Here is a 54,327-nt window from a genome sequence, read left to right as displayed (position 1 = left end):
TTTTTGCCTCAGTTTCAAACAAACGCCGGGCCGTTGTTAGGGTTTCTGTGTCGGTGGTTTGGGGCTTGAGGAGCTTCACCACACAGATGGGCCGCTTTGGGCGATCTCGGTCTTCTGCTAAAAAAGTCGCCCCAAATCCTCCCTGGGCCAGAGACCGGAGAATATGGTAACGTCCGCGCAGGGTGTGTCCAGGGGCCAATAGGGAAGCAGTCATCGGCAGCGGGGAAATAAAAGCAACAGATTAAAATCGCAGGGGCAAGGGTTACCGGAGGACAAAATTTTCAAAAAGATCACCTTGTTCCATAGTAATCGGGACTTTCACAAATCGGGGGCCGTCTCAATTTTGTAAACGATTGGGGGAGAGGTTGAAAAATAGGGTTGATCGCCGAATATCTTGGGTACTGCCGGCACTGGTGAGGGTAAAGGCGCGGAGATGGTTAAAGAAGGGTTTGGCCACATAATCGACCACCCGCAGGATCGGCACTTGGGTTTTGAACAGTTGGGAACCTTGACGCCAATCGGCAAAAAGATAGCCGCTGTTTTCGGGAGGCAGTTGGGCAATGCTGGTCTGGAAATCTTTGTTTTTCAGGAGCGATCGCCCGGTATTAGCTTGGATCGCCCGGCTGAGGGTTTTCACAGAAGTGGCAAAGAGTTCGTACTCGTCAACGCTGAGGTGCGCCCCCCGGACATCGGCATTGAGTTGTACCAGCTCATCTTGGTCTTGGGTATCGATGGCTGTCCAGGCGGTGACGCGGCGATCTCCCAAGGGTAAACGCCCCACACTTAAGCCTTTTTCCTGGGCCAAGCTATCAAAATGTTCAATGACGGGATCGAGGTTGACCTCCGGTTGTCGTTCCGCCACAAAGAGCCATTCCACATCATTGCGTTCGGCATCGGGGACGAGGGCCAGGGCATATTCCCCAGAAATCCACGCAAAAATATCTTCGGGGAGGTCAATGCCCAGGGGATCTTGGATTGCGGCGACTGCCTGTTGCAAGATCTGGGATAAGGGACTTTTCGGATTTAACCCCGTGGTCGCTTCACCCCAGAGGGCCTTTAAATCTCGCCCAGCTACGGCAAACATCGCCTCCTGGGGAATGTAGTTGAGGACATGGGTCGGTGCCGTGGTCGCCCCTGGCATCAGGCTAGGTTCAGTGTCCCCAATCAAAGCCGTTTCCGCCACTAACCCCTCTGGATGAAGACCGATGGCGATCGCCAAACGTTGTTCGAGGGTCGGTTCTTCTGGGGTCGGATCGTTGGCAATCCAAGCGCTGAGGGCGGGTAAATTCGCTACCATCACGCCGATATGTTTCCGGTCAATGGTTTCTAGGGCTTCTGTATATTGCGGGTCATGGCTCAAATTCAAATCTGGCACCTGCACCGTATTAATCGCACTGCGTAGCACCTTTGCTTCGTTGGCAAACAGTACATAATTACCCACAATCGCACTAGCAAACCGATGGCTACCCGCCTGGGGAATGACTAAATTTACTCCCTTATATTGATCAAACGTCAAACCCGCTTCTGGGGCGATCGCCTGTTCCGTATAAGAAAGCTGTAGAAATTCCTTAGCTAAGGCCTGATCCCGTGCTTCTACCACCAATAAATAGCCCGGTTGCACCCCATTACTCGGATCGCGATCCACATCTAAGGTAGTCACCGCCAAGCTCAACTCGTCCCCCAGCCACGGTTCAATCTGCTTGCTGTAATCCAGTCCCGTCGCACTGAGTAAACTTGTTTTCACCTGTTGTAATTCCGTGAGCGTCGCCCGCCGTTTACCCCAAGGGGTTTGCACGAGGCCCAGAGCGGCTAATTTCTCTGGATTCACCACTAGCGAAAGCATCAATGGCGCTTGCCGGGGAACAAACAAGGCTGCTGCCGGATTGCGCGCCACCCCACCTTGCAACCAAGGTAAGGGACTCTGTTTAAAAATAGCGAACCAACTGCCTAGCCCCACCGAGAGCAGAAGCACCACCAGAAGACCGAGATACACAAAAAAGGAACGAGATTTCATGGGCTGCCTAGAAACGCACGGCATTCATTATCCCATTGTGCTGGGAGGATCGAAAATTCCCGACCGCGAAAAGGTTTATTTACGTTTCTTCGCCTTCCAGGTGCCGCCGTAGCGATAGTTAGGATTATTGGTTGCTAACTCGCGCCGACAATCAGGGCAAACTAACACCCACTGCTCACTCGCATCATATTGAATCCGGTAACGAACTGCCGCAATGGTTTGGCAATAATCACAGTTTTTCTCTCGAATACGCATGACTCAGAACTGAGGCTAAAAAATTTATTTCTTGTTGCATGGCGTTAAGGCTGGGGGAAAATCAGCGTCCAATGGCGTTCTGAAGATTGATAAACTTGGGCCTTGCTTAAGCCCGCTTCGGTGGCGATCGCCTCAATTTCAGGCACCGTAAACGCCGCATGGAGCGAATCCCAGAATAATTGCCGTTGACGCGCATCAAAACCCGGCCCCTCAGCAGCAGCAACGATCTGGTCAATGGCGGCGGTGCTATCGGGACGAAACAAATCCCGCACGATAATTTTTCCCTGGGGTTTGAGGAGACGGCCCATTTCCTGAAAACAGGGCAACGGATCAGGTAAATGGTGAATCAGGCTATTGGAAATAATCACATCAAAGCTTTGGCCGGGCCAGGGCAAATGTTTCGCATCGGCATAAACCAACTCGATTTGTGCTGTTAAACCTGCGGCCACAACGTTTTTTTGTCCCAGGGCGAGCATCGACTGCGCTAAATCAGTGACTTTAATCTGCCATTGGGGGCGCTGTTGCCCTAACAAAATCGGAATTTGTGCTGTCCCTGTGCCCAAATCTAAAACGAAAGCGGTTTCTTGGGGGTAAGTTGTAACCACGAGATCCGCAAAATCTTGATTCACCGCTCGAAAATCCATCGCATCGTAGGCGATCGCCTCGGCGGGATCGTCCATCACTTCCGGTTCTAAAATTCTTGTTAACGCCATCTTTCGTTTATTCCTGAAAAAATATCTCCGGATTGATTCTGATTGTCTAATGTTCTAAAAAATTCGCTACACTGCCGATATTAAGTGTTCGTCTGTAATGTCATTGTTCTCGCCCTTTCGTCTGATTTCTCTCATCGGTTGCACCAGTCTTTTGAGCCTTGGCGCTTGCCAAAGGATTGACCCGGCCCTCTACGACTGTCAAAAACTTTTGGCGCAAATCCAAAGCACCGTCACGGAAGCCCAGACCCTTGTCCAGAACGAACCAACGACAGAAGCTCCGCAAACTTTTAATTTTGAGCGTTGGCTCCAGGCGGCCGATGCCCTGAAAATGGGGGCCGAGGCGATCGCCCAACTGCGTCTCCGGGATAGCCAGGTTAAAACCTACCAAACGCAAATTAGCGATATTTACCAACGTCAGGCCGAAGCCACCTATGCCATGGTAAAAGCGCGCCAGGACAAAGACCTAGAAGCGGCCCAAACTGCCCAGTCCCTGAGCCAGACCGCAGGCACCGAAGAACAAACCATTGGCCAGGCCCTTGATGATTATTGCCAAGCCAAATATCAAGCTGTCACCGCTACAGAAGACCCATAAGCCAAGCAAAATTTAAAATGCTTAGGGTTTCCGGGAGGGTTTAGGTTTGCGGGCGATCGCCTGACCCGCCCCATCCTGGGGAAAACCGAGGGGCCGAATCACCTGGTTTTTCCTGGCTGCTTCTTTGGCCTTTAGTTCCGTGTAATCTAGCCAATGGATGCAGTCTACCGGACAAGTATCAATCGCCTCTTGGACAATTTCCTCCGCATCTCCATCCTGGCGATAGGCCCGGGCACGACCATGTTCTTCTTCGATATAAAAGGTGTTGGGGGCCGTGTGGGCGCAATGTTTGCAGCCGATGCAGGTGGTTTCATCCACATACACCCCTTTTTGGCGCAGCAGGCCGCCTAGTTCCGGTTCAAACCCAGACCGTTCCGTGTCATTTCTTAAAAAGCCCCCCAACTCCGGCTCAAAACCAGACCGCTGGGGGGAATTTTCAAAAGTCATACATTAGCTCCAGCGCTGGACGACGAGGCGAATCGAGCCATCTTCGTTTTTCTGCTGTTCACTGACTTGGAAGCCTTGTTTGTTGGTTTCGTTGAGGATGGTGTGGTAAGCATAGCCCTGGGTGAGACGTTGGAGGAAGCCATCAACGGTTAGAGGTTGCTGCCAATATTGCAAATCCGCGACGAGTTCATATTCATGGCCATTCCAGCTAAAGCCGATGTCGTAGTCATTGTTCTGTTGGATGACAACTTCAGCGGTGCGGCGATCGCCTTTATAACCCCGCACAGCACTGGGGCCTTCTTTCCACTCAATGTCCATGTCCTTGAGGGCAGACTTGAGGGAAGTCAAATTACGGATTTTGGTTTTGATATTGCTGAAATGAGACATAGGATTTAACGGGGCTATTTATAGAGGTTTGCAAAAAAAATCACCAATTGCTTTGGACGGGGTTCGTCGTCATTGCAGTTTGGCTTACCGGTTGGGCAAAATATTCCGAGGTTTGTTCTTGGGAGAGAACAACGCCCAGTTGCTCTTCGATCGCAGCGGTCACTTCTTGGCATGAAGACCCGACAATGCCTGTGACCTTTTCTTGGACACGGCCATCAGGATAAATGATGAATTCTAATGTCTCCATGTTCATGGGTGCGCTTCCTCATTGGCATGGTGGGAAAGTTGACCAATTTGGCGGGGGACAATATACGGAATTTTGCCCTTAACTTTCCAGCACATTTGTGTTTACAGCAGTTTAACAAATCTCGACAATGGGGGGGTAGCTTGCCGCCGCAAATCGTAAGATTCCTTTCATTTTTAGGTGGCTAAATAGATGATTTTCAATGGTGATTAGGCGATCGCCCCAATGGTTGACTCCCTCGCCTAGCGCAATGGCCACCAAGCCACTTTATCCCGGGTCGCACTATAGACTTCCTTGAGGCCTTCTGGATTCAACACATGGATCAGATCCCCTTGTCCCTCAGCGGATTTTTCTGTCTTAATCAGTTCCACCTTCGTCATCCCCTTCAACACCTGTTCCACAGTGCGGTGATTTAACTGGCAGGCATGGGCAATGATATCTACGGGGAGATCAAAGCTAAAAACGCCATCACTCTGGGGTTGATTGGCCAGCGATCGCTCTTGGTAAATCAAAGCCCGCAGCAGGGAAGCGACGGCCTGGGGCGGGTAGGTACTACAGTTCAGCAGATGGTACTGGAATTTTTCCCGTAACTCGAAACTCAGATTATAGCGATCGCGAAAATCAGCACTCTGGTCATAGATCCGTTGTACCGTTGCTACTGGAATTTTCAGCACATCGGTAGTTTTGTAGGCTTCCACCAAACTGGGAAAACTCCGACTCACCTGTCCAAACCCAACGGGAAGATTGCGCATCCCAAAACAACTGCCCATGTAGGTGATCGCTAAGATGCGGTCGAGGGGCGTACTCCGCACAATCACTGGCCCCCCCGCCAGTAACACGTAGAGAAATTCCAAATTGTGGTTCGGGCGAAAAGCTGTATAGATCGGCCGACTGGAATAGAGTTTCTCGGTGATCAGTTCCGCTGGATCAAGCCAATTTTGCAGTGCATCTGGATCCATTCCCCGAAAGAAAAAATTGTTTTCGGTTAACTCAGTGATGATTTCTGGCACTTTGGGAGCTTGGACAGATTTTGCCATGGAAATTACAAACGTATTAGATTCAGAAGCTACAGGCGTTTCCTTCTGATTCTAGTCGAAAAGCTCGATGTAACCGAGTCATCAATCGCCCCTGGGTGAGGTTTTGCCATGGCCCAAGTTTCCTCAAACCGGGACATTAAGATTGCCTCAGCACGGGTTGGGACTCTGCATTGACCGCAAAGACCTTTGCCTGTTTTGGCCTGAGATAAACGGTTTGGCCAACTTCAACTTGTAATTGGGCAAGTTTTTCTCGACTAAGGTGGGCCATGATAATTTCTTGATCTGCCGTTAGTACCTCTACTTGAACATCGGAACCTCGATAAATGATTCGCTTGACTGTACCGGGCAAAGCAGTCGGATCACCATCGATTTGTAAATCTAGATCATGGGGGCGAACAAATACAGCATGGGTCGCGTGATGGGGGGTTGTGTCCGGGTGATTACGAATCAAGGAGTGATGACTGGGTAAAACATTCACTTCCCCGATGAAGTTCATCACAAACGGAGTCGCAGGGTGGTCATAAATTTCCGCAGGACTGCCGACCTGTTCAATGCGCCCGTGGTTCATCACAACAATTTCATCGGCAACTTCCATCGCTTCTTCTTGATCATGGGTGACAAAAATACTTGTGACATGAACTTCTTCATGGAGACGACGCAGCCAAGCTCGGAGTTCTTTTCTGACTTTTGCGTCTAGGGCACCGAAGGGTTCATCAAGCAGTAAAACCTGGGGCTGTACCGCTAGGGCACGGGCTAAGGCGACCCGTTGACGTTGACCGCCGGATAATTGGGAAGGGTAGCGATCGCCTAAACCTTGCAGTTGAACCAGATCTAACAGTTCTTCGACCCGCTGGCGGATCAGATGCTTGGGTTTTTTGCGGATCTCAAGCCCAAAGGCAACATTTTGGCGGATGGTTAGGTGTTTAAACAGGGCATAGTGCTGAAATACAAAGCCAATATTCCGCCGCCGAATATCTACATGGGTGGCATCTTGACCGTTGATAATCACTTGCCCGTGATCAGGGGTTTCTAGTCCGGCGATCGCCCGGAGGAGGGTTGATTTTCCAGAACCAGATGGCCCTAATAAGGCGACTAATGTCCCTTCTTTGACTTCTAAATTGATATTTTCTAAAGCCTGAAACGTACCAAAGTTTTTATAAACCGAATCAACAAAAATACTCATTTTTTTCTACAGTAATAAGGGGAATTTTTATCAAGTTAAGCGAAATAAATCATGGCCTAAATTGCCATTAAGCGGAGTGGGTATTCCGTTCTAAGATCTCTTTCAGCACCAGCGTCACACAGGCAAGTAAAGCTAAAACAACCGCCGCCGCAAAAGCTGATTCTGTCGCATAATTATTATGTTCCTGTTCTACAAAAATTGGTAATGTTGATGTTTTGCCGAGGATACTCCCGGAAACGACAGAAACAGCCCCAAATTCTCCCATCGCCCGGGCATTTGTCAGCAAAACGCCGTAGAGTAATCCCCAACGAATATTTGGTAGTATCACCCGCCAAAAAATTTGCCAATCACTAGCACCAAGAGTACGAGCTGATTCTTCTTGATCTGATCCCATTTCTTCTAAAACAGGAATAACTTCTCTGGCGACAAATGGCAACGTTACAAAAAGTGTGGCAATCACCATGCCTGGTAAAGCAAAAAGGATCTTGATATTTGCCTGTTCAAAAAGAGAACCTAGCCAACCATTTTGCCCATAAAGTAAAACAATCATCAAGCCAGCAACAACGGGGGAAATTGAAAAAGGAAGATCGATCACACTGAGACATAGAGTTCGCCCCCAAAATTGTTTTCTTGCCAATACCCAAGCGGCACAAAGACCAAATATTGTATTCAATGGCACGCTAATTAAAGCAATGATCACCGTTAATTTAACTGCTTGAATAAAAGCGCGGGCCTGGAGTGATTCAAAGAAAACTGAAACTCCTTGGTGAAAGGCTTCATAAAAAATGGCAAGAATGGGAATTAAAAGAATTAAAGCGAGATAAGTAAGTGTAATCCCAATTAGCCATTGGGGAGAAAGTTTAAATTCAAAGGATTTAAGTTTAGTTTGCATAGCGCCTTCCCCATTGCTGTAGAAAATTGATAATGAATAGAAGCAGCAAAGAAACAATTAACAGCACTGAACCAATCACCGTCGCCCCTTCGTAATCAAAAGCTTCTAGGCGTTGGAAAATTAACACTGGGGCAATTAAATCTTTGAAAGGAATCCCCGATGAAACAAGCACAACGGAGCCATATTCACCGACAGCCCGTGAAAATCCGAGGGCAACGCCCGTTAAGATTGGTGGGATTAGGGGTGGAAAAATAACGCGCCAAAAAGTCTGGCTTTCTGTCGCTCCTAAAGACCAAGCGGCGTGTTCTGTTTCTTCTTCGAGTTCGCGTAATACTGGCTGGAGAGTGCGCACCACAAAGGGAAGAGAAATAAATAACATCGCGATAAAAACGCCGATTCGGGTGTAGGCAATCTTGATCCCTAAGGGAGCAAAAAGTTGTCCAATCCAACCTTGATCGTTATAGAGTGTCGCTAAAACGAGACCTGCAACGGCTGTCGGTACAGCAAAAGGAATATCAATGGCTGCGTCAACAATTCGTTTGAGGGGGAATTCATAGCGGACTAAGACCCAAGCGATGATCGTGCCTAATATGCCATTAATTGCCCCAGCGGCGATCGCCGTAATAAAAGTCACACCATAGGCAGACAAAGCCACCGGAGATAAAGCAATTTCTAGGTATTCTGAGGCGCTTAAGCTCAGGGATTTTTGGATCAAAGCGAAGGTTGGCAAAATCAAAATCAACGCTAGGTAAGTAATTGTTACTGACCAAGGGATTGTATTTTTTGGAAATTGGATTGACCTTGCCGAAAATAATTTACGCGGCAGTGCTAAAGATAGAATTTTCATCGTTTACATAACAGAAATGACTGGTAGATTACTGAAAAATTAAAGATATTTATTTCACCACCCGTCAGTTTTCGGAGACTCTTTATGGTAAACCCCAACATTATGATCCTCTAGGTAGAGGAGTGCGTCTTTTACTGCCTGATTAAGACCAGAAATCTGTAAATCAAACCAACCACTAACAGTATTATCTCGGCCTAAAGTTGCTGCCAAAATATTGACTTGAACATTATATTTAACAGCTAACTGGGTGATGATTGGATCCTGTTGATACTGCTTCGGGATTTGTACCAGAATATTAACTTGGGTGTGGCGATCGCCTGGATTTTTTTCTGCTGATTTATGAGACATAATTGCTGTACCTCTCCTATTCAAGAATTCAGCTTGATGTTCAATTAATTACTGTTGAAAAATTTGATCAAAGATGCCACCATCACCAAAGAATTTAGGTTGTGCTTCGCGCCAGCCACCAAAGTCTTCAATGGTTGCTAGGTTTTCAATCGCTGGATATTGATCCGCGACTTGAGCCGCAACATCAGGATCTGTCGGTCGGAAACCAACTTCTGCAAAAATAGCTTGAGCTTCAGGGGTGAAGAGGAACTCAACAAAAGCCTCTGACACGTCCCGCGTATTGCGTTCATCGACGGTTTTATCCACAACGGTCACGGGATTATCGATCGCGATATTGAAATCTGTCAGGACGGTGTAAGGTTGCTTTTCCCCTTGTAAGTTGGCGAGATAAACTTCATTTTCGTAGTTCAACAGAATATCTCCCTGTCCCTGTTGGTAGAAGACATCGGTAGATTCCCGTGCATTTTTTGGCAGAATTGGCGCATTTTTATAGATTTTGGTGACAAATTCCCGTGCTTCGGCTTCAGTACCACCCGTTTGAGTGATGGCACCCCAAAGACCAAGGAAATTCCAGCGGGCACCACCGGATGTTTTGGGATTGGCCGTAATAATTTCTAAGTCGTTTTCCGCAAGATCAGTCCACTGTGTAATTTTCAAATTAGGGTCACGGGGCACGATCGCAATCACAGAGGAAGTAACCACACTGTCACGGGGGGCTTCTGTTTCCCAGCCGGGGTCAATTAGACCAGCCTCTTCAATTTGGTTGATATCAGACCCCAGGGCGAGGGCGACAATATCTGCTTCCAAGCCATCGATGACGGCACGGGTTTGGGAACCAGATCCGCCATAGCTTTGCTCGATGGTTACGGTTTGTCCGGTTTCTGTTTTCCACTGCTCAACGAAGAGCGGAATGATTTTTTCGTAGGCGCTGCGGGTGACGGCATAGGTAACTAGGGTGATGGTAACTGGCTCTTGGGATTGAGTCTGGGCTGCTGTGGTTTCGGGCTGGGAGGTGGTGCTTTGGTTTGGGCTACCGCAAGCGAAAAGACTACTGCTTAATAGGGTGGCGATCGCCAAAGTTTTTAGGGACAAATTGGGCTTTCTCATTTTTGATTCAATTTCTTTTGAATTGATAGCCAATCATAATCTAGTCCTGTTTGAATTGCAATTCATTTCAAATTCAATCTTGAATCATTCTCTGCTGTGCCATGATGAGAGTTGAAAAAAATTGACCCTGCCAAGGGTGCATGGCAATCCGTTCTAAGCTGTCAACCCTTCTCTATGCCTTTGTTTCAGATTTCTAAATCTTTTTTTCAGTCCTGGCGATCGCCCCGAACTTGGAACGCGATTCTGCCCTTTAATGTCATAAAAGCGACTAAATTCTTTTCAACGGCGCCCATGCTAGGCGTTCTATGTGCTGGAGGATTTTCGATGGCAATGTTTGCGCAGTTGCCTTCTTTGGGGGAGGCGGCTTTCTTCGGTTTGGGTTGGCAAGGTTGGTTGACCCTCGGTCTGACCCTGGTGGCCTTTCTTTTAAATGCCCTGACGCCTCTCCCTGCCGAGGTGATTTTCCTTGGTGCCTTGGGAGCCTTGCTGCTGACGGGGGTGCTTGATACGAGTACTACCCTCGCCGGGTTTAGTAACGAAGGTTTGGCGACCATTGCGGTGCTTTATCTCGTGGTGACTGGCTTGCAACAAACCGGCTCCCTCAGTTGGATTTCCCAGCGGGTTTTAGGACTGCCGAAAGGAGAGTCTGCGGCCTTGATGCGGTTGATGGTGCCGGTGATGGGCCTGAGTGCTTTTCTAAACAACACTCCCGTAGTGGCGATGTTTATCCCGGTAGTGAACGAGTGGTGCCGCAAACTGCGCATTAGCCCCTCAAAATTGATGTTGCCCCTGAGTTATTCCGCTTCCTTTGGGGGCGTCTGTACTTTAATTGGTACCAGTACAAACCTGGTGGTCAATGGCCTCTTGATTGCCGAAACAGACCATGCCGGTCTCGGCCTCTTTGATATTGCCTTGGTGGGATTACCCTGTGCGATCGCCGGTGTGACCTTTCTAATGCTGAGTCACAGTTGGCTACTACCAGAGCGCAAACCGGCCATTAGTGACCAAGACGATCTGCGGCAATACACCGTGGAAATGGTTGTCCACGAAAACAGTCCCCTCATTGGCAAAAGTATTGAAGAAGCTGGGCTACGAAATTTGCCAAACCTGTACCTGATTGAAGTGGTGCGGGATTCCTTGGTGTTGCCAGCGGTCAGCCCGCGCGAAGTTTTGCAGGAAAAGGATCAGTTAGTTTTTGTCGGGGCAGTGGATTCGATCCTCGACCTCAATCGACTCCGGGGGTTACAGCCAGCCACGGATCAAGTTTTTAAATTAGATACTCCCCGCTCTGAACGTTGCCTAATTGAGGCGGTTGTTTCCAATACCTGTCCTCTAATCCGACAAACGATCCGGGAAGGAAAGTTTCGCAGTCGCTATAATGCCGTCGTTTTAGCCGTGGCCCGCAACGGGGAGCGCCTCAAGGGAAAAATCGGGGAAATGCGCCTGTTGGCAGGGGATACCTTATTACTCGAAACCCACCCCACTTTTTTGGAGCAGCAACGGGGTTCCCGGGACTTTTATTTAGTCAGTGAAATTCCTGACTCGGAACCGATGCGCCATGACCGTGCTCCCCTCGCCCTGGGAATCCTGCTCGTGATGGTGGTTTGTGTGGTGTTCGGTTGGCTCTCGATGTTAAAGGCGGCAACCCTAGCGGCGATCGCCATGATTGTTTTCGGTTGCTGTTCCCCCAGTCGTTCCCTCAAAAGTATTGAATGGTCTGTGTTGCTCGTGATCGGGGCCGCCTTTGGTTTGGGGAAAGCCTTAGAAACGACCGGGGCTGCCGGGGCGATCGCCGCCAATCTCCTGCAACTGGCCGGAGACAACCCTTGGCCCACCCTGGTTGTCGTCTACGGCATTACGACCCTCCTCACAGAATTAATTACCAACAATGCCGCAGCAGCGTTAATGTTCCCCATTTCAGTATCTTTAGCCAATACCCTCGGTGTGGATGTGATGCCTTTTGTGATTGCGATCATGATCGGCGCTTCGGCGAGTTTTTCGACTCCCATCGGCTACCAAACTAATTTGATGGTCTACGGGCCAGGGGGCTATAAATTCACCGATTATTTCCGGGTCGGGATTCCCTTGAACCTCCTGTTTTGGGCCGTGTCCTGTGTTCTGATTCCCTTCGCCTTTCCCTTTTACCCCTAAAAGAATCTTGACTTATTCCTAAATAAGAATTATTCTGGCTTATTAAGAAAGGTTGAGACCTTTCCTAAAATTTTCTGTTATCACACTATCCAAGAGGTCCACATGGCTAGAGTACCTGACGTTGTCTTCAAAACCCGCGTCCGCGATGAATCCGTAGAAGGCCCCAACCCCTACCGTTGGGAAGACAAAACCACCGCTGACATTTTCGGTGGCAAGAAAGTTGTTCTTTTCTCCCTGCCTGGTGCTTTCACGCCCACTTGTTCCTCCAACCACTTACCCCGTTACGAAGAGCTTTATAGCGAATTCCAAGCCCAGGGCGTTGATGAAATCATCTGTCTGTCTGTAAACGATGCTTTCGTAATGTTCAAGTGGGGTAAGGAGATCGGTGCTGACAAAGTCTTCCTCCTTCCCGATGGTAACGGTGAATTTACCCGCAAAATGGGGATGCTCGTTGAGAAGTCTAACCTCGGTTTTGGGATGCGTTCTTGGCGCTACTCCATGCTCGTCGAAGATGGCGAAATCAAGAAAATGTTTGTAGAGCCTGACTTCTCTGATAACTGCCCCACCGATCCTTTTGAAGTATCTGATGCAGATACCATGCTGGCTTACATCAAGGGCGAATCTGCTCCTGGTGTTTCTGAACCCCGCAAAGAATTTGTTGGCTAAGTTTCTATCACTGACGCTCACCAAATAATTTTTTTAGACTAAGGCAAGGGGGGCGGCAATCGCCTTCTTTGCCTTTTTGATTTCTCGTACCACCGCCAAACCATTGGGGGACCCTGCCATGAAGCTTTCTAGTAAAAACCTCGAAACCCGTTTAGATACCGTCTATGATGCCATTATTGTGGGGGGCGGCATGGGTGGTTTATCCGCTGCAATTTACCTCGCCCGCTATGGCCTGAAGTGCCTCATCGTCGAAAAAGGCAGGGGCCGCTCCTTCTGGATGCAAGATCTCCGCAACTATGTCGGCTTAGACCCAGAAACTCCTGGGCGAGATATTATCCTCCAGAGCACCAAGCAGGCCATTGATTGGGGGGCGGATCACCTGCGGGGTTATGTCGAAGAAGTTACTGATGAAGGTGAAACCTTCGCCGTCAAAGTCAAAGTTGGCAGAAAAAATAGTAGCTATCCTGTTTTCCACAGTAAATATGTAGTCGCCGCCTCTGGCATCATCGACAATCTCCCCGAAACCGATGATATGCAAAATGTCTATGATTATGCTGGCTATACGCTCCATGTCTGCATGATCTGCGATGGCTTCGATATGTGGGATCAAAAGGCGGTCGTCATTGCGGGCACCGAAGGACAGATCAACGCGGCTTTCGTCTTAAATTGGTTTACCCCCTACATCTCCGTGTTGACCCATGGCCTCGTGGAAGTGAGCGATGAAATGAAAGAAAAGCTTGCTGAACACGGCTATCCCCTCTACGAACAAAAAATTGTGAAATTCCACGGCGAAAATCACAAGATGAGCGGTGTTGAACTCGAAGATGGCACTATCGTCGAAGCCACGACAGGTTTGGTGAATATGGGCTCGACCTACTACAACGACTATTTAAAAGGGATCGATGGTTTGGAGTGGGACGGTGAAAACCTCGTGACCAACAATATGTGTCAAACGACCCATGAGCGAATTTTTGCCCTTGGGGATCTCAAGAAAGGCCTCAATCAAGTCTCTGTGGCGGTGGCGGATGGCACCTTGGCCGCAACGCAGATTTGGCGCAATATTCGTCGGGCGGCTCCACCCCGCAAGTGGGTTGAAAATGTCAGCGAACCCCATCCTTTTCTAAATGTCTAATTTTAGATAGGGCCTTGGTATTTTGGCTCGGCCAGGTAAATTGGTTATTTTATTCCTCAACTGTTGGGGAATTTTTTTGTGCCAATATTCAGCTATCTAGGCGATCGCCCAGGCATTTTTTCGGTTTGATGGAGGAGATCCTCTACGTGTGAAGTCCCCCATGTTTTCTTTCCACATTCAGCCCGATAGCGAAATCCCTGCGTCCCAACAGCTCCTGGATCAATTGCAATTTGCGATCGCCTCCCATCAATTTAGGCGCGATCAACGGCTGCCGAGTTTGCGACAATTGGAAATGATGACCGGACTCCACCGCAATACCATCAGCAAGATTTACCGGGAGCTTGAAGTCCTTGGCCTCGTCAAGTTAATTCCCGGCTCAGGGGTTTATGTTCAGGATCAACGCCAGTCCTCCACGACGCCATCCGAAACCACTCAAGAGCCGTCGCCGCAACCCCAGGCCATTTTTGATGACGCAATTCAGCGACTGTTGGAGGCGGGCTATAGTTTGCCCCAAATTCAACAACTGTTTACTAAGGCCATTGATTGGCGTCTCGCCTGTGCCGCCCAGGTGATGATCACTGTTCCCCAGCGGGAATTGGGGGCTGGCCAATGGATTTTGCAAGAAATAAGTCAGGCGATCGCCATCCCGATCCAACTGGTTCCCCTAGAAGCATTGGCCGAACGTTTAGAACAGGTCACGGCGGCAACCCTGGTTACTACCCCCTATTTCGTTCAAGCTGTGGCGGCGATCGCCCCCCCGAATATCCAGATTATCCCGGTCACACTCCATGATTACGGCCCCGAACTGGCCCACATCAAAGCGCTTCCCCCCAACCACTGCCTCGGTCTAGTGAGCCTGAGTCCTGGCATTCTCCATGCTGCCCGCACCATTATCCACAGTCTCCGGGGGACTGAGCTGACCCTGATTACTAGCACACCGACGGATCTGCCTCGTCTCCAGGCGCTAATCCGGCGCAGTCACATGATTTTATGCGATCGCCTTAGCTTGGAAACCGTGCAACAACAAATTAGCCGACTCCAACCCAGTCTTAGTCAGCGACCTAAAGTATTTCCTTGTAACAATTACATCAGTGAAACATCACTACAGTCACTGCATCAAGCCTTACAAAAATCCTAATATTCTAGAAATTCTTAGTTTTGGCTGAATAAAACTGCTTATAAATATTGTTGGTATTTTTCATAAATATCTACGGCCGGAATTGGCTCCTTAAATGCCTGCGGTAAACTATAATCCTGAGTGGAATACTCTTTTCGTAAATCAACAATATTTAGATAAGGAAGTTGCCAATCCCGTAGCCGCTGCAATAACTCTTGAAATTCGATGTCATTTTTTTGATAACGATATTTAAACGCAATAAATTGCAGCATCCGTGCATAGGAACGGGGGTTATCATGTTCTGCTGGAATTTGGAGAATTTCAGTCAAATGATTGAAAACATCTTGATTATCACGAATGTGTAAACTGAGCTGCGTCACATCATAAGTATCAGATTTTGTTAGGGTTTTTGAGATACTAGAAATCGCCCGCAGCACCGTATAACTGTAGGTTGCCTGCTTAAAAAGCCTCAGCAATTCCAGTCCATCTGGATATTGGGCGACATTATCAATCGCCTTTAAATATTCCTGGAGCACAATCCGGCCTTTGTCTGTTTTAATGCGGTCGAGCAGAGGCCATACTTTTTTGTGAAGAATAGCGATCACTGTTTGGTGATCTTGGGTTGCAAGCACCTGGGAAATAAATTTATAAATACTTTTTTGAAGCGGACTGCGAAATTGTAATTCTGTTTCAGAAATCAGTAAATAACTTTCCGCCGCTGTTAAAGCTAATTCTAAAAACTGAATAATTCGTTTTAAACCCTTAAACTCGCCGAGTTCTTTCTCAATTAAGACCCGCATTTTGGCATAGGTCAAAAAGTCTTCATTGTCGAACTTATTTAGTTCGATTCGCTGCACATGCCAGGCCTTTGCTCTAATTTCGCGATTATACTTTCGGTGCGCCAAAATAATTTTTTCCGGCACTGACTTCTTGTGAATTAATCTCACAATTTTTTCTGAAAAACTGGTCTCACCGATTAAAGGCTTATTCCACCATTGTGTTTCGTCCATGGTTATTTAAGGCAAGTAATGGAGTTGATTGCTGGTGAACGTGATAGTGTTTTCTGTTCCTAAACTATCTTTTAGTTTGCTGATAGGGAAAAATAGACTTTCTTAACCATATCATCGCATATTCTTTGTCTAGGTTGAGGCGTTTATTATTACATAAATCCTGTTGAAGTTGTGGCTTAGAGCGAGCAGTCAAGCCACTTTAACAACCCTCACAGTGCCCTAAGGTAACGAAATTACTGAAGACTAGTCGGAAGAATCAATGCTTTGGTGGAGATGTTGTTTTGCCCGTTGCCAAAGGGTTTCTAGTTCTGCGAGGGAATAATCTGTCAGGGACTTATCTGCAAACTTTTCCATCAAAGAAATGCGTTGCACCATGCGGTCGTTGGTGCCGTGGAGTGCCCCATTGGGATCAAGATCATACCACCGGGCTAAATTGACAATGGTGAATAGTAGATCGCCGAGTTCAGCCTGTTGATGGGCCTTGTTCTCAGTTTGGAGTGCCTCGCGAAATTCCTGGAGTTCTTCCTCAAATTTTGCCCACACTTCCCCAATGTTTTCCCATTCAAATCCGGCGGCGGCAGCTTTTTCGGACATTTTTAGGCTCGCCATCAATGGTGGGAGGGTGCTGTTATAGCGGTCTAATTTACGGCTGAGCTGGGGCACAGTTTGCGGGGATTCGCCTTTTTCTTCGGCCTTGATGGTCTCCCAGTTTTGACGGACTTCGGCGACGGTGCTGGCACTGGTTTCACCGAACACATGGGGGTGACGGCGAATCAATTTTTCGCTAATGCCCTCGGCGACTTCCTGGAGGCTGAAGTGGCCGTATTCCTGGGCAATTTGGGCTTGTAAAACGACTTGCAGTAAGAGATCCCCTAATTCTTCGGCGATCGCCTGTTGGTCATCTTGACGGAGGGCATGGACAACTTCATAGGCTTCTTCGATCACGTAGGGAATCAAAGTTTGGGGCGTCTGTTCTAAGTCCCAGGGACAACCACCAGCGGGCGATCGCAATTGAGCGACAACCTCAATTAAATGTTGTAGAGCCGTTAGGATTGCGTCGGTCGTTTGTTTCGGTGCCATAGCTTTTTAAGGGGGAATTTTTGGGTCAGAGTGAGGGCGCGACAACACCCCCAAAAGAAAAAAGCAGTGTTGCCACTGCCTTAGGTTAACGGTAATTGGGTTTTAACTACTGGCGGAAGAACGGCGACGGCGACGGCGACGGCCATTGGTCTTTTCTTCAGCGTCTTTTTCTGTTGCTTCCGGTTCCGCCTGGGGTGAAACTTTTGTTTCTACGGGTTGAGCAGTTTGGGGAGCTGTGTCGTCTGCTTCGGGGGCGACCTCTCCAGTTTCAGGGGTCTCAATCTGGAGTTGTTGCGGCTCTAAATTTTCGACTGGTGTTACTTTTTCCGAAGTGGCATCGGTTTCTTTGGCGCTTCCCGGTCGCACAATTTCGATAATCGTTGAGCGGGGGTCTTTTTTCCCAGCAGCGTCTAAACGCACCAGGGGTGATACCCCAATCAGGGCATAGACATTTTTTTCCTGCTCCGTCATTTCCACCTGGATGGTTTCTTTGGGCTCGTCACGGCGGTAACGGCTCCGTTCGCGGCGGTCATAGCGGGAAGACGTATTGCTGTTGTCTTGGGACGAAGACGTTTTTGTTTCTTTTTTTTCTTTTGTTGGCGTCTCAGCAGAGGGGCGATCGCCACCATTATCTTGGGTCTCTTTTTCGTCCCGGAGCACCGGCTTACTCGAAACCTCCGGCGATCGCCGGCGACGACGACGATTATTATTATTACTGCTTTGTTCCTGATAATCAGGATGATGCACCAGATTTAACGGCTCTGCCGCAGGCGTATTCCCTGCATTAATCAGCTTGCTCCGAGCAACCCGTGATGTAATCCGTCGTCCGTGGCTGGTGGTGCCGCGCCGTCCCCCAGACAGTACAGGCCGACTTTCTCCCGGTGTCCGCGCCCCGCCCTGGAGCGAGAGAGAAGACAGAATATTGAGCTGGAGTGGCACAGGTTCCTCTTCACCGGGTAAATGTACCAAGTGACCGAGGCCATTACAGTGGGCGCAGGGCTTACCGAACAGTTCATAAATATTTTGACCCTGCCGTTTGCGAGTCAGTTCTACCAAACCCAGTTCAGACAACTGGGCGATCTGGGGCCGGGCCTTATCCGCCTTGAGAATACTTGTAAAATGCTCCAGCAACTTCAACTGATCATGGCGAGAATCCATGTCGATGAAATCCACCACGATTACCCCACCAATGTTGCGTAACCGCAGTTGCCGCGCAATTTCTGTGGCCGCCTCATAGTTCGTCCAGAGCACCGTTTCCCGTGCGGTGGCGGATTTAGTAAAAGAACCAGAGTTTACATCAATAACAGTTAAAGCTTCGGTGGGTTCAATGATGATGTAACCCCCAGAAGGCAACTCAACCCTGGGCTTGAGGGCTTCACGAATGGCCGCATTCACCCGGAAATAGTCCAGAATCGATTGCTTTTCGCGGTGATGATCAATTAACAAACCGTCGGGCGCTTTCCCCCCTTCCCAGTTCATGAGCTGGCTTTTCACCCGTTTCATGCCGCTGGCAGAATCCACCACGATGCGGTTCACTTCATCGCTGTACATATCCCGCAGCACCCGCTGAATAAAGTCGTCATCGCGGTTGATCAGGGTCGGAGGACGGCCGTAGTTTGCTTGCTGCTGGATCGCTTCCCATTGTTTTTGGAGTAGTTCTAAATCTTCGATGATCGCTTCTTCGTCGGTACCTTCAGCCTCAGTCCGCACTAAAAGTCCCATGCCGGGGGGTTTCATCAGCACGGCGAGGGCCCGCAGACGGTTACGTTCGCTATCACTACTAATGCGGCGGGAAAGGTTAACTCCTTTGCTGTAGGGCATCAGGACGACGTAGCGACCGGGAAGGGTAATATTGCCTGTGAGCCGTGGCCCTTTGTTCCCCGTGGGTTCTTTCATCACCTGAACCAAGGCTTTTTGTTGGGGTTCGAGGAGTTCGGTGATTGAGCTGGAATTTTTTCTGAGTCGAATGGGGCCGAGATCGCTGACGTGGATGAAACCGTTTTTTTCGGTGTCACCGATGTTAACAAAGGCCGCGTCAATGCCGGGAATGACGTTTTCGACGATACCGAGATAGATGTCACCGACCTGTTGGGCACCGGTGGATACGACAATTTCTTGGATTTGGTCTTCCCAAAAAACGGCAGCAATCTGATGCTGCTCTGCAATAATAATTTGCTTAGGCATTCAAATTCCTCGATTTTTTTCGCTTAATGCTGAAAAAACTGTTCTATGCAAGTTCTGTTGTCTGAAATAAATGCTTTGAAACTAGGCTGGATATTTCTTGTTTCGTGCAGACTTCACCGCAGACATGAGTCTATGTATGGCTGGGTGAGATGAAATGGTAGGCGATCGCCGGATCTTGTGTCGTTGAGGAAAAGGTTAGGATTACCGCAACAACAAACAAAGACCGGAGCAAATTCTTTCTTCACACGCTGTGTAAAGGGAGAAGACGGTTACGGCTAAATACAGGAAGGTTTAGCGGCATATTTGCAATCGCCTCAAATCCCATTCTAAAGCCAAGTGTTCACTTTGGATCACTTTCATGGGGTCCTGGTGGGCATTTTTCGGAGGCTGTGGAGGGTTTGTTGTAGGGTCTGGGCGACGTAATCGATGTCGGTAGCGGTGGTGAAACGGCCTAAACCAAAGCGCAGGGAGGCGCGACAAAGGGCTGGCGATCGCCCTAGGGCCGTGAGGACATGGGAGGGTTTACCGGAACTACAGGCAGAACCAGCGGAAAGGGCGACGGTATTGCGCAGGGCCAAAAGGAGGGCGGTGCCGTCAATATTTTCGATACTGATGTTGAGGTTATAGGGGAGCCGTTGGTCAAGGTCACCGTTTAGATAAATGCCTTCTAGGGGGTGTAGTTGCTGCCAGAGGCGATCGCGCAGTGATTTAAGCCTGGTATTTTCGCGCTCCATCTGGGCCAGACCGATTGCAATGGCCTTACCAAAGCCAACAATTTGCGGCGTGTAGAGGGTGCCCGATCGCCGTCCCCGTTCTTGACCACCGCCATGGAGTTGGGGCGCGAGGTTGACACGGGGATTTTTTCGGCGCACATACAACGCACCGATTCCCTTGGGGCCATAGACTTTGTGGGCTGTCAGGGACAGCAGGTCAATGTTTTGGGTTTGGACATTCAGGGGAATTTTGGCGATCGCCTGGGCCGCGTCACAGTGAAATAAAATGCCTTGGTCATGACAGAGGGTGCCAATCTCGGCGACAGGTTGGAGTACGCCAATCTCGTTATTGGCCGCCATTACCGAGACCAGCACCGTATCTTGACGGAGTGCTTTTTCCAACAAGGATAAATCCAATAAGCCATTGGCTTGCACGGGCAGATGAGTTACCTCAAACCCCAAAGTTTCCAAATAGGCACAGGGGTCAAGCACCGCTCGATGTTCCGTTTGCACCGTAACAATATGCTTGCCCTTGTCAAAATAAGCCTCAGCTACCCCTTTAATCGCTAGATTATTTGCCTCCGTTGCCCCGCTAGTAAACACAATTTCCTCTGGCTCTGCCCCAATGCTGCTGGCGATTATTTCCCTGGATCGTTCCACTGCTGCCGCAGCTTCCCAGCCGTAGACATGACCAGCACTCGCAGGATTACCAAATTGCTCCGTAAAGTAAGGCAACATTGCTTCCAATACCAGTGGATCAACAGGGGTCGTCGCATGGTAATCCAAATAAATTGGAGGATCTTGCATAGTGATTGGCTAATTCATCAACAATTTCAACTCTTTAGAATAATCAGAGTTATAGGTTGAAAAGTATAAATTTTGGGGTGTGTTTGGGGCGTCAAAGGTAGAGCAATAAGTAAAGTTCTCCTGAGGTTGAATAATTGCATCTATATCTACATCCTTACATTCAAAACCAAGAAAGGGATCCTCATTGTATTCATTGCCAGATAAGTCTTGCAGAAAAAATGATTGATATAAATCACTGGCTCTGACAGGTTGTGATTTTAAATTTTTTACCTCAATAAAGATTCCTACCCACTCGTTAATCGCTTCTTTCTCCTCACCAAAATCCATCATCTTTTTCCCCAGACTTTTAAAGTCTCGAATTGTGATCATCACATCATTTGATTGATAAGATTGACCCCTAGGAATTTCGACAATAGGGGTACTGTCTGTATTGAGTAAATCACTAGTAGTGTCGGTGGGCGAGTCTACGTAAACAGTCTTCGTTGAGCGATTACAAGAACTTAACGAAATTCCAATTAAAGAACTGATTAGTAGAATCTGACTAATTGAGCGAACCATAGCAGCAAAGAAAGTGTTCTTTTAGGACTATATCTTTTTCCTCAGACTTCTGTTCTTAATTAACAAAAATTTATTTAGACACTACATAGAGATTTTTATCTCTGGGGTGGGTTTCCATTAAGCGCCGCACCTGTTCGGCATGGTAGGAACTGCGGGTGAGGGGGCTAGATACTACTTGCAAAAAGCCGAGGGATTCACCATATTCCCGCCAAGCGTCAAATTGTGCTGGGGTAATAAAATCTTGCACCCCTAAATGTTTTTGGGTGGGCTGGAGGTATTGACCAATGGTGAGAATGTCACAGTCTACGGCTCGCAGATCACGCATGACTTCACGCACTTCGGCATCGGTTTCCCCAAGGCCAACCATAATCCCCGATTTGGTGTAAACCCAGGGGGTTAGCTCGCGGGTGCGCTGGAGTAACTCCAGGGAACGTTGGTAATCACCCTGGGGACGCGTTTTTTTATAAAGACGGGGGACGGTCTCGGTGTTGTGGTTCAACACTTCGGGGGCCGCATCAAGGATCGTTTTGAGGGCGTCCCAATTACCGCAGAGGTCAGGAATCAAGACTTCAATGGTGGTTTTGGGTGACAGTTCGCGGGTGCGTTCGATACATTTCACGAATTGGCTTGCGCCACCATCGGGGAGATCATCACGGTTGACGGAAGTGATTACGACATGATTGAGATTCAGACGGCGGACGGCTTCGGCGAGATTGTCGGGTTCTGTGGGATCTAAACCCCGGGGCACTTTGTCAAAGTCAATGTCGCAGTAGGGGCAAGCACGGGTACAGGCTGGCCCCATAATCAAAAAGGTGGCGGTGCCTGCATTGAAACATTCGCCAATGTTGGGACAGGAGGCTTCTTCGCAGACGGTGTTGAGGCTGAGGTCCCGTAAAATTTCTTTGACGCTGCCAACCCGTTGCCATTGGGGGGCCTTTACTCTGAGCCAATCTGGTTTTACCGCCACGGCGATCGCTCCTTATCTTTTGAGAATTTTGGACTTAACGGACAAGTTTTTATCGTAGCAAGGTTTACCTGTGTTAGTATAGGTTCTGTTTTTCGGGATGTAGCGCAGCTTGGTAGCGCACCTCGTTCGGGACGAGGGGGTCGTAGGTTCAAATCCTATCATCCCGATTTTTTGAAAAATCACGACCAAAGATCTCCTGGATATTTTGCTAATTCCCAGGGGGACTAATTTTTACAGTTGAGACTGTAGCGGGTGTCGGTGCCGGTAATGGTATTGGTGCCGCTGGCTCGTTTGCAGAGCTCGGACAGTTGATAGCGGTCGAGGAGCGCACCAGAAAAATCAGCCCCGTCGATAATCGCTTCGGCAAAGTTTGTCCCCGGCGCAACGGCATCGACAAAAAGGGCGTTGGTGAGGTTCGCACCTTCCATGTTGACTTGATCCATAAAGGCTTCGGAAAGGTTGGCTTCGGTGAGATTGGCCTCCATAAATTTGCCTTCGGTAAGGATGGCTCGGCTTAGGTCACTGCCCGTAAAGTCACTCCCCCGCACATCGGCCCGGGCAAAGCTCGCTGCCTGGAAATTTTCGTGGGCAAAGTCATGGTTCGGCAGTTCGGAATAGGTGTAGTTCAGTTTACTGGCGGCGATCGCCTCTGGGGTCACCAAAATTATCATGGCGATCACCAACAGAAAAAGCATTCCCACACGTCGAACAAATTGCGCGGCTACAGAAACCATAATTTCACTAACCTCAAAAAATATTTTTCTTTTTCTAGGATACAAGCCTTCCCCAAGGGGGTTACATCCAGAACTTCCATGTAGTACCCGCTAAATTTGCATCACCGCCACAATTTCGTAGGAAATACTACAAAACTTCCACCATAAGTCATGGCAAAACTAAGCCATTCATTTTTTAACCCCGACTTCAACTTTGATTAACCTTGCCAAAATCAAAGCTTCGGGTGTGAGGACAAACACCAAACTATGACTTCTTTGAAAACTGTATCCTTAGCTGCAACCGCTTTTGTGACGATGACCGGCCAGGCGATCGCCACAGATAATCAAGCATTGCTCGAACAAATTAATCAGTACAGTGCGAACAGTTCTACCGCTCAAGTCAATAGCATTTTCCAGCTCAGCGATGTTTCTCCCTCTGACTGGGCCTTTGATGCGCTGCGAAATTTAGTCGAAAACTACAACTGTATTGTTGGCTATCCCGATGGTACCTATCGTGGCAACCGTCCCCTCAGTCGTTATGAATTTGCCGCTGGTTTAAATGCCTGTTTACAGCAAATTGAGCGGCTGATCACCAGTGGCAGTTCTGAAGTTACGGCAGAAGATCTCGCTGCCCTACGTCGCCTCGTGAATGCATTTGAAGCAGAACTCGCAACTCTCGGTGCCCGCGTTGATGACCTCGAAGGCCGCGTCGAATTCCTCGAAGATCATCAGTTTTCAACGACGACCAAGCTAGTGGGGGAAGTCTCCTTTAATATTTCTGATGCTTTTGGCGATGGCGTCGATGATGCCCAAACCGTTTTTCAAGACAAAGTTCGCTTAATGCTAGTCACCAGCTTTACTGGCAAAGATCGGCTCTATACACGTTTAAGTGCCGGAAATTCTGGCCCTTCATTTACAGGGCAATACGATACCTTGGGATCTGGATTTGTCCCTAGAACTCAAGAAGGACGTTTTTCCTATGATGGTGAACGTGACAATGATGTCACGATTGATCGCCTGCACTATGCTTTTCCAGTTGGTGATAGCACAACTGTCACGGCGATGGCGATTCTCGGTGCTCACCACTTCTATGCAGATACCTTCAATACAGGTCTAGAAGCTGGTGGTGGTTCAAATGGTGCCCTCTCTCGTTTCGGTGAGCGCAACCCAATTTATCGTCTGGGGATTGGTACTTCCACTACCGGGATAGGGATTAAACATGACTTTAATGATGTCTTCCAGCTTTCGGCAGGATATCTTGCAACAAATGGCAGTGATCCGAGCGAAGGAGAAGGACTATTTAACGGCACCTACTCCGCAATGGCGCAATTGGCAATCAAGCCCAGTGACAAGTTTAAATTTGGGGTGAACTATGTCCGCGGCTATGCCACTGACAGTAGTGATTTTGCCTATGGTGGTACGGGAACTGGCTGGGCTAATAATCTGAATAACTCCGGCATGGGCATGGCTGTAAACAATGTGGAAACGAATTCGTTTGGTGGCCAGGTTCAATGGGATGTTACCGATAAAATCAGTCTTCGCGGTTGGGTCGGCTATACCGATGCCAAGTTCGATGAAGGTGAAGCGGATATCTGGACTTGGGCCGGTATTTTGGCATTGCCTGACCTTGGTAAGCCTGGCAATATGGGGGCAATCATCGTTGGTTCTGAGCCCTACGCCACAAACCTAGAAATTGGTGGCAGTACACCCCGAGGCTTTACGGATGATATGCCTTTGCACATTGAAGGGCTTTATAAGTATCAGTTGAGCAAGAATATTTCCATTACCCCTGGTGTAATTTGGTTGATTAACCCAAATCAAAATGAGGATAACGAAGACATTATTATTGGCACGATTCGGACAACCTTCTCTTTTTAGGGAAGCTGGCGGCGAGTGAAGCTGCTTAACTGAAAATGCTGAAAAATAATGACCTGACCCTGGAAGCAATTCTAGGGTTTTTCTTATGAATCACCAGGAGAAGTTGTTTGCTTACCGCTCAAGAGAGATTGGAGACCCAAAATAAATAGACCTACAGCAATGAGGCCAAATACCCCGGTCGCCATGGTAAATAAACCCATAATGAGGGTGCGTACTGTAATCCCGATTTGGATAGCCAGACCATTTCCCGTGGGCGGTTTACTAGCAAAGCCCGCAATGACTTTATTTGTTAAAAGGTAGGCTGCAAAGGACATGGAACCAGCAACGGCAGTACCGTACCAACACCGCAAAGGACTGGGTAAGGTTTCGTCTGGTTTTAGGTCGGGGGTTTCTTCGCTCATCGTCTCGATTTGTTAAATAGTAAAAACTACAAATTACAGGCCAGGGGACATGGTTGATATTTTACGCCTTTGGGGTTTGGGCAAGGAAATTTTCCAGGAGTGCCAAGCCCAAGACTTAAGCCAATATTTAGTACCGATGCCACTGGGCCAGGTGTTGCCATAGTATAAAAATTGAGAGAAATATTTCCGTGGCCGTTTACGAGGAAGGATAGATCCATGAAAGTTAAGTTCATGAGTGCAGGCAATTCGGTGAAGTTAGTTATTTTTCTGTTGTTGGCATTTGTGGCGGTGGGAGATATCTTTTTACCAGAACCTCTTAAGGGGGCGAGTAAACAAATAAAGGCAACCGTAAACAATCTTGTCCTGGGTATTTTGCCACGGGAGGGATTTCAAGATCCCCATGAGCGGACGGAAAAGGCCGTAGAAGAAATGGAACAGGAAGCAGGGAGTCAACCCTAGGGATTGGCTTGAATAGCATTACTTTGGTGCAGAATCAAGCGGCTTTGGGCAGGATCGTAGGCGTAACATTCGCGTCCATGGGAGGCTGTGCTGATTTCACCATTTATCGCTCCCCCTAAGGCTTGTACGGTGGCGATCGCCTCTTCGAGATCATCAACTTCTAGGCAAAAACTCAAAGCGCCGGCGTTTCTAGCAAATTCTGCTTGGTGTTGGGGACTGGGTTTAAAAATGCCCAATTTCAGACCCTTGATCTGAAACTCCGCATAGCGATCTTGACTGTAGCTTAAGGGTTCGTCATTCAGGAGACCACGGTAAAAGTCAACCACCTCCTGCCAAGGGTCAGCGGCGATCGCCACAAAGATTTCTGAAAAATTTGCCATCACTTACTGCACAGGGACAATTTGTACCGCTAGACCCGTTTCTCGCAAGCGCATTTGCAGATCTTGGGCTTCAAATTCGGCGGCGAAGGCCCCGGCTTGCATCATCCGGCGATCGCCAACCCAAGTATGAAACGCATCCGGAATCACGGCCTTTAACCGTTCTTTTTGTTCTGGAGTTTGGGCATCAACCACCACCCGGTACCGCAAACCTAAGCTCTGGGCCAAGGAAACGCTATTGGGCGGCGGCGGCGGTTGTTGACCGGGTTCTTCAAGGCGAATGACCCCGGTGTTACTGGAACTGTAGGTGGGGATAGAGCGTTGGGGGACAGGGAGAACGTTGGGATTGCTGGGATTGCTCGGTAGACTCACGATGGGTTCAGGAGCTGCGGGAACTGTAATCGCCGCCACGAGGGTTTCGTTCGGGCGACTGGTGGTTTCTTGGTAGGGAGGCACAAAAATCTGAATTGTTTCGCTGCCAGAGACCGATTTTTCGGTGATTTTGCTACTGGTATAGGTGGTGGGCGCCGTTGCAACCCATTCCTGTCGGGGAGCGGCAGCAACCAATTGGTCGCGGGGTCGTTCATTGGCGAGGTAAATGTGACCCAGGGTTTTTCCTTCGTAGGTGCGTTTCGCCATGCGCCAACCTGGATTGAGATTGATCTTCAGCATCCCCTGGGCCAGGCCCCCCGTATCTCCCACTTCGATGGGCGATCGCCCCGGATTTTCCACATCAAAAGCCTTGAGGACAACCGCTCCCCTTTCCTGAACCAGCTGGAGGCGATAGCGCCAAGCCATATCTTGCTCCCCTAGGCGCAGGGAATAGCCATTGGAATCGGTGCTGCGGCCACAAATCCCCGTAAAGTCAAATTGCAACAGTAGTGGATCAATGACCGTGGGGAAACCTCCCTGTTCTCGCCAACAGGCCCGGTTTTGGTCGAGTTGTTCGAGGATCACAAGATTATAGGCTTCACCCCCAGCAAGGGGGACGGCGATCGCCACCACATCTCCAGGGGGCAAATCCTGGGTGCCAAACAAACCGCTATTAGCTTGGGCTGTGGGTGCAAAGCTAACTGGCCCTAGGGTAGCCATACTCACCCCCAACGCCGTGAGACCTGCGCGAATATTCATCTGATCCTCATCACCAAAACGAACAATGGGCCTGGGTTTTCCCCTGGGGGAAAGCTCAGAATTGCCAGCATTTTAGCACCGGACTTTTGCCTCTCCCATCCCCTATCCGGCCATCAGTCAACAAAAATTTATAGTTCCGTGTGCCGACACAGTTTAAAAAGGAGAAATCGTTTGCAGCAGTTTCCGCAACCGGAGAAGAAAAATGGTGTGCTGGATGTCTGCATTGACGGTGGGGGGAAGATTTCGTTCCGCCTGTTCCTGTTGGATTTCGGCGTATTCTTGGGCGGTGACGGGTTCTCCATCAATGGGCGATCGCCCTTCGGTAATCATTTCTGTGCGCAACACCTCCTCCGGGAGATCCTCTGGGGGCGGCAAGGCGATCGAGAGGGGCGTTGTCAGGAGCAAAACAACGGCGGTTATGGGAAAAGCAGGTCGTCTTAGCATGGTGACATTTAGGGGACAGTTGCGGGGGACTCAATGGCCTTTCTTTTCAATGTAGCGAATCTAAAACCCATACCCATGAAAAAGTGGGGTTGCCCTAGGACAGCTCCCCACCATTTTTGATGCTGTAAATCAAGTTTGCTGCGATAAACAGCCCAGAATACTTTATTCGAAATCCTTTCTACCGGGGTTGCGGGTTGGGTCGCTAGATAGAAAACCGAAGATAAACAGAGATACAAAGAAAATGACTGTGATGTAAACAGCAATCTTAAGGGTAAGCATATTTATAGGTCTCCTGTGAACACAAAACCAACGGATGCAATTGGTTTTATGAGGATATCTTAATTAACGTAACATATCATACGTTGATATCCTCGCTTCCGTAAACGAAAGGAATCCTTAAACCGTATTCGCTAGCGCAAAAGCTGCCATTCTCTGCCATGGAACGTCCCCTTTATTTCCTTAAAAATCCTTTCCTGTTGCGGCTGTTAGTCGGGATCGGTTTGGGCCTCTGGATTTGGGGGGTTGGGATGCTGGGGGCGATCGCCACAGATTTTAAAGGCAGTATCGATTTTCATGTCCATTCTGCTCCGGATGTTACGGCTAGGTTATACGACGACCTCGAATTGGTTGAAAACGCAGCCCAGGCAGGAATGCAAGCCCTCGTGCTCAAAAACCACGTCACCCCAACGGCGGATCGGGCGGTGTTGGCCCACAAAGTTGTGCCGGACATGGAAGTATATGGGGGCGTTGTCCTCAATGAAACGGTGGGCGGCTTAAATCTCCGGGCCGTGGAAACCATGGATCGCCTGGGAGAAGGGCGGGGAAAAGTCGTTTGGCTACCCACCATTGATGCGGCCCACCATCGTCAGACCCTAAACCACCGCTTTGGGGGATTGCGGGTTGCCCACTATGGCCATCTGGTGCCAGAAATGCCGGACATTTTGCAGTACATTGCCGCCCATAATCTGGTTTTAGGCACGGGCCACATTTCCCCAGCAGAAATTCTCACCGTTGTCCCTGCGGCGAAACAATTGGGCGTTGAAAAAATCCTCGTAACCCATGCCATGGCCACCGTACCCGGGTTGACTCTCGAACAAATGCAGGCGATCGCCGACCAAGGGGCTTTTTTAGAATTAACCTACGTGAATACATTGATGGGGGAAAATGCCACCGAAGCAGACCACCAAGCCTGGGAGAATGTGAGTATTGAAACAATGGCGAAGGCGATCCAAACCATCGGCGCAACCCACTTTGTCCTGAGCACCGACCTCGGACGAGCCCTTGATCCATCGCCCATTGACGGCTACCAGCGATTTTTAGAACAGTTGGCGGCGGCGGGCATTTCTGAGGCTGACCTGTACCTGATGAGCCACACCAACCCCGAAAAACTTTTACAATAAAAGCCACTTTTAGTAAGTAACAAACGGCAAATAATGATTTGGCAAGAGTCTGGTGGCAGTTGGATTTTAATCCCAGTACAACCGGTGGGGGTGATTCATTTTTTGGGGGGGGCTTTTGTGGGCACTGCGCCGCAACTCACCTACAAATGGCTCCTAGAACAGCTTGCCGCCGAAGGGTATGCGATTATCACCACTCCTTTTGTGAATGGTTTTGATCATTTGGCGATCGCCCGGCAAGTACTCAACCGCTTTGAAAATATCCTCGAACGACTGCAAAACTCAAACCAACTGGGCTACCGTTACCTCCCTGTCTATGGCGTGGGCCACAGCATGGGCTGCAAAATTCACCTGTTGATTGGCAGCTTATTTAATGTGCAACGGGCGGGCAATGTTTTGATGTCCTACAATAACTTTCCCGTGAAAAAATCTATTCCTTTCTTCGAGCAGTTTGACCCAGATAACACGATTAATTTTGAATTCACCCCTTCTCCTCTTGAGACCAACGAAATCATCCAAACCAGCTACCAGATCCGGCGCAATCTCCTGATTCAGTTCAACAACGACACCATTGACCAAACCCCAGATCTAACCCCCATCCTCATCGAGCGCTTTCCGAATATGGTGGCCACCCTCAACCTCACGGGGAATCACCTCACCCCCTTAGGCCAAGATCTAGACTGGCAATTTACCGAAGGCTTTTCTCCCCTCGATACCTTTGGCCAATGGTTAAAACAAGGCCTATCAAAGGATCTAAAGGGACTGAAAACAGAGATTTGCCGTTGGCTGAATCCTGCTGATTTTGCCGTCTCTAGGGCGTAGATCGAAAGAATTCTCCCCTAGGCCGAACTGCCTGAAAAATAAGTGCGTGTCCCCTTCGCATCTAGGGCCTCACCGAGGCGCATCAGGGCCTGGACATAGGCCGCAGTCCGCATCGAAATCTGTCGCGTTTGGGCAATGTGCCACACCTGGTTTGTGGCTGTAACCATACGTGTCTTCAGCTGATCGCGAATGTCCGTCGCTGGCCAATAAAAGCCACTGCGATTTTGCACCCACTCAAAATAACTCACCGTGACTCCCCCAGCATTGGTGAGAATATCCGGCACCACCATAATTCCCTTCTCTTCTAGGATGACATCCGCAGCCGAGCTAATGGGGCCGTTGGCCACTTCAAAAATTAATTTGGCTTGCACTTGATGGGCATTGTCCGCCGTAATTTGATTTTCAAGGGCTGCCGGAATCAGAATGTCCACATCTAAGGTCAAGAGTTGTTCATTGGTGATCGTTTGGTGTTCAACAATATTGCAAACGGATTTTTCACAATAAACAGCGGCCATATTCCGACTTTCTGACTTGTACTGGCGGATGCTCGGAATATCTAAGCCCTGTTCTGCATAGATCCCCCCACGGGAATCACTAACGGCGACAACACGGTAGCCAGCGCAGGCTAGTTGTTGGGCCAGTTCTGCTCCGGCATTGCCAAACCCTTGCACCGCAACGGTGGTTTTTTCGGGGACATATTCTAGTTTCTTGCAGATGGTTTTAATTACATCAAAGGCACCACTGGCCGTCGCGGTATTGCGTCCTTGGCTTCCCCCCATGCCCAAGGGTTTGCCTGTTACGACCCCCGGCAAAATTTTCCGTTGAATAATGCTGTAATGATCCATCATCCAACCCATCACCATGGCATTGGTATAGGCATCTGGTGCCAAAATGTCCGTGTCGGGGCCAATGGCATCGGCGATCGCCTCGATGTAACCCCGGCTCAAACGTTCTAGTTCGGCTTTAGAAAGGCTTTTGGCATCAACGGTAATACCCCCCTTGGCTCCCCCAAAGGGCAGATCTAGCAAGGCACATTTGAAGGTCATCCAAAAGGCCAGGGATTGTACTTCGTCTAAGGAAACGTTGGGATGATACCGCACGCCTCCTTTCCCTGGCCCCCTAGTGTCGTCATACCGCACCCGATACCCCCGGAAGATTTTCAAAGAACCATCATCGAGGCGCACGGGAATAGAAACGCTCAGGCTCATTTTGGGATATTTCAAGCGTTCGCTGGCATCTTCAGAGATGTTGACGTGGTGGAGCGCTTTTTCGAGGCGTAGGCTAGCATCGCTCAGGAGAGAATTTACCGTCATGGTTCATGGTTTAAGCCGAATAAGGGGTATTAAATCACGGTGACTTTGGCTTGTGAGGTCGGGAACATGAATCACGGGGAAATCGTTACATCTGCTGATGTGAAATCATTCGGGATTGGAAAAAAGGCCATCCCTAAAAATGGAACGATACACTGAAGGGTAAGGTCTTCTGTCCACGGGATTGTGGCACAGAATTTTTTTATGCAGACATGATCATCGGATTTTTGGCGGTATTGTCAGCGGCGGCGGCGGCGGGAATGCGCATCGGTTTACCGTTGCTGATTATTTTGCTGCTCCACAGTGATGAATTGGTGGCAAATTTGCCTGGGATCGGTTGGTTGCCGCCCCGGGTTTTGATCGCTATTTTTACGATGTGGGCCGTGTTTGAGCTGTTTGGCTCGAAACAACTCCTGGGTCAACGCATTCTCCAGGCGATCGCCCTCTTATTTAGTCCGATTGTAGGGGCCATTTTAAGCCTGACCGTGGCCCAGGTGATCCGCCTAGAATTTGAACCGCTCTGGCTGGTGGGGGTAATGGGGGGGCTGGTCGCTTTTGTGCTGAAGCTGACTTTGACGGGGTGGTTTTTCCGGTTGCGGGGTCTGCCCCTGTGGTGGTCTTTTACGGAAGATTTTTTATGTGTGGTGCTGGTGTTGTTTGCCTTTCAATCGCCGGAGCAGGGCGGGATTATTGCGATGATTTTGCTGTGGTTAGCGGTGCGCAGTTCCACAGAATGGAAACGCTATTACGAAGAGAATCGCCAGCCCCAAGGTGGCAGCCCAGGGCCAGACTAACTTGTTTGGCAAACTGACCTACTATATTGAGTGTCAAAACGTATGACGAAGTATGATTTCCGTTGATCAAGCCCAAGCTTTAATTCTCCAGGCGATCGCCCCCCTGGGCGAGACTGAACCCAGCACCCTAGAAACGGCCCTGGGACGAATTTTGGCGACGACGGCGACCGGAAAATTAGATATTCCCCATTGGGATAACTCCGCCATGGATGGCTATGCGATCCGGTTTGCAGACCTGACAGAGCAACCTGTTGAACTGGAGATTATTGAAACGATTCCGGCTGGTCAAGCGCCCCAAAAATCCTTAGCGCCTGGCCAAGCTGCCCGCATTTTCACTGGGGCAATGTTACCAACCGGAGCGGATACGGTGGTGATGCAAGAGCACACAGAACAACGGGGCGATCGGGTCAAAATTTTACAAAATCCCTCTTTGCGGCAGTTTGTACGCCAGCGGGGTGATTATTACCGCGCCGGGGAACCCCTCCTACAACCAGGACAACGGTTGGGGGCGGCAGATTTGGCTGTGCTTGCAGCCTGCCAATGTGTGGAATTTCCGGTCTATCGGCGGCCGGTGGTGACGATTTTTTCCACGGGGGATGAGCTGCGATCGCCCCAGGAAAATTTAGAAATCGGCCAGATTGTTGATTCTAATCGGTATGGTTTGACGGCCTTTGTCCAGGGACAACGGGCGATTCCGAAAAATTTTGGCATTGTCCCCGATGATCCGGCCCAACTGAAAGCAACCATGAAAGAGGCGATCGCCGCCGGGGATCTGATCCTCTCAACGGGGGGCGTTTCCGTGGGCGAGTTTGACTATGTCGAAAAGCTCCTCGAAGAATTAGGGGGCGAAATTTTCATCCGTAGTGTGGCGATTCGTCCCGGTAAACCCCTGACAGTAGCGAAATTTCCTGGAAATAAACTCTACTTTGGGTTGCCCGGCAATCCGGTATCGGCCCTGGTGGGTTGTTGGCGGTTCGTGCAACCTGCGTTGAAAAAGTTGTCCGGCAATGCTGGGCCTTGGGCACCAGAATTTGTCTGGGCCACCTGTGATCAGCCCCTCAAGGGCGCCGGAAAGCGGGATGCTTACCTGTGGGGAACCTTGGTAGCCACGGCGACAGGTTATCTTTTCCATTTAGCTGGGGGCGGCCACAGTTCTGCGAATTTAGTGAATCTTGCCCAAACCAATGCCCTCGCCATTGTGCCCCAGGGGACTGGTGAAATCCCAGCAGGCGATCGCCTCCGGGTGATGCGTCTCCAAACCTAGGAGAATTTTTGTTGAAAAGGGAAATCCCAGGCTTACTATAGGAAGATAATTCCGCAACTCAATCGGCCATCGTTGCGTCTTTAGGGTAAATAGCCGCACCCAGCGCGCATAGTCTTTTTAGCAGGTACAACAATTATGACGGTCAAGGGCTTTGGTAATCGAATGATTTATGGATTTGGGGGACTCTCCTTGGCGATCGCCGCCACGGTCAGTCAGCTTCCCCCCCAGCAGGCCGCCCAAGCCCAAAATGCCAATGCCCTCACGGTGCGTTCTGATATCCAAGAGGCGAATACCGAAACGGGGATTATCACGGCCCGGGGCAATGTGCGGATCAATTATCCCGCCCGCAATCTCCAGGCTACTGCGGCCCAGGCCCAATATTTTTCAGAAGAACGTACACTAGTGCTCAGCGGCAACGTCTATGTCTTCCAGGATGGCAATAGTCTCCGGGCAGAACAAATGACCTATTCCATCGACGAAGGACGTTTTGTCGCCACCCCAGGCCGCAGCGAACAAGTAGAAGCCAGCTATCTCATTCCCGAACAGCCCCCGACAAGTCAGTCCCGTACTCCTGCTCCCATTACCCTCCCCGAAGACGAATAAACCGTGACCATCGTTCTCGAAAACATCCGTAAAACCTATGGCAAACGCGTCATTGTTAACCGTGTCAATTTAAAAGTAAATCAAGGGGAAATTGTCGGCCTCCTGGGGCCAAATGGTGCTGGGAAAACCACTACCTTTTACATTACAACGGGTCTGATTAAACCCAATGAAGGGCGCGTCTGGCTCCAACGGCAGAACATTACGCCCCTAAGTCTAGATGAGCGGGCAAAACTAGGCATTGGTTATCTCACCCAGCAACCCAGCATTTTTCGGAATTTAACGGTCAAGGAAAATATTCAACTGGTTCTCGAACAGTCCCCTTTGTCCCACCGCCAACAGCAACACCGTCTCAAGGAACTGGTGAGCGAATTTCGGCTGCACCGCATTGTGAATACCCGTGGTCGTCTGGTGTCAGGGGGCGAACGACGGCGTACTGAACTGGCCCGCGCCTTAGCTGTCGGCGGTCAAGGGCCGAAATTTCTCCTGCTTGATGAACCCTTTGCTGGGGTTGATCCCATTGCCGTCGCTGAAATTCAACAAATTGTGGCCCAACTGCGGGAACGGGGCATGGGGATTTTGATCACTGACCACAACGTCCGCGAAACCCTTGCGATTACTGACCGTGCTTACATCATGCGGGACGGGGAAATTCTTGCGGCGGGAACGACAGAAGAGCTTTATAGCAATCCCCTTGTGCGGCAGTATTACCTTGGGGAAAATTTTGAGCGCAATGTGAAATATTTCTAGGGCAAGGGTTGCGGGGCGATCGCCAATGGGTAAGGTTTTTAAGGGCGAAGACTTCATAAAACGTTAGGTAAAAGTTCCTAAGAATTCGTTAGGCTCAGATCAATAACATCATCTTTTTTTTAAGAGCCTTTGAATATTGCCGTGTTCGAATTGAGTAGCGTTTTTGAGCAGTTGTGTGAATTTTCCCGGTGCCATTGTCTTGCCATTTGTGGCGGTTTGGTTCCCTTTAACCTGATTTTGAGTTTTTTGACCTTGGTGTACGTGGTGCGCCAAGCTTCCCCCAGTTTGATCCAAAGAAATGCGATCGCCGTTTATGGGGGCGTAACCCTAATGGTGCTCCATGTCAGCACATGGTTCCTGGTCGGCGTTGTGATGGTGCCCACCTTCCTCCTGCCTGCTTTTGGGGCAGTTTGTATCGCGATTAATCTCTGGGGAACCCAAGCGCCCGCATCCCTGCGCCGTTTCCTGTTTTGGCTGTGGGGAACTGTACTGAAACGAAGCGAACGTGCCACAATATAGAGCCGTCGTATCAAATTTCACGGAGACCCATGGGCGATCAGGGCAAACACCTCAGCACAAATCAACAACCGAAACCATGGGCCGCCCTCTGGGAAAATATTCGCATTCTAGTCATTGCCCTGGCGATCGCCTTGGTGGTGCGCTGGTTTATCGCGGAACCCCGGTATATCCCCTCCGGTTCGATGCTGCCGACCCTCGATTTAGGCGATCGCATTGTTGTCGAAAAACTCTCCTATCGATTCCAGCCCGTGCATCGGGGTGATGTGGTGGTTTTCCGGACGCCCCCTCAATTAGAACTCCTCGGTTACGATCCCCAACAAGCGTTTATCAAAAGAATTATTGCCACCCCCGGTGAAACTGTATCCGTTCACAATGGCACCGTGTATGTTGACCAAACGCCCTTAACGGAACCCTTCATTGCTGCGTCGCCTGACTATGAATTGCCGACCCTAACGGTGCCACCCCACAGTTTTTTTGTCCTTGGTGATAATCGCAACAACAGCAATGATTCCCATATCTGGGGCTTTGTCCCTGCCGATAATGTTATTGGCCATGCCATTTTTAAATTTTGGCCCCTGAACCACCTCGGCAAAATTCTCTAGAACTATTTTCTCAACCCATCTCCCCTGCCTTCGATGATTACTTACTCCATCATCATCCCGGTGTACAACGAAGAAGCGAATCTTCCGGAAATGTATCGGCGCGTTGTCCAGGTCATTGAAGGGTTAGATGGCCCCGCAGAGTTGGTTTTAATCGACGATGGCAGCCAGGATCGTTCCCTCGCCATTTTGGACGAATTACACCAAAGGGATCCCAGGGTCCACTACTTGAGTTTGGCGAGAAATTTTGGCCATCAAATCGCGGTCACCGCCGGTTTGCAATATGCCCAAGGGGAGGCGGTCATTATCATGGACGCCGATCTCCAGGATCCCCCCGAACTGCTTCCCAAACTGATTGAAAAATGGCGGGCGGGCGACCATGTGGTCTATGCCCAGCGGGTGAATCGAGCCAGAGAAAGCTGGTTTAAGAAGCTCATGGCCTATGGCTTTTACCGGATTTTAAATCAATTTACCGATGTTTCCATTCCCACGGATACGGGGGATTTCTGTTTGATGTCCCGTCAAGTAGTGGATATTCTCAACAGCATGCCCGAAAAACACCGCTACATTCGCGGCCTCCGGGCCTGGGTGGGGTTTCCGCAAACGGCGGTGCAGTTCAACCGGGAGCCACGTTTTGCCGGGGAAGTAAAGTACACCTTTCGTAAATCCCTGAAGCTTGCCATTGATGGGATTATTTCCCTGTCCCGTAAACCCTTAAAGATTGCCACCTATTTGGGTTTGGTGACGGCCCTAGTGGCGATCGCCATGATGATTTTGGTGCTGTTTTGGCGGATCTACAATGCCCCGGCCCAGTTAATTGGCTATACCCTGATCACCATTGCCATTTTCTTTTTGGGAGCTGTGCAACTTATTTGTCTTGGCATTCTCGGTGAATACATTGGCCGCATTTACGACGAGGTGAAACAACGCCCCCTCTACACCGTTAAAAAAGCGGCGGGCTTTGACGAAGTACTTTAGGCCAGATTTTTCTAAAGTTTGCGGGCGAGGGTCAGACCATCGGCCACAGGCAATACCGTCAAACTAATGCGTGGGTCGTTGTACAAAGCTTCATTGAAAGCGCGAATTTTTTCCGTACGTTTGTCTTGATCCGCTGGATCGGCCACGCGTCCCGACCACAACACATTATCAACGGCAATGACACCGCCGACCCGCAGTAATTTGAGAGACCGCTCAAAATAATTCAGATAATTTCCTTTATCTGCGTCAATGAAGGCAAAATCAAAGGTACCCGCTTGGCCATCTGCCAGCAGAGAATCTAAGGTTTCAAGGGCTGGGGCAAGGTGGAGTTCAATTTTTTCGGCGACCCCTGCTTTTTCCCAATAGGTTTGGGCGATCGCCGTTGGCCTTGGGTCGCGATCGCAAGCAATGACTTTCCCCCCTTCCGGTAGTGCTAAGGCGACAATGAGAGCACTGTACCCTGTAAAAACGCCGATATCTAACGTTTTCTGCGCCCCCAGCAGTTGCACAAGCCAGGCCATCAACTGACCCTGTTCCGGAGCGATCTGCATCCGGGCCGCTGGGTGTTGGGCCGTGATTTCCCGTAATTCTTTGAGGACGGGATGCTCTTTGAGGGAAATGCGGAGGAGGTAATCATATAAAGGGGCGTCCAGGGAGAGGCTACTACGAGTCATGGCAAAGGAGTGAACGAAAAAAGTTTACAATTTGTTATAGACTGATGCTGATCCCAACCAGGAGTTTTTCCCGATGTTAAGACTTGAGCACATCCGCAAAATTTATCCCACCGGCGAAGTTCTCAAGGATATTAACTGGGAAGTGAAAACGGGTGAACGGGTTGGCCTCGTGGGAGTCAATGGTGCGGGAAAATCTACCCAGATGAAGATCATTATGGGGGAAGTGGAGCCGACGGATGGTGAAATTATTCGTCCGGCAGATCTGCGCATTGCCCATTTAACCCAAGAATTTGATGTGGTGCCGACGCGCACTGTGCGCGAAGAACTATGGACAGTCTTCACAGAAGCCAATGCTGTGCAGGATGAAATCCACCGCATTCAGCATGAAATGGCCGAGCCGGATGCCGATTTAGATGATCTGATCCACCAGCTTGACCGGGCCCAACGAAAATTTGAAGCCCTTGATGGTTATCGTTTAGAGTCCCAAATTGAAAAAATTCTCCCGGAAGTGGGCTTTGAGATCGAAGATGGCGATCGCCTGGTGAGTTCCTTTAGTGGCGGCTGGCAGATGCGGATCAGTTTGGGCAAAATTCTCCTCCAGGAACCAGATATTCTCCTCCTAGACGAGCCGACCAACCATTTAGATCTAGAAACCATTGAATGGTTGGAAAATTATCTCCGGGGTTTAAAGACGCCGATGGTAATTATTTCCCATGACCGAGAATTTCTTGATCGCCTTTGTACGAAAATCGTTGAAACAGAGCGGGGAATTTCGACCACCTACCTCGGTAACTATTCCCAGTATTTGCAGCAAAAAGCAGAAAATAAAGACGCCCAGCAATCCGCCTTTGAGCGCCAACAAAAAGACTTGGCCAAGCAACAGGAATTCATTGAAAAATTCCGGGCGAGTGCCACCCGTAGCACCCAGGCAAAAAGTCGCGAAAAACTATTGGATAAGGTCGAACGCATCGAAGCGCCCATTAGTGATGTGCGGACCCTCAAGTTCCAGTTTCCCCCAGCGCCCCGGGGCGGCCAGGAGGTGGTGACAATTCAGGATTTGACCCACACCTACGACGACAAAATTCTGTTTCTCGGTGCGAATCTGGCCATCGAACGCGGCGATCGCATTGCTTTTCTAGGGCCAAATGGCTGCGGCAAGTCCACAACCCTACGCATGATCATGGGCATGGAAAGCTACGACGAAGGCAACGTTAAAATTGGCACCCACAACATCATTCCCGGTTATTTTGAGCAGAACCAAGCTGAAGCTCTCGACCTTGAAAAAACGGTAATGGATACGATTCACGATGAAGTACCCGATTGGAAAAATGGCGAAGTCCGGACGCTCCTAGGGCAATTCCTTTTCAGTGGCGACACTGTTTTCAAAAAAGTAGGTGCCCTTAGTGGTGGTGAAAAAGCCCGGTTAGCCCTGGCAAAAATGTTGCTGCGGCCCGCAAATTTTCTAATCCTCGATGAGCCGACCAATCACCTTGATATTCCAGCGAAGGAAATGTTAGAAAACGCCCTCAAGGAATATGACGGCACCGTGGCGATTGTCTCCCACGACCGTTTCTTTATTTCCCAAGTCGCCAATAAAATTGTCGAAATTCGCGACGGAGAATTTATTGTTTACAACGGCGATTATCATTACTATCTTGAAAAAATCGAACAAGAAAAAGAAGCAGCACGACAACGTCTAGAAGCAGAGCAAGAAGCAGCGAAAAAAGCAGCAAAAAAAGCCAAGCAATTGGCCAAGAAAGCGACTAAAAAATAATAGCAAGATGTAGTTTTATGTTTTATCAACCGCCCCTCTGGTTACGGTCTGGCATTGCCATGACAATCTATGCGGCCTTTGGTGCTGCGAAACAGTGGCACAGTCAACCAAAAACATCTCCTTTAAAGTATCGGGAGGTGATCCTGACGGGGGCGAATCAAACGCCTATTTTTTGCCAATATGCGCAACCCAGTGATTCAAAAGGAACGATCGTTGCTACCTATGGCATTACCGGCAGTTTAGAAGACCAATGGTTTCTAGAAATTCTCGCTCATAAGGCTTTCCAGGCAGGCTATGGTGTTTTATTGTTCGATTGGCGTGCCCATGGCAAAACAGCAGCCCTCTCCCCTGATTTGACTAGCGATGGTCTCCTCGAAGGCGAAGATTTTGTGCGTCTAGCGGCCCAGGGCAAACAACAACTGGGGTTAAAGCCGCCTTTTTTCTTTGCTGGTTATTCTCTGGGGGGACAATTAGCTTTGTGGGGATTAAAAAAAGCCCAGGAATTGGATTTAAAGGCTTTAGGGTTGCAACCAGAAGATATTCTTGCGGGTGCTGTCATTTGCCCCAGTTTAGAATCCCACCGTTCCCTCAGTTATCTCGAACAACATCCGTTCAAATGCTATTTTGAGCAGGCGATCGCCAAAAATTTACAGAAATTGGCTTGGCAACTTCAAAGCTACCATCCCCACGCTTTCCAGACTGAAACCATTGAAAAGGCGACGACGATTCGAGAATTTGATCAATATCTCGTGATTCCAAAGTTGGGTTTCACCACAACCCAAGCCTATTATGAAGCCAGTAGTCCCCTTTATTTTCTCCAGGATTTGCACAGGCCGACCTTTATGCTGTATGCGGCGGATGATCCTCTGTTTGCGCCGGATCTTGTTGAAGACCTCCGCTATGTCGATCAACGGAATACTCACCTCAATACCCAAATTACAAAGTTTGGGGGCCATGTGGGTTACATTAGCGATCGCCACTGTCAAAACCATTGGGGAGACAGTGATCCCTGGTGGGCATGGCAAAGAATTCTTTCTTGGTTTGACCAACAGTTAAGTCAGCACCACCGGACTCGTTCTGTCACGACAGCGCAACAATAGAACAATAGTCAGAAAGTCGAACAGAAATTCAAAGATCAGAAGAACGGGCTTTGAGGCGCTCGATGATGATCGGCGTTGCAATAACGAGTACCTTAACGACCCAGGGGGCGTAACACAAAGCGAGAAACCCGGCGAGAATAGCCACGCATCCCGTGGCAACTTTGACAATTTCTTCCTTTGTGGTGACACTCAAACAAGTTGCACAGGCAGCAACTCCGAGACTCAAAATTGATGGGTTAATCATATTCAATACTATTTCTGCAGCAAAAGGCGATCGCCCGAATGGCGTTGGTGCGGATTTTTACTTCCCTAGCTGTCATGGTGGGGCGGTTAGGGAGCGCACAGTCAATAAAAGTTAAGATATATGACATAATACTCCGATCTACTCATCTGTCAAGGTGGAGCAAAACGACTTTTTCTCACATTGTTAACAATTGCTCACAGCAATGGGGCTCAACATTTTCCGCTGAAGCAATCGCCAACTTACCTACAGCGGCGCAATTAACCCGACGGATTGACAATCACTTCCTGGGGTAAATCAAATTCAATATTCGGGCCACGGTCTAAGACCTCAATATCCCACTGGCCCCGCCGAGCTGATTCAAACACTACATAGCGGCCATCGGGGCTAATTTGGGGGTTGCGCACCCAATGACGGTAGCCCTGGGTCAAAATATCAGACTGCTTGGTTGCTCGGTCATAGAGAATGATATCCGGCTTCCCCAGGGGACTCGACAGGTAAACGAGGTAACGCCCGGTACGGCTCAGGCTTGGACTTTCATAGATCGCATTTTTTTGATTGAGATTCGGCAATTCCACAAACTGCTTTTGGTTTAAGTCATAAAAAAGCAGTTCACTGGTGCCATGGCGATTGGAAATGAAGGCTAACCAGCGACCGTCCCCACTCAACGCAGGCTGTTCGTCGTGGAAGCGGCTATTGAGGGAAACGGGGGTTAAGGGTGTGTTGCCAAAGGAGCAGCCTCCTAGTCCCAGGAATATTGTCAACAACCAGAGAAAGCAAGGGGTTTGCCTAAACACGTTCGTTAATGGGCAGAAAATTCGGGCAATTAGTAGTCGAAATTGACGGGATTGTTGGGGCGATCGCCTTCTGGCATTTCTGGATTGTCGGGGGCCGGATCATCCCAATCTTGATCCTCCCCAAAGGAAGCGCCATCAATGGGTTGATAGTCAACGGTGGCCACTTCTTCGTCGGGGGCACCATAATCATCGGGGCGAGGGCGACGGGGACGACGGGGGGCTGGCGGCTCATCATCGGGCCGGGGGCGGCGAGGACGACGGGGCGCTTCATCAACGGGGCGATCGCCTTGCTCCCAGGCATCTTCTGACCAGACATCAGTGACATTACCGCTGGGGCCATAGGCATCGTAGCCGCCATTGTCATAGCGATCCGGACGGGGGCGGCGGCTAGGGGGTGTGGGGCGACTGGGACGACGACTGGTGGGGCGGCCACTGGGGCGATCGCCATAATCCGTGGGGGGACGATTGGTCGGGCGGCTACTGGGTCGGGTACTCGTTCCCCGGGGGGCTTCATCTTCGTAACCCCGGCTCCGACTCGAACGGGGTTCAGGGTAGCCCCGCAACCGACGTTCATAGCGTTCTTCCCCCTGGTAAGGCTCAATCTGATCCAGCTCCGCCCGATAAACCCGACTGACGGGCCGTTCATCGTCCACAATGGGCGTATTGCGGCGGGCCTGCTCTGTGGCCAAACCCCGGAGACGAATTGACTCAATGGCGAAAAATACCGCTGAGCCAGACAGGAGAAATTGACCAAATTGCAAAATCGGGTCTAAACGCCACCCTTGGAACAGGAGGATGAAGCCGCACAATAGCCCAACCGCCGCAAAGAAAATATCGTGGTCGCGGGAAAGTTCTGGGCGTACCGACCGTAAAAAATAGAGGGATGCACCCGCTGCGGCCAGCGCAATCCCCAAGATACTGGCGGAATTTAGCCCAAAATTAACCATTGTTGATCTCCCTTGACTCTACCTTCTATACTAACGGCTTCCGTTTCCAGACTATAAGATATCTCAGATGAAAACAGAGGTGGACAATGTTACAAAATGCCCACCTCGCAGTTTCGTGTTTTGGAAGGGAATATCTAGCGCTTAATTTTGTCCTGCTGACTGATGAAAATCAAAAATGCGGTGGCAGGAATGACCACAACTAAGGTGCCAGCCAAGAGGCTATAGAAAAAGTTTGCCAAAGAGGGAGTCATAATGAGGGTTTCCTTAATGTGTTTAATAATTATTTGTTGATAATTTTGCCATACTCTCCGCCGAATCTTGCCATTGATGTTTAGAATCTCCCTGCCGCTGCCCCGAAATGTTCAGCCCAAGGCTTGGGGGTTTAGTCTTTTTGGCCTGGCGATCGCCTGCAGTTTGATCGACGTTACCGTTCAGGGTGGAGCCTTATTTAATGGCCAGGGTTTAGGTACCCTTGGGCGATTTGTGGGGGCCGCTTTTCAGCCAAATTTAACAACGGACTTTCTTCTACTGACCTGCCAGGCAACCTTGACCACCTTTGCCTATGCGATCTGCGGCACCTTTTTGAGTTTGGTGGTGGGTACTATCGGCGGGCTACTCAGTGCCAAGTTACTCTGGGAGACGATATTTCCCCAAGGCAAGCGGTTAGGAAGCGGCATCCGGTTGCTTTTAGCTGTACCCCGTTCGATCCATGAGGTGGTGTGGGGTCTGATTTTGATTAATGTTTGGGGCCTAGATCCGGTGGTGGCCTTGGGGGCGATCGCCATTCCCTTTGGGGCAATTGTGGCGAAAATTTTTGCTGAAATCATTGATGAAACTCCCCGGGCCGCCTTTGAAGCCTTAATTTATAGCGGTGTCCCCACAGCCCAGGCCTTTCTTTATGGGATTTTGCCCCAGGCTTTGTTTAATTTGTTGTCCTACAGTTTTTATCGCTTTGAATGTTCCCTGCGTTCGGCGGCTGTGTTGGGCATTATTGGTGCTGGGGGCCTGGGCTATGAGATTTATTTAAGCCTACAATCCCTCCGTTACGAACAGCTTTGGACGTTGTTTTATGCCCTGATTGCGTTGAATGGGGTGGTGGATTGGGGGAGCCATTTTTTGCGGCAACGGCTGGATTGCACCAGTCGCTTTGACCTCAACAGTCACCGTTACAAATTGGGGGGACAGCGGCGGGATTGGCTCCTCGGTACGATGCTTTTCGGTAGTGGTTTAGTGGCTTGGGGATTTTGGTATATTCAGCCCGATTGGTCGCGACTCTGGTCTGGCCGGGGCCAAGACTTTTTGGGGGAAGTTATGACTCAACTCCAGACCGTCAGTTTCGATTTCGCCCAGGGAAAACAGTTAGCGATCCTGAGTCTACAGACTCTGGAGATGTCTATTTTGGCGATCGCCTTAGCTGGGGTGGGCGGATTCTTTCTGGCCTTTTTGGCAGCGAAAAATCAGCGGCCCATTTTCTGGGGACAACGGCTCCTGAGCCATCTAATACTCTTGGTTTGTCGGAGTATCCCAGCTCCCATCTGGGCGTTGGTGGTGGTATTTGTGATGTTTCCGGGGATTTTGCCGGGGGCGATCGCCCTGGGGATTCATAACCTGGGCATTTTAGGCAGATTAATGGGCGAAGTGATTGAAAATGTTCCCCCTGCGCCCCTCAATGCTCTCCGAAACTTGGGCAGCAGCGAAGGCAATGTTTGGCTCTACGGTACGGTGCCTTTAACGCTGCCTAATTTTATTGCCTACAGTTTTTATCGTTGGGAAGTCTGTCTACGGGAAACGGTCATTGTCGGCCTCGTGGGGGCGGGCGGCCTCGGACGACTTTTGATGGAACAATTGAGCAGTTTTAATTATGGTGGCGTCAGTCTGACCTTGCTTTGTTTCCTCTTGCTTACTTGGGGAGTCGATAGTTTTAGTGGATTTTTGCGGCAACAGCCCCGCTAAATAAACTGAGCTTTGGCGATCGCCGGGGTCTTTTGACAAGACTTTTTTTTTGAGCTTTACTTACAATGACATTTCAAGTCCATAGGCTGTTCTTGCGGTTATGTCCGATGTTGCCCCGTTAAATCTCCAGGATCTGCAAGCGGATCTCCAAACTCAACTTGAAGCAGAATATTTCCCCACAGACCCGATTCAGGTGCGTTGTCTCTTTAAGGAAGGTCTGTTGCTTGTCCTGGTGCAACATCAAGCTCCGGCCCCGGCAGAGCTCCCGCCCCTTTTCCGGCTCATCCGCGATCGCCTCCAGGGTGATCCCCGCGTCCAAGGGCATCAAACCCTCATTTATTTGCGGATTACTGGGGCCAACGAACCCTATGCTTTCCACGCCCTCACCCAGTCTGAAGTCGAGCCTGTTTCCGATGGAGAACCTCCAGCAAGTGAACTGGACTCCCCTGAACAACCTGAATTTCCGGAAGATATTGACCTCGAAGCTACGGATGATCCTTTTCCGCCCGTGGGCAATGAGTTAGAAGAAGACTCGTTTGATACCGCCGTCCCAGAAGAAGAGCCGACGGATTCCAGCGGCGATTTTGAAGGGTTTACCACTGCTGACGGGGGGCTAGAAGAGTTTACCGAATCCTCTAATCGCCCTCGCAAAAAAGGCCCCCTAATCCTCGGTGCGGGTTTGTTGTTAGTCCTTGTGGGGGTAGCGGGCTATGGTTTGAGTCGTCCCTGTGTGATTGGTGCCTGTGCGCCTCTGACCACCGCCACACAACTGGCTGATCCGGCCCGATCGCTGTTTGCTGCTGGTGAAAATCCCTCTGGCCAAGCGATTCTCCAGGCCCAGGCCAATTTAGAAGAGGCGATCGCCACTTTAGAGACCGTGCCCCGTTGGTCGCCTCGGTATGGGGAAGTGCAGACCCAACTCGCCGATTACCAGTCCCTCAATGGCAGTCTTGGCAATCTAATCACAGGCTTATCCCAGGGAGCAACGGCAGCCCAAATGGCTGAAAATCCGCCCTCTTCTGTGGCCCAATGGCAAGAGATTATTGAACAGTGGCAAACGGCGATCGCCACCTTAGACGCAATTCCAGCAGAGGATTTTTATTACGATTTTGCCCAGGCGAAACGGGCCAGTTACCAACAAAATTTAGAAGCTGTGGAACAACGGGTGCAACAACTCCAGGCCCAAGAATCCTCAGCCCCGGCTGCAGCCAGCAATTAGCGATCGCCCCTTAAAAAGCTAGGGGGGCAAGGGTATCGATGAGCGGGGCCGCCTTGAGGGTTTTGCCAATGTGATGCTCAAGGTACTGCCGTAACAGATGTTCAACCCGGAGCCAAGCCGTTTCTAAGGAAAATACCATTTGTTCTGCTTGGGACCACCGTTGCAGCTCCGGCAGGGTGCGGTTGGGTAGCATTTGTAAAATATCTAGTTCCAAAGCCGTCAGCCGTTGATCGGGACGAATGTTTCCCTGGCCCAGCACCATAATCCCCCCCAGATCGTGACTAAAGCCAATGCGCCACCGGGGATCAACAAAGTTGGGAGAAATAAGGGTTTGACTGCCCTGGCAATGTTGAACTTGAGGAGCAAAACCGGCGATCGCCAACAGATGAAACAAAGCTTGGGTTAGGTGGGCGATGATCTGGGTCACCCTGGCGCTGGGTTGAAATTCTAAAGCTTCGATGCGGCGCAGATGTTCCCGAAGCAATTCATATAGTTCCGGCTGGGGGGTGTGGCTCACTGCGAGGTAATGGGTTACTTCTGCGAGGTATTGACCCACGGCTAATTTGGCAAAGTCATGTCTGAGGCCAGAATAGGAGGTGAGCATATCCGCCTGTTGGATCCGGTCTAGCGATCGCCCCCTGGTCAAAACAAATTCATTGACCACCAGTAATTCTGTGCGTCCCCGCAGGGCAGAACGGTGTTGACGCGCCCCTGGGGCTACGGCTTTTACCAACCCTTGTTCCGGCGACAGGATCGTTACCAGTCGATCCGCTTCACCGAGGGGGCTGCCTTTGAGGATGATGCCTGTGACTTTAAAAGACATACCGTATTTACCAAGTTGGGTTGTCGCTCACTTGTTCCCTTTCCTGCATAATCTTGATACTCCGGGAGGTGCCAAGGCGAGTTGCCCCAGCCTGGATTAAGGCGATCGCCTGATCAACCGTTTTGATCCCTCCTGCTGCTTTGATCCCAATGCGCCCTTTGGTGATCCCATGGAGCAACTTTACATCGGCCACTGTTGCGCCCCCGAACCAGCCCGTTGAGGTTTTCAGGTAGCTCACCCCTGCATCGAGACAAATCTCTGCGGCGAGCCGTTTTTCGGTGTCTGTTAAGAGGGCCGTTTCTAAAATACCTTTGATGGGAACCTTCGTTAGTTCGACGATTTGCGCCACTTCCTGATAGAGCTTCTCCGATTCGCCCATTTTTACAAAGGCCAAGTTAAGCATGACATCTAATTCTGTTGCCCCATTTTCTACTGCTTCCTGGGCTTCATAGAGTTTGGTTGTGGTTGTATGGGCCCCGGCGGGGAAACCGACGACAGAACAAATCTGAATCGGTCGCTGGTGCAAGTAATCCTGGGCTGTTTTCATCGCCGTTGGGTAGAGACAGACCGCCGGAAACTCAAACTGGACCGCTGCTTCACAGCATTCTTTGACCTGGGCTGCGGTGGCCGCTGGGTGCAATAGAGAATGTTCGAGATACCGGGCTAAATCAATTTCGTTTGCGGGAATCGCCATGGTTTTTGGGAAGTGTACTTCCTTTGATTGTGGCAGAAATTGTTCGTTTTCTGGTGCTTCTCTAGAAACTACCCAGGCACAAAATCCACAAAAAAAATCCCCTGCCATCACAGGAGATTGATCAAGAAAGATATTTCGGGAAAGGCGCCAAGGCCAAGCAAGTTCGTTTGAGGGTTACTTGCCCCGTTTATCTCGGTCTTGACGACGGCGATCGCGCCATTCCACAAAGGTGAGATAGGAGATCCCGCCGCTGACCAGTAGCAGCAAGGCAAGGGCCCCCAAAAAAAGAGAATTCAAAAAAATTGTTTCCACGATCCTAGAAACCGTTACGTGCCCAAACAACCATGGCGATCGACCAAGTGAACAGGGCCAATAGCGCGCCCCAACCTAAAGAAAGAACATCCATTTTTAATAACGCCTTGAAATTACTAAAGAGTGATCATTCCATATCTTATCCTGTCTTGAAACCTACCGAAACGTGACTCCCTGAATCCCCAGGGGGAAATTGAAAGCGAAATTGGCGATCGCCAAAAAAACCTCCTAGTTGTCCAGGAGGTTTTGGATTAAAGGATTATCGCCAGTTAAACAATGTGCGTCGCTTAACTGGTGCGGCCCGCCAAGGTGCGGCGTTTGAAGACCATTTCGTAGGCTTCGATAATGTCCCCTTCTTTCCAGGTGCTAAATTTATCGACGCCAATCCCGCATTCATAGCCAGAATTGACTTCCCGGACATCCTCGCGGACACGCTTAAGGGAATCGAGGGAACCGTCATAGACGACGACATCACCCCGACGCACGCGGATCATCCGGTTACGAACGACCTTACCCGACTGGACATAACAGCCCGCAACGGAGCCACGCCCGACGGGGAAGACGGCCCGCACTTCGGCCCGACCCAAGGGTTCTTCGACTTCCTCTGGATCCAGGAGACCTTCCATCGCCCCTTGGATTTCTTCGAGGAAACGGTAGATCACGTTATATTCGCGGATATCAACCCCTTCTTGTTCGGCGGCCTGTCGCGCACCGGGAGCCAAGGTCGTGTTAAAGCCGATAATGATCGCCCCACTGGCAGCGGCAAGATCGACATCTGTTTCGCTGATTTCACCGGGAGCAGACAGCAAGACACGAATTTGGACTTCGTCCTGGGGCAGTTGTTGGAGGGAGCCGAGAATCGCCTCGACGGAACCCTGGACATCGGCCTTGAGTACCAAGTTGAGTTCCTTGAGTTCCCCTTCTTGGGCTTGGGCCGAGAGACTGCTAAGGCTGACCCGTCGGGAAGACATGGCCTGTTGGAGCCGAGATTGACGCTTCCCTTCGGCCCGTTCGTCGGCGATCGCCCGGGCTTCTTTTTCACTGGAGTAGACTTCAAATTCATCCCCAGCCGCTGGTACCTCACTTAAACCAAGGATTTCCACTGCAAAAGACGGTGTTGCATCCGTGACTTTTTCACCGCGATCGCTAATCATGGCCCGGATTTTACCCATCACCGATCCCGCCACAATGATGTCACCAACCCGTAGGGTTCCGTTCTGTACTAACAGAGTCGCTACCGGGCCGCGAGCGCGATCCAAGTGGGCTTCAATGATTGTGCCTCTCGCCAGACGATCTGGGTTCGCCGAGAGTTCTTCAATCTCAGAGACGAGCAGAATCATTTCCAGGAGAGTATCTAGATTCTCTCCCTTCAGGGCACTGACGGGCACCATAATGGTTTCGCCGCCCCACTCCTCAGGCACTAAGCCCTGTTCTGAGAGTTCCTGCTTGACGCGATCCGGTTCTGCGCCGAGTTTATCCATTTTGTTGATCGCCACAACGATGGGCACTTTGGCCGCTTGGGCGTGGCGGATCGCCTCTAGGGTCTGGGGACGGACACCGTCATCGGCGGCGACAACAAGAATGGCAATATCTGTCACCTTTGCGCCCCGGGCCCGCATGGCCGTAAAGGCTTCGTGACCAGGAGTATCGAGGAAAACAATTTGACCGGGTTTCCCGTTGTGTTCGATGTCCACGTGGTAAGCACCGATGTGCTGGGTAATTCCCCCGGCTTCCCCTTGGGCCACCTTAGTCTCGCGAATGGAGTCCAGGAGGGTAGTTTTACCGTGGTCAACGTGACCCATGATGGTGACGACTGGAGGACGATGTTGGAGGTGTTCGAGGTCGGCCACATCCAGCATTTCTGTGGATTTTTCAGCCGCTGATTTCACCTCTGGGGCAATGACTTTCACGTCAAATTCCTCGGCTACCATCTGGGCGGTGTCGTAGTCTAGGGTTTGGGTGATGTTGATCGCGATCCCCTTACTAAAGAGGCGACGGATAATGTCTGTTTCAGCGATGCAGAGAATATCTGCCATTTCCCGGAGGGTCATGGTTTCTGTGAGGGTGATCTCCGCTGGTGGTGTTTTCACATCAGGGCGATCGCGCCGTTGTTCTTTCTGAGATTGACCACTACCACCACTGCCAGATCGTTTCGCCGCTGGTTTCTTCGGTTTTGAAGGTGATGGCTTGCTTGGGGAAGGAGACGATGAAGCACTCTTCGGTTTGGGGGGACGGGCAATGGACAAGCTGACAGAAGGCACTTCGGCATTGTTGTTTGTGGTTGTGCCAAAGTCATCGTCATCGTCATCAATGACAACGGGGCGACGCTTGAGTTTGCTGGTTTTTGTCTTCTTGCTTTCGGATTCGTCCTCTTCCTCATCTTCCCAGACTTTACGTTTGCTGGGTTTCGGGCCAATGGCTTTTTTGGGTTTTGCGGCGGGACGCTTGGGGGGAGCGAGAAGGACTTCTGGGGTCGCATCATCATCCCCTTCGACATTGTTGGTATCGGGTTCTTCGTCAAGCTCGGGTTCAATCGCTTGAACGGGGGTGGGCTTTTTACTGACGGTGCCAACAATTTGCGGTTTTGGCCGTAATTTTGGTGCTTTGGCCGGGGCTTCGGCGGTATTTTTCGAGAGGGATTTGGCCCTCACATCGGCTTGGGTTGCCCCACTGCTTGTTTCTGCCGTTGCAGGACTGGCATCGGGCGTCTTGGGAGCAGATGATTTGGGGGTTGGCCGAGGCGGCGGCCCCATGAGCTTGGGTTTCGGGGCAGCGGGGGCTGCTGGTTCTGCTTTGGGGGAAGTTGTCTTGGCCACTGGCTCAGCTTTGGCTCCATTGTTGGCCGGAGACTCTTCTGGTTGTGCAGGTGTCTCCTTTCCTCGACTCGGAGGAGACTGCAATTTCGGACGTTCAAGCTTTTTGGCTGTTGAGGTTGGGTGATTTGCGTCGGCTGATTCTGATTTACTAGCCTGGGGTTTTGCGCCCTGGGGCTGGTGCTGGACGGAGAGAATTTCTTGTTTTTTCTTTCTCTGGGGCCGCTGGGCCTTGGGGGCTTGGGGGCGCTTTTGTGTGGCGATCGCCCGGATTTTATCAGCTTCTTCTGTCGTGATGGTGCTACTGTGACTCTTCACATCAATGGAGAGCTGGCCACAGAATTCTAAAATGTCTTTGTTTTCGAGATCTAGTTCCTTTGAAAGTTCGTAAATTCTAACTTTTTCGTTATTCATCCAATAATGTCCTTAACTACTAGTCGTACAAATTGAGGGTGAGTGAGGGATAGGTGGGTTTAATGTGGATTGTGGGATCTAAATCCAACGGGGATTAGCGGCAATGATGAATGGAAAGGCCTCCGGGCTTGCTAGAGTTCAACAATAAAAAGAAGGTTTAATCTGAATAATTTCAGGGATGATCTTAAATAGCATCGCGCGTCCATAATGGCTTGAGGAGTGGCGATTGTCAGAGCTTTAATTGAGAGAATTTAAGCGTTCTTTTAGGGTTTGATAAATCTCAGGGGAGACGTTCTTTTTGAGCGATCGCCCGAGCCGATCTTTGCGCTGGGCCATTTCTAGACAATGGTGACATTGACAGAGATAGGCGGAACGCCCCATGCCCCGATCTAATTGTACCTGCTGGGATGGATAGACTCGAACCACCCGCCAAAGAGATTGTTTTGGGGCAAGTTTGCGGCAGGCAACACAGCGGCGTAGATTTGGCTCCATGGCAATGGTTGAAATGGCGATCGCCTTTTACATCAAAATTCCCCCCGGAATCTAAGCGTCCGTTGGCGTGGCCTCTTCTTCTAAAGGTTCCGTTTCAGCTTGATCCGGCAGCACAGCAGTTTCCGACTCCACTTCACTGGGTGGGGCTGTCTCTTGTTCGGCGAGGGCGGCTTGTTCTGCCTCGTACTTGGCACTATCTTTAATATCAATTTTCCAGCCCGTCAAGCGTGCGGCCAAACGTACATTTTGCCCTTCTTTACCAATGGCAAGGCTCAGTTGGTTTTCGGGGACTAATACCGTGGCCTGTCGCTCTTCCGCATCAACCAAGATTACCCCATCGACCCGTGCTGGGCTCAGGGCATTGGCAATGTAAGTCGCTGGATCCGGGGACCAACGGATCACATCAATTTTTTCGCCCCGCAGTTCATTCACCACGGCTTGGATCCGTGATCCCCGTGCCCCGATACAAGCACCGACAGGATCCACATCCCGCTCTAGGGTATCCACGGCAATTTTTGTGCGGGGGCCAACATAACGGCCGGGGGGATTCGCTTCCCGGGCAACGGCCACAATCCGCACGATTTCTTCTTCGATTTCCGGGACTTCGTTGGCAAACAGGTAAACGACTAAATCTGCGGCGGCACGGGAAACCACCAACTGGGGGCCACGGTGGGAGCCTTCTTTAACGTGTTTTAAATAAACTTTGTAGGTGGTATTGGCGCGGTAATTGTCGTTGGGGAGTTGCTCCCGTCTGGGTAATTCGGCTTCGGTTTCTGGTTGCCCAAAGGCGCTGGTAACCGCCATCACCACAAAGTTCCGCTCAAAACGGAGGACACGGGCCTGGAGGACTTCTCCTTCTAGTTCTTGGAATTCTTCTTGGACGAGCTTTCGTTGCTGATCCCGTAATTTCTGAAGCAGCACTTGCTTGGTTTGAATCGCGGCCATCCGCCCAAAATCACTCTGTTCGGGGGTGACGTCTAGGATTACGGAATCACCGAGTTGGGCTTCATTGGCAACTTCTTGGACTTCTTGTAGGGCAATTTGATGATCGGAGTTTTCCACTTCTTCGACAATCACCTTGGTGGCTAATACCCGAAAGCCTTCGTCTTCGAGGTCTAGTTCGACTTCAAAGTTATCGAAGTAGTCTTCAGCGAAGGGGGTGGCTTGGTTGAGCGTTAGGGAACGGCGATAGCGCTCATAACCTTTGAGCAGGGCTTCCCGGAGGGCTTCGTGGACGGCACTTTGGGGTAAATTGTGGCGATCGCTGATTTCTTCAACGAGGGCGCTTAAACCAGTGAGACTAACAAGGGACATAGAAATTTACGGATAGAAAAAATCGATAAATGAACAAAGCTTGGGGCAGTTTGGGGCAGCTAGGGTTGGTCATCTAGTTGTACTTTGGCGACCAGTTCCCGGGGAATGGCGATCGCCTTGCCCTTGAGATTGAGATAGATTGCCGCTTCATCCCGTTCCCGGAGGGTGCCAGACCATTCTTTTTGATCTTTGTAGGGAGCGTAGGTTTTCACCCGGACAGGAAAGCCCCGGAAGGCGATAAACTCTCGATCTGTGGTGAGGTTACGGTCGGTGCCAGGGCTAGAGACTTCCAACACATAGGCCCCAGGAATGATATCTTGGGCTTCCAGTTGGGGATCGAGCAGGCGACTGAAGCGCTCGCAATCTTCCAGGCCAGTATCTTGGGAGAGATTTCGGACATCAATTCTGAGGACTGGTGGTTTTTTATTCGTCTGGAACACCACATCCACCACTTCTAAACCCAACTCTGCAGCAATGGGTTCGGCACAGGTTACGATTCGGGGTATGAGGGGATGAGCCATGGGGAAATCTAGACAACAAAAAAAGCGGGTCAGGCCCACTTCAGGATTTCTTGATCGGGGTGGTTATAGATAAAAATTATTTTATCTATCTTCAGATAGTCTAACATTCGCCCGTCACAATGACATAGCTTGGGGCGATCGCCCCCGGTAACAAGTGTTTATTTCTCTGGATTTGTTGCCCCAATCCGTCAGGAGATTTTCTAGGGGGCATCCAAATCTCCCGCTTCAATGTAAAATAATAGACTGTAAATTTTTGAAACCACTTGTGTAAATTTGGGTTTGGAGGCTTCTTTGGTAGAAAGATTTCTTTTAAAGGTACTTTGGTTAGATAAAGACGTGGCGATCGCCGTGGATCAAGTTGTTGGGAAAGGCACCAGTCCTTTGACCGCCTATTTCTTTTGGCCCCGTAACGACGCTTGGCAACAATTAAAAGACGAACTAGAAGCGAAGCACTGGATTTCTGAGGCAGAGCGCATCGAAGTGCTCAACCAAGCCACAGAAGTTATCAACTACTGGCAAGAACATGGCAAAAAGACCAGTATGGCTGAAGCCCAGGCAAAATTCCCTGAAGTGGCCTTTAGCGGCAGTAACTAAAGTCAATTGCCACTGTGCTTGTCTTAAATGTAATCACTATCTAAGTTTTTACGATTGTTATTTTGTAATTAATTTCTATAAAAAAATGGGCAGCCCTAGAGCTGCCTTTTTATTGCAAAATTTTTCTTTTGGCTCTAGGGCGACACATTGCCTATGCCATGCCACCAGCCGCCATGTAGCGGGCCCGGGTCCGCTTGAGTTCTTTGCGGGCATCAAGGATTGCTTTACGATCTGCCGCATTGACTTGATCAAGTTGTGCCTTTGCACTTTCAAAGGCCTTGCGGGCTTCCTCAAGATCGATGTCTTGACCCTTGGCTGCAGTGTTAACCAGCACCTTTACTTCATTGGCTTCTACCTCAGCAAAGCCATCGGTAATTGCGATGTTCTCCCAACCACTGGTCCGGACGCGAATGACGCCGGATTCGAGGGCTGTGAGGAGGGGCGCGTGGCCCGACAAAATACCGATTTGACCAGAACTACTGGGGAGGATGACTTCTTCGACACTGTCATCCAGTACCGTCCGGTCTGGGGTGATCACTCGTACTTTTAAAGCCATTTGCTTAAATCTAATTCAAAAAATAAGGAAAATTCTGACGTTCAAGGTCAGCACCCCGCAGAACGGTAGCACTGACCTGATGTCTTAGGCGAAGCAGGGTTTAGCCTTGCTCTTTGAGCTTCTTGCCTTTGGCGATCGCCTCTTCGATGTTGCCAACGAGGTAGAACGCCTGCTCAGGTAGATCATCTAATTCACCAGAGAG

Annotated in this window: 64 protein-coding genes and 1 tRNA gene (2 of these 65 cut by a window edge); 22 read left to right on the top strand and 43 right to left on the bottom strand. The window is 50.0% G+C overall.

The genetic code is table 11. The annotated features are described in order from the left end of the window. The 4 genes from AWQ24_RS04155 to AWQ24_RS04140 form a co-directional block, all read right to left on the bottom strand. On the bottom strand, positions 1-214 hold the 5' end (the start) of the coding sequence (locus AWQ24_RS04155; RefSeq protein ID WP_232318865.1) for a serine/threonine-protein kinase. Its footprint begins 2,027 nt before the window's first position; only the first 214 of its 2,241 coding nucleotides appear in the window; it begins with the start codon at positions 212-214; its stop codon lies off the left edge, out of view. A gap of 123 nt (positions 215-337) precedes the next feature. Then, complete coding sequence (locus AWQ24_RS04150; RefSeq protein ID WP_065716089.1) at positions 338-2,014, bottom strand: DUF3352 domain-containing protein; 1,677 nt, start codon at positions 2,012-2,014, stop codon at positions 338-340. 75 nt (positions 2,015-2,089) lie between these two features. Then, positions 2,090-2,269 carry a hypothetical protein gene (locus tag AWQ24_RS04145; RefSeq protein WP_065716088.1) on the bottom strand — a complete coding sequence of 60 codons (180 nt, stop codon included), beginning with the start codon at positions 2,267-2,269 and terminating at the stop codon, positions 2,090-2,092. Positions 2,270-2,313: 44 nt separating this feature from the next. Continuing rightward, positions 2,314-2,982 (bottom strand): class I SAM-dependent methyltransferase, encoded by a 669-nt coding sequence (locus AWQ24_RS04140; RefSeq protein WP_065716087.1) that lies wholly within the window; start codon positions 2,980-2,982, stop codon positions 2,314-2,316. Positions 2,983-3,079: 97 nt separating this feature from the next. Between AWQ24_RS04140 and AWQ24_RS04135 the strand changes: the two genes are divergently transcribed. After that, the gene (locus tag AWQ24_RS04135) at positions 3,080-3,574 is read left to right on the top strand and encodes a hypothetical protein (RefSeq protein ID WP_065716086.1); all 495 of its coding nucleotides are present in this window, start codon (positions 3,080-3,082) and stop codon (positions 3,572-3,574) included. A 21-nt stretch (positions 3,575-3,595) separates the two neighbouring features. Here AWQ24_RS04135 and AWQ24_RS04130 read toward each other — a convergent pair whose 3' ends face one another. From AWQ24_RS04130 to AWQ24_RS04090, 10 genes are all read right to left on the bottom strand, one after another. After that, positions 3,596-4,021 carry a ferredoxin gene (locus tag AWQ24_RS04130; RefSeq protein ID WP_012306431.1) on the bottom strand — a complete coding sequence of 142 codons (426 nt, stop codon included), beginning with the start codon at positions 4,019-4,021 and terminating at the stop codon, positions 3,596-3,598. A 3-nt stretch (positions 4,022-4,024) separates the two neighbouring features. Beyond that, entirely contained in the window at positions 4,025-4,408 is a 384-nt protein-coding gene (locus tag AWQ24_RS04125) for a DUF1257 domain-containing protein (RefSeq protein WP_012306430.1), read from the bottom strand. Between the two features lie 40 nt (positions 4,409-4,448). Next, positions 4,449-4,661 (bottom strand): DUF2997 domain-containing protein, encoded by a 213-nt coding sequence (locus AWQ24_RS04120; RefSeq protein WP_065716085.1) that lies wholly within the window; start codon positions 4,659-4,661, stop codon positions 4,449-4,451. A gap of 105 nt (positions 4,662-4,766) precedes the next feature. Beyond that, positions 4,767-4,910 carry a hypothetical protein gene (locus tag AWQ24_RS16200; protein WP_157096827.1) on the bottom strand — a complete coding sequence of 48 codons (144 nt, stop codon included), beginning with the start codon at positions 4,908-4,910 and terminating at the stop codon, positions 4,767-4,769. Continuing rightward, complete coding sequence (locus AWQ24_RS04115; RefSeq protein ID WP_065716084.1) at positions 4,895-5,689, bottom strand: Crp/Fnr family transcriptional regulator; 795 nt, start codon at positions 5,687-5,689, stop codon at positions 4,895-4,897. The genes AWQ24_RS16200 and AWQ24_RS04115 overlap by 16 nt, the downstream gene beginning before the upstream one ends. A gap of 136 nt (positions 5,690-5,825) precedes the next feature. Beyond that, a complete protein-coding gene (locus tag AWQ24_RS04110; protein ID WP_065716083.1) occupies positions 5,826-6,872 on the bottom strand; it encodes a sulfate/molybdate ABC transporter ATP-binding protein in 1,047 nt (348 codons plus the stop codon). A 67-nt stretch (positions 6,873-6,939) separates the two neighbouring features. Beyond that, entirely contained in the window at positions 6,940-7,764 is an 825-nt protein-coding gene (gene cysW / locus AWQ24_RS04105; protein WP_065716082.1) for a sulfate ABC transporter permease subunit CysW, read from the bottom strand. Further along, positions 7,754-8,611 carry a sulfate ABC transporter permease subunit CysT gene (gene cysT, locus AWQ24_RS04100; RefSeq protein ID WP_065716081.1) on the bottom strand — a complete coding sequence of 286 codons (858 nt, stop codon included), beginning with the start codon at positions 8,609-8,611 and terminating at the stop codon, positions 7,754-7,756. The genes cysW and cysT overlap by 11 nt, the downstream gene beginning before the upstream one ends. A gap of 54 nt (positions 8,612-8,665) precedes the next feature. After that, the gene (locus tag AWQ24_RS04095; RefSeq protein ID WP_083993488.1) at positions 8,666-8,959 is read right to left on the bottom strand and encodes an NIL domain-containing protein; all 294 of its coding nucleotides are present in this window, start codon (positions 8,957-8,959) and stop codon (positions 8,666-8,668) included. Between the two features lie 48 nt (positions 8,960-9,007). After that, positions 9,008-10,066 carry a sulfate ABC transporter substrate-binding protein gene (locus AWQ24_RS04090; RefSeq protein WP_065716080.1) on the bottom strand — a complete coding sequence of 353 codons (1,059 nt, stop codon included), beginning with the start codon at positions 10,064-10,066 and terminating at the stop codon, positions 9,008-9,010. Positions 10,067-10,390: 324 nt separating this feature from the next. On the opposite strand from AWQ24_RS04090, the gene AWQ24_RS04085 reads away from it, so the two are divergent. The 4 genes from AWQ24_RS04085 to AWQ24_RS04070 all read left to right on the top strand — a co-directional run bounded on the left by AWQ24_RS04085 (position 10,391) and on the right by AWQ24_RS04070 (position 15,153). Further along, positions 10,391-12,217, top strand: coding sequence for an SLC13 family permease (locus AWQ24_RS04085; RefSeq protein WP_012306422.1), 1,827 nt, complete (start codon positions 10,391-10,393; stop codon positions 12,215-12,217). Between the two features lie 102 nt (positions 12,218-12,319). Next, positions 12,320-12,883 (top strand): peroxiredoxin, encoded by a 564-nt coding sequence (locus tag AWQ24_RS04080; protein ID WP_012306421.1) that lies wholly within the window; start codon positions 12,320-12,322, stop codon positions 12,881-12,883. 118 nt (positions 12,884-13,001) lie between these two features. Next, positions 13,002-14,015 carry an NAD(P)/FAD-dependent oxidoreductase gene (locus AWQ24_RS04075; RefSeq protein WP_041443374.1) on the top strand — a complete coding sequence of 338 codons (1,014 nt, stop codon included), beginning with the start codon at positions 13,002-13,004 and terminating at the stop codon, positions 14,013-14,015. A gap of 160 nt (positions 14,016-14,175) precedes the next feature. After that, positions 14,176-15,153, top strand: coding sequence for a GntR family transcriptional regulator (locus AWQ24_RS04070; RefSeq protein ID WP_065716079.1), 978 nt, complete (start codon positions 14,176-14,178; stop codon positions 15,151-15,153). A 38-nt stretch (positions 15,154-15,191) separates the two neighbouring features. On the opposite strand, the gene AWQ24_RS04065 is transcribed toward AWQ24_RS04070, so the two are convergent. From AWQ24_RS04065 to lipA, 6 genes are all read right to left on the bottom strand, one after another. Further along, on the bottom strand, positions 15,192-16,142 hold the full coding sequence (locus AWQ24_RS04065; RefSeq protein WP_065716078.1) for a hypothetical protein: 951 nt from the start codon (positions 16,140-16,142) through the stop codon (positions 15,192-15,194). A 243-nt stretch (positions 16,143-16,385) separates the two neighbouring features. After that, complete coding sequence (gene mazG, locus AWQ24_RS04060) at positions 16,386-17,222, bottom strand: nucleoside triphosphate pyrophosphohydrolase (protein ID WP_030006008.1); 837 nt, start codon at positions 17,220-17,222, stop codon at positions 16,386-16,388. A gap of 102 nt (positions 17,223-17,324) precedes the next feature. Further along, positions 17,325-19,406, bottom strand: coding sequence for an Rne/Rng family ribonuclease (locus tag AWQ24_RS04055; protein WP_065716077.1), 2,082 nt, complete (start codon positions 19,404-19,406; stop codon positions 17,325-17,327). A 356-nt stretch (positions 19,407-19,762) separates the two neighbouring features. Next, a complete protein-coding gene (locus AWQ24_RS04050; RefSeq protein ID WP_065716076.1) occupies positions 19,763-20,926 on the bottom strand; it encodes a cysteine desulfurase family protein in 1,164 nt (387 codons plus the stop codon). Positions 20,927-20,935: 9 nt separating this feature from the next. Next, on the bottom strand, positions 20,936-21,484 hold the full coding sequence (locus AWQ24_RS04045) for a hypothetical protein (RefSeq protein ID WP_157096826.1): 549 nt from the start codon (positions 21,482-21,484) through the stop codon (positions 20,936-20,938). Between the two features lie 70 nt (positions 21,485-21,554). Continuing rightward, positions 21,555-22,451 (bottom strand): lipoyl synthase, encoded by an 897-nt coding sequence (lipA, locus tag AWQ24_RS04040; RefSeq protein WP_062432831.1) that lies wholly within the window; start codon positions 22,449-22,451, stop codon positions 21,555-21,557. A gap of 93 nt (positions 22,452-22,544) precedes the next feature. On the opposite strand from lipA, the gene AWQ24_RS04035 reads away from it, so the two are divergent. Further along, positions 22,545-22,618, top strand: a tRNA-Pro gene (locus AWQ24_RS04035). 57 nt (positions 22,619-22,675) lie between these two features. Here AWQ24_RS04035 and AWQ24_RS04030 read toward each other — a convergent pair. Beyond that, positions 22,676-23,185, bottom strand: coding sequence for a pentapeptide repeat-containing protein (locus AWQ24_RS04030; RefSeq protein WP_065716075.1), 510 nt, complete (start codon positions 23,183-23,185; stop codon positions 22,676-22,678). Positions 23,186-23,431: 246 nt separating this feature from the next. On the opposite strand from AWQ24_RS04030, the gene AWQ24_RS04025 reads away from it, so the two are divergent. Further along, positions 23,432-25,042, top strand: a complete 1,611-nt coding sequence (locus AWQ24_RS04025) for an iron uptake porin (RefSeq protein WP_065716074.1) — start codon at positions 23,432-23,434, stop codon at positions 25,040-25,042. Between the two features lie 83 nt (positions 25,043-25,125). Here AWQ24_RS04025 and AWQ24_RS04020 read toward each other — a convergent pair whose 3' ends face one another. After that, a complete protein-coding gene (locus AWQ24_RS04020; RefSeq protein WP_012306410.1) occupies positions 25,126-25,443 on the bottom strand; it encodes a DUF3082 domain-containing protein in 318 nt (105 codons plus the stop codon). Between the two features lie 216 nt (positions 25,444-25,659). On the opposite strand from AWQ24_RS04020, the gene AWQ24_RS04015 reads away from it, so the two are divergent. Beyond that, a complete protein-coding gene (locus AWQ24_RS04015) occupies positions 25,660-25,902 on the top strand; it encodes a hypothetical protein (RefSeq protein ID WP_232318864.1) in 243 nt (80 codons plus the stop codon). Here AWQ24_RS04015 and AWQ24_RS04010 read toward each other — a convergent pair. From AWQ24_RS04010 to AWQ24_RS15865, 4 genes are all read right to left on the bottom strand, one after another. After that, complete coding sequence (locus AWQ24_RS04010) at positions 25,899-26,282, bottom strand: VOC family protein (RefSeq protein WP_083993486.1); 384 nt, start codon at positions 26,280-26,282, stop codon at positions 25,899-25,901. The two genes, AWQ24_RS04015 and AWQ24_RS04010, sit on opposite strands and share 4 nt — an antisense overlap. Before the next feature lie 3 nt (positions 26,283-26,285). Continuing rightward, complete coding sequence (locus tag AWQ24_RS04005) at positions 26,286-27,410, bottom strand: DUF3747 domain-containing protein (RefSeq protein WP_065716071.1); 1,125 nt, start codon at positions 27,408-27,410, stop codon at positions 26,286-26,288. Positions 27,411-27,563: 153 nt separating this feature from the next. Beyond that, positions 27,564-27,854, bottom strand: a complete 291-nt coding sequence (locus AWQ24_RS04000; RefSeq protein WP_030005999.1) for a hypothetical protein — start codon at positions 27,852-27,854, stop codon at positions 27,564-27,566. A 162-nt stretch (positions 27,855-28,016) separates the two neighbouring features. After that, entirely contained in the window at positions 28,017-28,133 is a 117-nt protein-coding gene (locus AWQ24_RS15865) for a photosystem II reaction center protein I (protein ID WP_015132356.1), read from the bottom strand. A 158-nt stretch (positions 28,134-28,291) separates the two neighbouring features. On the opposite strand from AWQ24_RS15865, the gene AWQ24_RS03995 reads away from it, so the two are divergent. Together AWQ24_RS03995 and AWQ24_RS03990 are read left to right on the top strand one after the other, a co-directional pair. Further along, complete coding sequence (locus tag AWQ24_RS03995) at positions 28,292-29,254, top strand: DUF6282 family protein (RefSeq protein WP_198161507.1); 963 nt, start codon at positions 28,292-28,294, stop codon at positions 29,252-29,254. Positions 29,255-29,287: 33 nt separating this feature from the next. After that, positions 29,288-30,073, top strand: a complete 786-nt coding sequence (locus AWQ24_RS03990; protein ID WP_062432810.1) for a DUF1350 family protein — start codon at positions 29,288-29,290, stop codon at positions 30,071-30,073. 17 nt (positions 30,074-30,090) lie between these two features. Here the strand turns inward: AWQ24_RS03990 and AWQ24_RS03985 are convergent, their stop codons facing one another. Next, on the bottom strand, positions 30,091-31,386 hold the full coding sequence (locus AWQ24_RS03985; RefSeq protein WP_065716070.1) for a Glu/Leu/Phe/Val dehydrogenase: 1,296 nt from the start codon (positions 31,384-31,386) through the stop codon (positions 30,091-30,093). A gap of 209 nt (positions 31,387-31,595) precedes the next feature. On the opposite strand from AWQ24_RS03985, the gene AWQ24_RS03980 reads away from it, so the two are divergent. The 7 genes from AWQ24_RS03980 (at position 31,596) to AWQ24_RS03950 (ending at position 36,887) form a co-directional block, all read left to right on the top strand. After that, positions 31,596-32,177 (top strand): DUF4126 domain-containing protein, encoded by a 582-nt coding sequence (locus AWQ24_RS03980; protein ID WP_012306401.1) that lies wholly within the window; start codon positions 31,596-31,598, stop codon positions 32,175-32,177. A gap of 52 nt (positions 32,178-32,229) precedes the next feature. Beyond that, on the top strand, positions 32,230-33,441 hold the full coding sequence (gene glp, locus AWQ24_RS03975; protein WP_065716069.1) for a gephyrin-like molybdotransferase Glp: 1,212 nt from the start codon (positions 32,230-32,232) through the stop codon (positions 33,439-33,441). 135 nt (positions 33,442-33,576) lie between these two features. After that, positions 33,577-34,044, top strand: a complete 468-nt coding sequence (locus tag AWQ24_RS03970) for an LptA/OstA family protein (RefSeq protein WP_065716068.1) — start codon at positions 33,577-33,579, stop codon at positions 34,042-34,044. 3 nt (positions 34,045-34,047) lie between these two features. Further along, positions 34,048-34,791: an LPS export ABC transporter ATP-binding protein gene (lptB, locus tag AWQ24_RS03965; RefSeq protein WP_012306398.1), complete on the top strand. Its 744-nt coding sequence runs from the start codon at positions 34,048-34,050 to the stop codon at positions 34,789-34,791. Between the two features lie 141 nt (positions 34,792-34,932). Then, positions 34,933-35,310, top strand: a complete 378-nt coding sequence (locus AWQ24_RS03960; protein WP_232318863.1) for a hypothetical protein — start codon at positions 34,933-34,935, stop codon at positions 35,308-35,310. Between the two features lie 29 nt (positions 35,311-35,339). Then, on the top strand, positions 35,340-35,912 hold the full coding sequence (lepB, locus tag AWQ24_RS03955; RefSeq protein ID WP_157094575.1) for a signal peptidase I: 573 nt from the start codon (positions 35,340-35,342) through the stop codon (positions 35,910-35,912). A gap of 33 nt (positions 35,913-35,945) precedes the next feature. Continuing rightward, on the top strand, positions 35,946-36,887 hold the full coding sequence (locus AWQ24_RS03950) for a glycosyltransferase family 2 protein (protein WP_065716067.1): 942 nt from the start codon (positions 35,946-35,948) through the stop codon (positions 36,885-36,887). Between the two features lie 11 nt (positions 36,888-36,898). Here the strand turns inward: AWQ24_RS03950 and AWQ24_RS03945 are convergent, their stop codons facing one another. Then, on the bottom strand, positions 36,899-37,561 hold the full coding sequence (locus AWQ24_RS03945; RefSeq protein WP_065716066.1) for a class I SAM-dependent methyltransferase: 663 nt from the start codon (positions 37,559-37,561) through the stop codon (positions 36,899-36,901). 73 nt (positions 37,562-37,634) lie between these two features. Here AWQ24_RS03945 and AWQ24_RS03940 point away from each other — a divergent pair, with 73 nt between their 5' ends. Together AWQ24_RS03940 and AWQ24_RS03935 are read left to right on the top strand one after the other, a co-directional pair. Then, positions 37,635-39,335, top strand: a complete 1,701-nt coding sequence (locus AWQ24_RS03940; protein WP_012306393.1) for an ABC-F family ATP-binding cassette domain-containing protein — start codon at positions 37,635-37,637, stop codon at positions 39,333-39,335. Positions 39,336-39,352: 17 nt separating this feature from the next. Next, a complete protein-coding gene (locus AWQ24_RS03935) occupies positions 39,353-40,435 on the top strand; it encodes a YheT family hydrolase (protein WP_065716065.1) in 1,083 nt (360 codons plus the stop codon). Positions 40,436-40,463: 28 nt separating this feature from the next. Here the strand turns inward: AWQ24_RS03935 and AWQ24_RS03930 are convergent, their stop codons facing one another. The 5 genes from AWQ24_RS03930 to psbX all read right to left on the bottom strand — a co-directional run bounded on the left by AWQ24_RS03930 (position 40,464) and on the right by psbX (position 42,671). Next, complete coding sequence (locus AWQ24_RS03930) at positions 40,464-40,679, bottom strand: hypothetical protein (protein ID WP_012306391.1); 216 nt, start codon at positions 40,677-40,679, stop codon at positions 40,464-40,466. After that, positions 40,672-40,806, bottom strand: a complete 135-nt coding sequence (locus AWQ24_RS16645) for a hypothetical protein (RefSeq protein ID WP_254903392.1) — start codon at positions 40,804-40,806, stop codon at positions 40,672-40,674. The genes AWQ24_RS03930 and AWQ24_RS16645 overlap by 8 nt, the downstream gene beginning before the upstream one ends. Positions 40,807-40,936: 130 nt before the next feature. Further along, the gene (locus AWQ24_RS03925) at positions 40,937-41,473 is read right to left on the bottom strand and encodes a PD40 domain-containing protein (protein WP_157094574.1); all 537 of its coding nucleotides are present in this window, start codon (positions 41,471-41,473) and stop codon (positions 40,937-40,939) included. 29 nt (positions 41,474-41,502) lie between these two features. Beyond that, positions 41,503-42,420 carry a Ycf66 family protein gene (locus AWQ24_RS03920; protein WP_065716064.1) on the bottom strand — a complete coding sequence of 306 codons (918 nt, stop codon included), beginning with the start codon at positions 42,418-42,420 and terminating at the stop codon, positions 41,503-41,505. 134 nt (positions 42,421-42,554) lie between these two features. Further along, entirely contained in the window at positions 42,555-42,671 is a 117-nt protein-coding gene (gene psbX / locus AWQ24_RS03915) for a photosystem II reaction center X protein (protein WP_030005983.1), read from the bottom strand. Positions 42,672-42,747: 76 nt separating this feature from the next. On the opposite strand from psbX, the gene AWQ24_RS03910 reads away from it, so the two are divergent. Together AWQ24_RS03910 and AWQ24_RS03905 are read left to right on the top strand one after the other, a co-directional pair. Further along, complete coding sequence (locus tag AWQ24_RS03910; RefSeq protein WP_065716063.1) at positions 42,748-44,373, top strand: ABC transporter permease; 1,626 nt, start codon at positions 42,748-42,750, stop codon at positions 44,371-44,373. Between the two features lie 100 nt (positions 44,374-44,473). Continuing rightward, the gene (locus AWQ24_RS03905; protein WP_065716062.1) at positions 44,474-45,592 is read left to right on the top strand and encodes a hypothetical protein; all 1,119 of its coding nucleotides are present in this window, start codon (positions 44,474-44,476) and stop codon (positions 45,590-45,592) included. Between the two features lie 10 nt (positions 45,593-45,602). Here AWQ24_RS03905 and recO read toward each other — a convergent pair whose 3' ends face one another. The 8 genes from recO to rimP form a co-directional block, all read right to left on the bottom strand. Beyond that, a complete protein-coding gene (recO, locus tag AWQ24_RS03900) occupies positions 45,603-46,415 on the bottom strand; it encodes a DNA repair protein RecO (RefSeq protein WP_065716061.1) in 813 nt (270 codons plus the stop codon). 7 nt (positions 46,416-46,422) lie between these two features. Continuing rightward, positions 46,423-47,109 (bottom strand): deoxyribose-phosphate aldolase, encoded by a 687-nt coding sequence (deoC, locus tag AWQ24_RS03895; RefSeq protein WP_065717297.1) that lies wholly within the window; start codon positions 47,107-47,109, stop codon positions 46,423-46,425. Between the two features lie 174 nt (positions 47,110-47,283). Further along, positions 47,284-47,406, bottom strand: a complete 123-nt coding sequence (locus AWQ24_RS16640; RefSeq protein WP_254903393.1) for a hypothetical protein — start codon at positions 47,404-47,406, stop codon at positions 47,284-47,286. 19 nt (positions 47,407-47,425) lie between these two features. Then, complete coding sequence (gene petN, locus AWQ24_RS15860) at positions 47,426-47,515, bottom strand: cytochrome b6-f complex subunit PetN (RefSeq protein WP_071819460.1); 90 nt, start codon at positions 47,513-47,515, stop codon at positions 47,426-47,428. Positions 47,516-47,708: 193 nt separating this feature from the next. Continuing rightward, a complete protein-coding gene (gene infB, locus AWQ24_RS03890) occupies positions 47,709-50,648 on the bottom strand; it encodes a translation initiation factor IF-2 (RefSeq protein ID WP_012306384.1) in 2,940 nt (979 codons plus the stop codon). Positions 50,649-50,885: 237 nt separating this feature from the next. Further along, positions 50,886-51,140: a YlxR family protein gene (locus AWQ24_RS03885; RefSeq protein ID WP_012306383.1), complete on the bottom strand. Its 255-nt coding sequence runs from the start codon at positions 51,138-51,140 to the stop codon at positions 50,886-50,888. Between the two features lie 51 nt (positions 51,141-51,191). Further along, positions 51,192-52,454: a transcription termination factor NusA gene (nusA, locus tag AWQ24_RS03880; protein WP_012306382.1), complete on the bottom strand. Its 1,263-nt coding sequence runs from the start codon at positions 52,452-52,454 to the stop codon at positions 51,192-51,194. A 59-nt stretch (positions 52,455-52,513) separates the two neighbouring features. Then, entirely contained in the window at positions 52,514-52,975 is a 462-nt protein-coding gene (gene rimP / locus AWQ24_RS03875; protein WP_065717296.1) for a ribosome maturation factor RimP, read from the bottom strand. A 291-nt stretch (positions 52,976-53,266) separates the two neighbouring features. On the opposite strand from rimP, the gene AWQ24_RS03870 reads away from it, so the two are divergent. Then, positions 53,267-53,569, top strand: a complete 303-nt coding sequence (locus tag AWQ24_RS03870) for a 30S ribosomal protein PSRP-3 (RefSeq protein ID WP_012306380.1) — start codon at positions 53,267-53,269, stop codon at positions 53,567-53,569. A 151-nt stretch (positions 53,570-53,720) separates the two neighbouring features. Here the strand turns inward: AWQ24_RS03870 and atpC are convergent, their stop codons facing one another. Both atpC and atpD read right to left on the bottom strand, forming a co-directional pair. Beyond that, positions 53,721-54,125 (bottom strand): ATP synthase F1 subunit epsilon, encoded by a 405-nt coding sequence (gene atpC / locus AWQ24_RS03865; protein WP_012306379.1) that lies wholly within the window; start codon positions 54,123-54,125, stop codon positions 53,721-53,723. A 100-nt stretch (positions 54,126-54,225) separates the two neighbouring features. Further along, positions 54,226-54,327: the 3' end of a F0F1 ATP synthase subunit beta gene (gene atpD, locus AWQ24_RS03860; protein ID WP_012306378.1), read on the bottom strand. Its footprint extends 1,350 nt past the window's final position; the window shows 102 of its 1,452 coding nt (coding positions 1,351-1,452); its start codon lies off the right edge, out of view; the stop codon is at positions 54,226-54,228.

The sequence above is a fragment of the Picosynechococcus sp. PCC 8807 genome, from assembly GCF_001693295.1.
Classification (GTDB): Bacteria; Cyanobacteriota; Cyanobacteriia; order Cyanobacteriales; family MRBY01; genus MRBY01.
This window is presented reverse-complemented; position numbering and strand designations above follow the sequence as displayed.

What these genes read in the sequence shown, in the direction of transcription:
- cysW (WP_065716082.1), bottom strand. Translation starts at nt 7,764, where the DNA reads ATGCAAACTAAACTTAAATCCTTTGAATTTAAACTTTCTCCCCAATGG.
- infB (WP_012306384.1), bottom strand. Translation starts at nt 50,648, where the DNA reads ATGAATAACGAAAAAGTTAGAATTTACGAACTTTCAAAGGAACTAGAT.
- AWQ24_RS03885 (WP_012306383.1), bottom strand. Translation starts at nt 51,140, where the DNA reads ATGGAGCCAAATCTACGCCGCTGTGTTGCCTGCCGCAAACTTGCCCCA.
- AWQ24_RS04135 (WP_065716086.1), top strand. Translation starts at nt 3,080, where the DNA reads ATGTCATTGTTCTCGCCCTTTCGTCTGATTTCTCTCATCGGTTGCACC.
- AWQ24_RS04110 (WP_065716083.1), bottom strand. Translation starts at nt 6,872, where the DNA reads ATGAGTATTTTTGTTGATTCGGTTTATAAAAACTTTGGTACGTTTCAG.
- AWQ24_RS04065 (WP_065716078.1), bottom strand. Translation starts at nt 16,142, where the DNA reads ATGGACGAAACACAATGGTGGAATAAGCCTTTAATCGGTGAGACCAGT.
- AWQ24_RS04130 (WP_012306431.1), bottom strand. Translation starts at nt 4,021, where the DNA reads ATGACTTTTGAAAATTCCCCCCAGCGGTCTGGTTTTGAGCCGGAGTTG.
- AWQ24_RS03940 (WP_012306393.1), top strand. Translation starts at nt 37,635, where the DNA reads ATGTTAAGACTTGAGCACATCCGCAAAATTTATCCCACCGGCGAAGTT.
- AWQ24_RS04085 (WP_012306422.1), top strand. Translation starts at nt 10,391, where the DNA reads ATGGCAATGTTTGCGCAGTTGCCTTCTTTGGGGGAGGCGGCTTTCTTC.
- deoC (WP_065717297.1), bottom strand. Translation starts at nt 47,109, where the DNA reads ATGGCGATTCCCGCAAACGAAATTGATTTAGCCCGGTATCTCGAACAT.
- AWQ24_RS04070 (WP_065716079.1), top strand. Translation starts at nt 14,176, where the DNA reads ATGTTTTCTTTCCACATTCAGCCCGATAGCGAAATCCCTGCGTCCCAA.
- AWQ24_RS04140 (WP_065716087.1), bottom strand. Translation starts at nt 2,982, where the DNA reads ATGGCGTTAACAAGAATTTTAGAACCGGAAGTGATGGACGATCCCGCC.
- AWQ24_RS03990 (WP_062432810.1), top strand. Translation starts at nt 29,288, where the DNA reads ATGATTTGGCAAGAGTCTGGTGGCAGTTGGATTTTAATCCCAGTACAA.
- AWQ24_RS04090 (WP_065716080.1), bottom strand. Translation starts at nt 10,066, where the DNA reads ATGAGAAAGCCCAATTTGTCCCTAAAAACTTTGGCGATCGCCACCCTA.
- AWQ24_RS04075 (WP_041443374.1), top strand. Translation starts at nt 13,002, where the DNA reads ATGAAGCTTTCTAGTAAAAACCTCGAAACCCGTTTAGATACCGTCTAT.
- AWQ24_RS04145 (WP_065716088.1), bottom strand. Translation starts at nt 2,269, where the DNA reads ATGCGTATTCGAGAGAAAAACTGTGATTATTGCCAAACCATTGCGGCA.
- recO (WP_065716061.1), bottom strand. Translation starts at nt 46,415, where the DNA reads ATGTCTTTTAAAGTCACAGGCATCATCCTCAAAGGCAGCCCCCTCGGT.
- atpC (WP_012306379.1), bottom strand. Translation starts at nt 54,125, where the DNA reads ATGGCTTTAAAAGTACGAGTGATCACCCCAGACCGGACGGTACTGGAT.
- AWQ24_RS04055 (WP_065716077.1), bottom strand. Translation starts at nt 19,406, where the DNA reads ATGCCTAAGCAAATTATTATTGCAGAGCAGCATCAGATTGCTGCCGTT.
- AWQ24_RS04000 (WP_030005999.1), bottom strand. Translation starts at nt 27,854, where the DNA reads ATGCTAAGACGACCTGCTTTTCCCATAACCGCCGTTGTTTTGCTCCTG.
- petN (WP_071819460.1), bottom strand. Translation starts at nt 47,515, where the DNA reads ATGGATGTTCTTTCTTTAGGTTGGGGCGCGCTATTGGCCCTGTTCACT.
- AWQ24_RS03905 (WP_065716062.1), top strand. Translation starts at nt 44,474, where the DNA reads ATGTCCGATGTTGCCCCGTTAAATCTCCAGGATCTGCAAGCGGATCTC.
- AWQ24_RS04115 (WP_065716084.1), bottom strand. Translation starts at nt 5,689, where the DNA reads ATGGCAAAATCTGTCCAAGCTCCCAAAGTGCCAGAAATCATCACTGAG.
- AWQ24_RS04020 (WP_012306410.1), bottom strand. Translation starts at nt 25,443, where the DNA reads ATGAGCGAAGAAACCCCCGACCTAAAACCAGACGAAACCTTACCCAGT.
- rimP (WP_065717296.1), bottom strand. Translation starts at nt 52,975, where the DNA reads ATGGCTCATCCCCTCATACCCCGAATCGTAACCTGTGCCGAACCCATT.
- glp (WP_065716069.1), top strand. Translation starts at nt 32,230, where the DNA reads ATGATTTCCGTTGATCAAGCCCAAGCTTTAATTCTCCAGGCGATCGCC.
- AWQ24_RS04095 (WP_083993488.1), bottom strand. Translation starts at nt 8,959, where the DNA reads ATGTCTCATAAATCAGCAGAAAAAAATCCAGGCGATCGCCACACCCAA.
- AWQ24_RS04150 (WP_065716089.1), bottom strand. Translation starts at nt 2,014, where the DNA reads ATGAAATCTCGTTCCTTTTTTGTGTATCTCGGTCTTCTGGTGGTGCTT.
- AWQ24_RS03970 (WP_065716068.1), top strand. Translation starts at nt 33,577, where the DNA reads ATGACGGTCAAGGGCTTTGGTAATCGAATGATTTATGGATTTGGGGGA.
- AWQ24_RS03950 (WP_065716067.1), top strand. Translation starts at nt 35,946, where the DNA reads ATGATTACTTACTCCATCATCATCCCGGTGTACAACGAAGAAGCGAAT.
- AWQ24_RS04010 (WP_083993486.1), bottom strand. Translation starts at nt 26,282, where the DNA reads ATGGCAAATTTTTCAGAAATCTTTGTGGCGATCGCCGCTGACCCTTGG.
- AWQ24_RS03930 (WP_012306391.1), bottom strand. Translation starts at nt 40,679, where the DNA reads ATGATTAACCCATCAATTTTGAGTCTCGGAGTTGCTGCCTGTGCAACT.
- AWQ24_RS04015 (WP_232318864.1), top strand. Translation starts at nt 25,660, where the DNA reads ATGAAAGTTAAGTTCATGAGTGCAGGCAATTCGGTGAAGTTAGTTATT.
- AWQ24_RS04025 (WP_065716074.1), top strand. Translation starts at nt 23,432, where the DNA reads ATGACTTCTTTGAAAACTGTATCCTTAGCTGCAACCGCTTTTGTGACG.
- AWQ24_RS03945 (WP_065716066.1), bottom strand. Translation starts at nt 37,561, where the DNA reads ATGACTCGTAGTAGCCTCTCCCTGGACGCCCCTTTATATGATTACCTC.
- AWQ24_RS03980 (WP_012306401.1), top strand. Translation starts at nt 31,596, where the DNA reads ATGATCATCGGATTTTTGGCGGTATTGTCAGCGGCGGCGGCGGCGGGA.
- AWQ24_RS04030 (WP_065716075.1), bottom strand. Translation starts at nt 23,185, where the DNA reads ATGGTTTCTGTAGCCGCGCAATTTGTTCGACGTGTGGGAATGCTTTTT.
- AWQ24_RS04125 (WP_012306430.1), bottom strand. Translation starts at nt 4,408, where the DNA reads ATGTCTCATTTCAGCAATATCAAAACCAAAATCCGTAATTTGACTTCC.
- psbX (WP_030005983.1), bottom strand. Translation starts at nt 42,671, where the DNA reads ATGACTCCCTCTTTGGCAAACTTTTTCTATAGCCTCTTGGCTGGCACC.
- AWQ24_RS04080 (WP_012306421.1), top strand. Translation starts at nt 12,320, where the DNA reads ATGGCTAGAGTACCTGACGTTGTCTTCAAAACCCGCGTCCGCGATGAA.
- mazG (WP_030006008.1), bottom strand. Translation starts at nt 17,222, where the DNA reads ATGGCACCGAAACAAACGACCGACGCAATCCTAACGGCTCTACAACAT.
- nusA (WP_012306382.1), bottom strand. Translation starts at nt 52,454, where the DNA reads ATGTCCCTTGTTAGTCTCACTGGTTTAAGCGCCCTCGTTGAAGAAATC.
- AWQ24_RS03910 (WP_065716063.1), top strand. Translation starts at nt 42,748, where the DNA reads ATGTTTAGAATCTCCCTGCCGCTGCCCCGAAATGTTCAGCCCAAGGCT.
- AWQ24_RS04120 (WP_065716085.1), bottom strand. Translation starts at nt 4,661, where the DNA reads ATGAACATGGAGACATTAGAATTCATCATTTATCCTGATGGCCGTGTC.
- AWQ24_RS15865 (WP_015132356.1), bottom strand. Translation starts at nt 28,133, where the DNA reads ATGCTTACCCTTAAGATTGCTGTTTACATCACAGTCATTTTCTTTGTA.
- cysT (WP_065716081.1), bottom strand. Translation starts at nt 8,611, where the DNA reads ATGAAAATTCTATCTTTAGCACTGCCGCGTAAATTATTTTCGGCAAGG.
- AWQ24_RS03995 (WP_198161507.1), top strand. Translation starts at nt 28,292, where the DNA reads ATGGAACGTCCCCTTTATTTCCTTAAAAATCCTTTCCTGTTGCGGCTG.
- AWQ24_RS03935 (WP_065716065.1), top strand. Translation starts at nt 39,353, where the DNA reads ATGTTTTATCAACCGCCCCTCTGGTTACGGTCTGGCATTGCCATGACA.
- AWQ24_RS03985 (WP_065716070.1), bottom strand. Translation starts at nt 31,386, where the DNA reads ATGACGGTAAATTCTCTCCTGAGCGATGCTAGCCTACGCCTCGAAAAA.
- lepB (WP_157094575.1), top strand. Translation starts at nt 35,340, where the DNA reads ATGGGCGATCAGGGCAAACACCTCAGCACAAATCAACAACCGAAACCA.
- AWQ24_RS04050 (WP_065716076.1), bottom strand. Translation starts at nt 20,926, where the DNA reads ATGCAAGATCCTCCAATTTATTTGGATTACCATGCGACGACCCCTGTT.
- AWQ24_RS16645 (WP_254903392.1), bottom strand. Translation starts at nt 40,806, where the DNA reads ATGTCATATATCTTAACTTTTATTGACTGTGCGCTCCCTAACCGCCCC.
- AWQ24_RS03920 (WP_065716064.1), bottom strand. Translation starts at nt 42,420, where the DNA reads ATGGTTAATTTTGGGCTAAATTCCGCCAGTATCTTGGGGATTGCGCTG.
- AWQ24_RS04045 (WP_157096826.1), bottom strand. Translation starts at nt 21,484, where the DNA reads ATGGTTCGCTCAATTAGTCAGATTCTACTAATCAGTTCTTTAATTGGA.
- AWQ24_RS04005 (WP_065716071.1), bottom strand. Translation starts at nt 27,410, where the DNA reads ATGAATATTCGCGCAGGTCTCACGGCGTTGGGGGTGAGTATGGCTACC.